Origin of the sequence: Amycolatopsis benzoatilytica AK 16/65 (genome assembly GCF_000383915.1) — a bacterium.
Classification (GTDB): domain Bacteria; phylum Actinomycetota; class Actinomycetes; order Mycobacteriales; family Pseudonocardiaceae; genus Amycolatopsis; species Amycolatopsis benzoatilytica.
On record NZ_KB912942.1, the window covers coordinates 1059386 to 1114896 of the forward strand.

At 70.8% G+C, this 55511-nt stretch carries 58 protein-coding genes (2 of these 58 running past the window's edge); 44 read left to right on the forward strand and 14 right to left on the reverse strand.

Translation table 11 applies throughout. The annotated features are described in order from the left end of the window. The 12 genes from AMYBE_RS0104975 to AMYBE_RS0105030 form a co-directional block, all read left to right on the forward strand. Positions 1-941 carry the 3' portion of an aromatic ring-hydroxylating oxygenase subunit alpha gene (locus AMYBE_RS0104975; protein WP_020658241.1) on the forward strand. 118 nt of this gene lie to the left of the window's left edge, so only the last 941 of its 1059 coding nucleotides appear in the window; the start codon falls outside the window, past its left edge; the stop codon is at positions 939-941. A 23-nt stretch (positions 942-964) separates the two neighbouring features. Next, positions 965-1891, forward strand: coding sequence for a VOC family protein (locus tag AMYBE_RS0104980; protein WP_020658242.1), 927 nt, complete (start codon positions 965-967; stop codon positions 1889-1891). Beyond that, positions 1888-2667 (forward strand): aspartate dehydrogenase domain-containing protein, encoded by a 780-nt coding sequence (locus AMYBE_RS0104985; RefSeq protein ID WP_245573156.1) that lies wholly within the window; start codon positions 1888-1890, stop codon positions 2665-2667. Before AMYBE_RS0104980 ends, AMYBE_RS0104985 begins: the two co-directional genes overlap by 4 nt. Further along, on the forward strand, positions 2664-3458 hold the full coding sequence (locus AMYBE_RS0104990; RefSeq protein WP_020658244.1) for an alpha/beta fold hydrolase: 795 nt from the start codon (positions 2664-2666) through the stop codon (positions 3456-3458). The genes AMYBE_RS0104985 and AMYBE_RS0104990 overlap by 4 nt, the downstream gene beginning before the upstream one ends. Further along, positions 3455-4195: a 3-oxoacyl-ACP reductase family protein gene (locus AMYBE_RS0104995; RefSeq protein WP_020658245.1), complete on the forward strand. Its 741-nt coding sequence runs from the start codon at positions 3455-3457 to the stop codon at positions 4193-4195. The genes AMYBE_RS0104990 and AMYBE_RS0104995 overlap by 4 nt, the downstream gene beginning before the upstream one ends. A gap of 11 nt (positions 4196-4206) precedes the next feature. Continuing rightward, a complete protein-coding gene (locus tag AMYBE_RS0105000; protein WP_020658246.1) occupies positions 4207-4995 on the forward strand; it encodes an SDR family oxidoreductase in 789 nt (262 codons plus the stop codon). Positions 4996-5008: 13 nt separating this feature from the next. After that, a complete protein-coding gene (locus AMYBE_RS0105005; RefSeq protein ID WP_020658247.1) occupies positions 5009-6637 on the forward strand; it encodes a thiamine pyrophosphate-binding protein in 1629 nt (542 codons plus the stop codon). Positions 6638-6649: 12 nt separating this feature from the next. Further along, entirely contained in the window at positions 6650-7240 is a 591-nt protein-coding gene (locus AMYBE_RS0105010; protein WP_027927387.1) for a dienelactone hydrolase family protein, read from the forward strand. A 43-nt stretch (positions 7241-7283) separates the two neighbouring features. Further along, entirely contained in the window at positions 7284-8672 is a 1389-nt protein-coding gene (locus AMYBE_RS0105015; protein WP_020658248.1) for an MFS transporter, read from the forward strand. Continuing rightward, the gene (locus AMYBE_RS0105020) at positions 8669-9568 is read left to right on the forward strand and encodes an MBL fold metallo-hydrolase (RefSeq protein WP_020658249.1); all 900 of its coding nucleotides are present in this window, start codon (positions 8669-8671) and stop codon (positions 9566-9568) included. Before AMYBE_RS0105015 ends, AMYBE_RS0105020 begins: the two co-directional genes overlap by 4 nt. Before the next feature lie 12 nt (positions 9569-9580). After that, positions 9581-10690, forward strand: a complete 1110-nt coding sequence (locus tag AMYBE_RS0105025) for an FAD-dependent monooxygenase (protein WP_020658250.1) — start codon at positions 9581-9583, stop codon at positions 10688-10690. Between the two features lie 208 nt (positions 10691-10898). Continuing rightward, on the forward strand, positions 10899-11474 hold the full coding sequence (locus AMYBE_RS0105030; protein WP_020658251.1) for a dihydrofolate reductase family protein: 576 nt from the start codon (positions 10899-10901) through the stop codon (positions 11472-11474). Positions 11475-11495: 21 nt separating this feature from the next. Here AMYBE_RS0105030 and AMYBE_RS0105035 read toward each other — a convergent pair whose 3' ends face one another. Continuing rightward, positions 11496-12383: a LysR family transcriptional regulator gene (locus AMYBE_RS0105035; protein WP_020658252.1), complete on the reverse strand. Its 888-nt coding sequence runs from the start codon at positions 12381-12383 to the stop codon at positions 11496-11498. 148 nt (positions 12384-12531) lie between these two features. Between AMYBE_RS0105035 and AMYBE_RS0105040 the strand changes: the two genes are divergently transcribed. The 9 genes from AMYBE_RS0105040 to AMYBE_RS0105085 all read left to right on the forward strand — a co-directional run bounded on the left by AMYBE_RS0105040 (position 12532) and on the right by AMYBE_RS0105085 (position 19231). Then, positions 12532-13134 carry a hypothetical protein gene (locus tag AMYBE_RS0105040; RefSeq protein WP_020658253.1) on the forward strand — a complete coding sequence of 201 codons (603 nt, stop codon included), beginning with the start codon at positions 12532-12534 and terminating at the stop codon, positions 13132-13134. A 404-nt stretch (positions 13135-13538) separates the two neighbouring features. Continuing rightward, positions 13539-14036, forward strand: a complete 498-nt coding sequence (locus tag AMYBE_RS0105050; protein ID WP_020658255.1) for a hypothetical protein — start codon at positions 13539-13541, stop codon at positions 14034-14036. Beyond that, positions 14033-15190, forward strand: coding sequence for a WXG100 family type VII secretion target (locus AMYBE_RS0105055; RefSeq protein WP_020658256.1), 1158 nt, complete (start codon positions 14033-14035; stop codon positions 15188-15190). Before AMYBE_RS0105050 ends, AMYBE_RS0105055 begins: the two co-directional genes overlap by 4 nt. Further along, a complete protein-coding gene (locus AMYBE_RS0105060; protein WP_020658257.1) occupies positions 15190-16011 on the forward strand; it encodes an ESX secretion-associated protein EspG in 822 nt (273 codons plus the stop codon). Before AMYBE_RS0105055 ends, AMYBE_RS0105060 begins: the two co-directional genes overlap by 1 nt. Positions 16012-16048: 37 nt before the next feature. Next, positions 16049-16831 (forward strand): transglycosylase SLT domain-containing protein, encoded by a 783-nt coding sequence (locus AMYBE_RS0105065; protein WP_020658258.1) that lies wholly within the window; start codon positions 16049-16051, stop codon positions 16829-16831. Positions 16832-16847: 16 nt separating this feature from the next. After that, positions 16848-17969, forward strand: a complete 1122-nt coding sequence (locus AMYBE_RS0105070) for a CHAP domain-containing protein (protein WP_020658259.1) — start codon at positions 16848-16850, stop codon at positions 17967-17969. Continuing rightward, complete coding sequence (locus tag AMYBE_RS0105075; RefSeq protein WP_020658260.1) at positions 17966-18265, forward strand: hypothetical protein; 300 nt, start codon at positions 17966-17968, stop codon at positions 18263-18265. The genes AMYBE_RS0105070 and AMYBE_RS0105075 overlap by 4 nt, the downstream gene beginning before the upstream one ends. Next, positions 18265-18819: a hypothetical protein gene (locus AMYBE_RS0105080; RefSeq protein ID WP_211226797.1), complete on the forward strand. Its 555-nt coding sequence runs from the start codon at positions 18265-18267 to the stop codon at positions 18817-18819. The genes AMYBE_RS0105075 and AMYBE_RS0105080 overlap by 1 nt, the downstream gene beginning before the upstream one ends. Positions 18820-19039: 220 nt before the next feature. Continuing rightward, entirely contained in the window at positions 19040-19231 is a 192-nt protein-coding gene (locus AMYBE_RS0105085; protein ID WP_020658262.1) for a Z-ring associated ZapG family protein, read from the forward strand. Between the two features lie 327 nt (positions 19232-19558). On the opposite strand, the gene AMYBE_RS0105090 is transcribed toward AMYBE_RS0105085, so the two are convergent. Together AMYBE_RS0105090 and AMYBE_RS0105095 are read right to left on the reverse strand one after the other, a co-directional pair. After that, on the reverse strand, positions 19559-20833 hold the full coding sequence (locus tag AMYBE_RS0105090; RefSeq protein ID WP_020658263.1) for an FAD-binding oxidoreductase: 1275 nt from the start codon (positions 20831-20833) through the stop codon (positions 19559-19561). Beyond that, positions 20830-22059, reverse strand: a complete 1230-nt coding sequence (locus tag AMYBE_RS0105095) for an MFS transporter (protein ID WP_051124629.1) — start codon at positions 22057-22059, stop codon at positions 20830-20832. The genes AMYBE_RS0105090 and AMYBE_RS0105095 overlap by 4 nt, the downstream gene beginning before the upstream one ends. A gap of 75 nt (positions 22060-22134) precedes the next feature. Here AMYBE_RS0105095 and AMYBE_RS40875 point away from each other — a divergent pair, with 75 nt between their 5' ends. Together AMYBE_RS40875 and AMYBE_RS0105105 are read left to right on the forward strand one after the other, a co-directional pair. Beyond that, complete coding sequence (locus AMYBE_RS40875; RefSeq protein WP_020658265.1) at positions 22135-22998, forward strand: LysR family transcriptional regulator; 864 nt, start codon at positions 22135-22137, stop codon at positions 22996-22998. A gap of 234 nt (positions 22999-23232) precedes the next feature. Next, positions 23233-24447, forward strand: a complete 1215-nt coding sequence (locus AMYBE_RS0105105) for a glycosyltransferase 87 family protein (RefSeq protein ID WP_020658266.1) — start codon at positions 23233-23235, stop codon at positions 24445-24447. A 25-nt stretch (positions 24448-24472) separates the two neighbouring features. Here AMYBE_RS0105105 and AMYBE_RS0105110 read toward each other — a convergent pair whose 3' ends face one another. Together AMYBE_RS0105110 and AMYBE_RS0105115 are read right to left on the reverse strand one after the other, a co-directional pair. Further along, positions 24473-25657 carry a GNAT family N-acetyltransferase gene (locus tag AMYBE_RS0105110; protein ID WP_020658267.1) on the reverse strand — a complete coding sequence of 395 codons (1185 nt, stop codon included), beginning with the start codon at positions 25655-25657 and terminating at the stop codon, positions 24473-24475. A 66-nt stretch (positions 25658-25723) separates the two neighbouring features. After that, positions 25724-26626: an MBL fold metallo-hydrolase gene (locus AMYBE_RS0105115; protein WP_020658268.1), complete on the reverse strand. Its 903-nt coding sequence runs from the start codon at positions 26624-26626 to the stop codon at positions 25724-25726. Between the two features lie 91 nt (positions 26627-26717). On the opposite strand from AMYBE_RS0105115, the gene AMYBE_RS0105120 reads away from it, so the two are divergent. The 3 genes from AMYBE_RS0105120 to AMYBE_RS0105130 are packed head-to-tail and all read left to right on the forward strand — an operon-like array spanning position 26718 to position 28796. Further along, positions 26718-26921, forward strand: a complete 204-nt coding sequence (locus AMYBE_RS0105120) for a hypothetical protein (protein ID WP_020658269.1) — start codon at positions 26718-26720, stop codon at positions 26919-26921. Beyond that, positions 26908-28245, forward strand: coding sequence for an amidase (locus AMYBE_RS0105125; protein ID WP_020658270.1), 1338 nt, complete (start codon positions 26908-26910; stop codon positions 28243-28245). Before AMYBE_RS0105120 ends, AMYBE_RS0105125 begins: the two co-directional genes overlap by 14 nt. Further along, the gene (locus AMYBE_RS0105130) at positions 28242-28796 is read left to right on the forward strand and encodes a TetR/AcrR family transcriptional regulator (protein WP_020658271.1); all 555 of its coding nucleotides are present in this window, start codon (positions 28242-28244) and stop codon (positions 28794-28796) included. The genes AMYBE_RS0105125 and AMYBE_RS0105130 overlap by 4 nt, the downstream gene beginning before the upstream one ends. A gap of 52 nt (positions 28797-28848) precedes the next feature. Here AMYBE_RS0105130 and xdhC read toward each other — a convergent pair whose 3' ends face one another. The 3 genes from xdhC to AMYBE_RS0105150 form a co-directional block, all read right to left on the reverse strand. Beyond that, on the reverse strand, positions 28849-29685 hold the full coding sequence (gene xdhC / locus AMYBE_RS0105135; RefSeq protein WP_020658272.1) for a xanthine dehydrogenase accessory protein XdhC: 837 nt from the start codon (positions 29683-29685) through the stop codon (positions 28849-28851). Next, on the reverse strand, positions 29682-32051 hold the full coding sequence (gene xdhB, locus AMYBE_RS0105140; RefSeq protein ID WP_020658273.1) for a xanthine dehydrogenase molybdopterin binding subunit: 2370 nt from the start codon (positions 32049-32051) through the stop codon (positions 29682-29684). The genes xdhC and xdhB overlap by 4 nt, the downstream gene beginning before the upstream one ends. A gap of 82 nt (positions 32052-32133) precedes the next feature. Continuing rightward, the gene (locus AMYBE_RS0105150) at positions 32134-33558 is read right to left on the reverse strand and encodes a xanthine dehydrogenase small subunit (protein WP_020658275.1); all 1425 of its coding nucleotides are present in this window, start codon (positions 33556-33558) and stop codon (positions 32134-32136) included. Between the two features lie 447 nt (positions 33559-34005). Here AMYBE_RS0105150 and AMYBE_RS0105155 point away from each other — a divergent pair, with 447 nt between their 5' ends. Beyond that, positions 34006-34767 (forward strand): hypothetical protein, encoded by a 762-nt coding sequence (locus tag AMYBE_RS0105155; protein ID WP_020658276.1) that lies wholly within the window; start codon positions 34006-34008, stop codon positions 34765-34767. A 56-nt stretch (positions 34768-34823) separates the two neighbouring features. Then, entirely contained in the window at positions 34824-36221 is a 1398-nt protein-coding gene (locus tag AMYBE_RS0105160) for an MFS transporter (RefSeq protein ID WP_020658277.1), read from the forward strand. Between the two features lie 76 nt (positions 36222-36297). Here the strand turns inward: AMYBE_RS0105160 and AMYBE_RS0105165 are convergent, their stop codons facing one another. From AMYBE_RS0105165 to AMYBE_RS0105175, 3 genes are read right to left on the reverse strand one after another with little or no spacing between them, the layout of a single operon-like run. Next, complete coding sequence (locus tag AMYBE_RS0105165) at positions 36298-36723, reverse strand: DUF2871 domain-containing protein (RefSeq protein ID WP_020658278.1); 426 nt, start codon at positions 36721-36723, stop codon at positions 36298-36300. After that, positions 36720-37418 carry an ABC transporter ATP-binding protein gene (locus AMYBE_RS0105170; protein ID WP_020658279.1) on the reverse strand — a complete coding sequence of 233 codons (699 nt, stop codon included), beginning with the start codon at positions 37416-37418 and terminating at the stop codon, positions 36720-36722. The genes AMYBE_RS0105165 and AMYBE_RS0105170 overlap by 4 nt, the downstream gene beginning before the upstream one ends. Continuing rightward, on the reverse strand, positions 37418-38458 hold the full coding sequence (locus AMYBE_RS0105175; protein WP_020658280.1) for an ABC transporter permease: 1041 nt from the start codon (positions 38456-38458) through the stop codon (positions 37418-37420). The genes AMYBE_RS0105170 and AMYBE_RS0105175 overlap by 1 nt, the downstream gene beginning before the upstream one ends. Positions 38459-38626: 168 nt before the next feature. Between AMYBE_RS0105175 and AMYBE_RS0105180 the strand changes: the two genes are divergently transcribed. Continuing rightward, on the forward strand, positions 38627-39811 hold the full coding sequence (locus AMYBE_RS0105180) for a sensor histidine kinase (protein ID WP_020658281.1): 1185 nt from the start codon (positions 38627-38629) through the stop codon (positions 39809-39811). Further along, positions 39808-40425: a response regulator gene (locus tag AMYBE_RS0105185; RefSeq protein ID WP_020658282.1), complete on the forward strand. Its 618-nt coding sequence runs from the start codon at positions 39808-39810 to the stop codon at positions 40423-40425. The genes AMYBE_RS0105180 and AMYBE_RS0105185 overlap by 4 nt, the downstream gene beginning before the upstream one ends. 142 nt (positions 40426-40567) lie before the next feature. Here the strand turns inward: AMYBE_RS0105185 and AMYBE_RS0105190 are convergent, their stop codons facing one another. Further along, entirely contained in the window at positions 40568-40954 is a 387-nt protein-coding gene (locus tag AMYBE_RS0105190) for a nuclear transport factor 2 family protein (protein WP_020658283.1), read from the reverse strand. Positions 40955-41087: 133 nt separating this feature from the next. Between AMYBE_RS0105190 and AMYBE_RS0105195 the strand changes: the two genes are divergently transcribed. The 14 genes from AMYBE_RS0105195 (at position 41088) to AMYBE_RS0105260 (ending at position 53406) form a co-directional block, all read left to right on the forward strand. Next, complete coding sequence (locus tag AMYBE_RS0105195; RefSeq protein ID WP_020658284.1) at positions 41088-42236, forward strand: cation:proton antiporter; 1149 nt, start codon at positions 41088-41090, stop codon at positions 42234-42236. Then, a complete protein-coding gene (locus tag AMYBE_RS0105200; protein ID WP_020658285.1) occupies positions 42233-42610 on the forward strand; it encodes a hypothetical protein in 378 nt (125 codons plus the stop codon). The genes AMYBE_RS0105195 and AMYBE_RS0105200 overlap by 4 nt, the downstream gene beginning before the upstream one ends. Before the next feature lie 100 nt (positions 42611-42710). Then, the gene (locus AMYBE_RS0105205; RefSeq protein WP_020658286.1) at positions 42711-43691 is read left to right on the forward strand and encodes a hypothetical protein; all 981 of its coding nucleotides are present in this window, start codon (positions 42711-42713) and stop codon (positions 43689-43691) included. A gap of 143 nt (positions 43692-43834) precedes the next feature. Beyond that, positions 43835-44437 (forward strand): GNAT family N-acetyltransferase, encoded by a 603-nt coding sequence (locus AMYBE_RS0105210; RefSeq protein WP_027927390.1) that lies wholly within the window; start codon positions 43835-43837, stop codon positions 44435-44437. A 209-nt stretch (positions 44438-44646) separates the two neighbouring features. Further along, positions 44647-45807 (forward strand): alpha/beta hydrolase, encoded by a 1161-nt coding sequence (locus tag AMYBE_RS43230; protein WP_211226798.1) that lies wholly within the window; start codon positions 44647-44649, stop codon positions 45805-45807. 10 nt (positions 45808-45817) lie between these two features. After that, complete coding sequence (locus tag AMYBE_RS0105220) at positions 45818-46504, forward strand: TetR/AcrR family transcriptional regulator (RefSeq protein ID WP_020658289.1); 687 nt, start codon at positions 45818-45820, stop codon at positions 46502-46504. A 143-nt stretch (positions 46505-46647) separates the two neighbouring features. After that, entirely contained in the window at positions 46648-48318 is a 1671-nt protein-coding gene (locus tag AMYBE_RS0105225) for a (2,3-dihydroxybenzoyl)adenylate synthase (protein ID WP_063710036.1), read from the forward strand. Then, the gene (locus AMYBE_RS0105230) at positions 48315-49838 is read left to right on the forward strand and encodes an FAD-dependent monooxygenase (RefSeq protein WP_020658291.1); all 1524 of its coding nucleotides are present in this window, start codon (positions 48315-48317) and stop codon (positions 49836-49838) included. Before AMYBE_RS0105225 ends, AMYBE_RS0105230 begins: the two co-directional genes overlap by 4 nt. Next, the gene (locus tag AMYBE_RS0105235; RefSeq protein ID WP_020658292.1) at positions 49835-50593 is read left to right on the forward strand and encodes a maleate cis-trans isomerase family protein; all 759 of its coding nucleotides are present in this window, start codon (positions 49835-49837) and stop codon (positions 50591-50593) included. Before AMYBE_RS0105230 ends, AMYBE_RS0105235 begins: the two co-directional genes overlap by 4 nt. A 12-nt stretch (positions 50594-50605) precedes the next feature. Continuing rightward, positions 50606-51244, forward strand: coding sequence for a VOC family protein (locus AMYBE_RS0105240; RefSeq protein WP_020658293.1), 639 nt, complete (start codon positions 50606-50608; stop codon positions 51242-51244). A gap of 1 nt (position 51245) precedes the next feature. After that, complete coding sequence (locus AMYBE_RS0105245; RefSeq protein ID WP_020658294.1) at positions 51246-51500, forward strand: hypothetical protein; 255 nt, start codon at positions 51246-51248, stop codon at positions 51498-51500. Next, positions 51493-52743 carry an alpha/beta fold hydrolase gene (locus tag AMYBE_RS0105250; RefSeq protein WP_020658295.1) on the forward strand — a complete coding sequence of 417 codons (1251 nt, stop codon included), beginning with the start codon at positions 51493-51495 and terminating at the stop codon, positions 52741-52743. Before AMYBE_RS0105245 ends, AMYBE_RS0105250 begins: the two co-directional genes overlap by 8 nt. Before the next feature lie 51 nt (positions 52744-52794). Beyond that, positions 52795-53142 carry a VOC family protein gene (locus tag AMYBE_RS0105255; RefSeq protein WP_034287879.1) on the forward strand — a complete coding sequence of 116 codons (348 nt, stop codon included), beginning with the start codon at positions 52795-52797 and terminating at the stop codon, positions 53140-53142. 24 nt (positions 53143-53166) lie between these two features. After that, positions 53167-53406 carry a hypothetical protein gene (locus AMYBE_RS0105260; protein WP_020658297.1) on the forward strand — a complete coding sequence of 80 codons (240 nt, stop codon included), beginning with the start codon at positions 53167-53169 and terminating at the stop codon, positions 53404-53406. Between the two features lie 5 nt (positions 53407-53411). Here the strand turns inward: AMYBE_RS0105260 and AMYBE_RS0105265 are convergent, their stop codons facing one another. Both AMYBE_RS0105265 and AMYBE_RS0105270 read right to left on the reverse strand, forming a co-directional pair. Continuing rightward, on the reverse strand, positions 53412-54365 hold the full coding sequence (locus tag AMYBE_RS0105265; RefSeq protein WP_020658298.1) for a M28 family metallopeptidase: 954 nt from the start codon (positions 54363-54365) through the stop codon (positions 53412-53414). Between the two features lie 91 nt (positions 54366-54456). Next, positions 54457-55511, reverse strand: partial view of a M4 family metallopeptidase gene (locus AMYBE_RS0105270; protein WP_020658299.1) — the 3' portion only. It continues 556 nt past the right edge of the window; the window shows 1055 of its 1611 coding nt (coding positions 557-1611); its start codon lies beyond the right edge, outside the window; it ends in the stop codon at positions 54457-54459.

Consider the following 55511-nt stretch of genomic DNA (forward strand, 5'->3'; position numbering starts at 1 on the left):
AGCAGCTGCTGCTGTGGCGCGACTCGGCCGGCGTGGTGCACGTCCAGGAAGACCGCTGCCCGCACCGCGGCGCACGCCTTTCGCTCGGCGTGCACATGGGCGACCGGGTCGCCTGCAACTACCACGGCGTACAGGTCGACGGCGAAGGCGTCGTCGTGTCCGTGCCCGGCAGCCCCGGATGTGCCCTGGAAGGCCGCCGCGCGCTGCGGACTTTCCCGGCCGAGGAGCACGCCGGTGCGGTGTTCGCCTGGTTCGGCCTGGACGAGGAAGCCGAGCCGGCGCCGCTGCGGGTGCCGGACCCGATCGCGGGCGGCGAGTGGGACAACTTCCTCTGCTACGTCGAATGGGACGCTCCGTACGGCTACTCCCTGGACAATCTGCTCGACCCGATGCACGGCGCGTTCCTGCACCGCAACAGCCACACCATGTTCGGCGGCAAGCGGGAAGCGGTGTTCCAGATCCGCGCCGTCGACGACGGGTTCGTCTTCGAGAAGACCGACCAGCGCGGCGTGAACTTCGACTGGGTCCAGCTCACCGACGCCGGCGCGCAGTGGGTCACGCTCGACATCCCGTATCCGGACACCGCCGGTCCGGGCGGCGCGTTCACCATCGTCGCCGCGCTGTGCGCGATCAACGAAACGCAGCATGCCGCGTTCTTCTGGCGCTGCCGCAAGGTTTCCGGCTGGGAACGTGACAGCTGGCGGGTGCTCTACCGCAACCGGCTCGAAGCCCGGCACTGGGCGGTGCTGGAGCAGGACCGCGAGATGGCCGAGGCGATGCCGCTCGACGCGTGGGACCGCGAAAACCTGTACCAGCACGACGTCGCGCTGGTCCGGATGCGCCGCCTGCTGCGTTCCGAAGCCCGCCGTCAGGCCGCCGCGCTCGCCGCTCCGGCCGCCGCGCCGGCACCGGCCTCGCCGGTGCCCGCCCCGACCCGCTGACCCGTCCCGTCTCAGGAGGCCCCATGTCCGCCGAACCCATCGCACGGCTCCGCGCCCTGCGCGCGGTGACGCTGCGCTCGACGCAATGCGCCGATTCTGGCGAGTTCTACCGCGAAGTCTGGGGGCTGCAGCAGGTCGAAGCCGACCGTGGCGCGGTGTGGCTGCGCGGTTCCAGCGACGAGCACCACGTGCTCCAGCTCGAACAAGCCGACCAGAACGCGCTGGGCAAGATCGCGTTCGCGGTCGGCAGCCCGCGCGAGGTCGACGCGGCCGCCGCCCGGCTGGCCGCGCACGGCGTCGGTCTGGTCACCGAACCGGGCAAGCTCGATCAGGTCGGCGGTGGGTACGGCCTGCGTTTCGCCGATCCGGAGGGCCGCTTGGTCGAGCTGTCCGCCGACGTGGAGGCGGTCGTCCCAGGCGATCCGTACGGCCGCGCCGCTGTGCCGCGGAAGCTCGCCCATGTCGTGCTCAACACGGTGGACATCGACACCGCCTGCGAGTTCTACACGCGGGTGCTGGGAATGCGGATCTCCGACTGGTCCGAACACCAGATGGCGTTCCTGCGCTGCAACGCCGACCACCACGTGATCGCGTTCAACCAGGCCGAATTCGCCTCGGTGAACCACATCGCCTACGAGATGAACTCGATCGACCACTTCATGCGCGGCATCGGCCGGCTGAAGCACAACGGCGTGACGCCGCTGTGGGGGCCGGGCCGGCACGGTCCGGGCAGCAACACCTTCAGCTACTTCGCCGACCCGGCCGGGCTGGTGTGCGAGTACACCTCCGAGGTCGCGCAGGTCGAGGAAGACGCCTGGCTGTGCCGGGTGTGGCGGCGCACGCCGGAGCTGTCCGACCTGTGGGGCACCGCCGGTCCGCCGTCGAAGGACGTCCGCTCGCACATGCGCGGTGTGCCGGACCCGGGCTACACGGCGTGGTGGCAGTCGTGAAGGTAGGAGTGCTGGGCGCGGGCTCGATCGGCGGGGTGGTCGCCGAGGCGCTGCGCGACGGAAAAGTACCGGGTGCGGAACTGTCCGGAGTAGTGGATCCGGCGCAGTCTCCGGCCGGACTGCCGATGTGCGCGCTGTCGGAGCTGCTGTCCACTTCGGACCTGGTGGTCGAGGCGGCGGGCCAGCGGGCGCTGGCCGAGGCTGGGCCGCAGGTGCTGTCCGCGGGCTGTGACCTGCTGGTGGTCTCGGTCGGCGCGCTGGCCGCGGAAGGGTTGCTGGAGAAGCTGCTTGCCTCGGGGCCGGGCGCGGTCCATTTGTCGACTGGTGCGATCGGCGGGCTGGACCTGCTGCGTTCGGCGGCGCTGCTCGGGTCCTTCGACCGCGTGGTCATCGAGACCACGAAGAAGGCGGCCTCGCTGGTCCAGCCGTGGATGTCGGACGCGGAAGCCGAGGCGCTGCGCCAGGCGACGGCACCGGTCGAGCTGCGGCGCGGACCGGCGCGCGAGATCACCGCGGCGTTCCCGAAGTCGGCGAACGTGGCCGCATCGGTGGCATTGGCAGTGCGGGACTGGGACGTGGTGGAGGCGGCAGTGCTCGCCGATCCGGCCGCGCCGCTGACTTCGCACGTGATCACCGCTTCCGGCCCGGCGGGCGAGTACCGGTTCGAGATCCGCAACCGTCCGTCGCCGCAGACGCCGACGTCGAGCCAGGTCGTCCCGTTCGCAGTGCTGTCCGCGCTGGAAGCGCTGGCCGCGCCGAGGGCGGTGTTCCGATGACGACCACTGTGGACGGAGTCCGGATCAGGACCGCCGGAGACGGCAGCCCGGTCTTGCTGCTGCACGGCATCGGCGGCTCAAGCGAATCGTTCGACGCGCAGCTGGCCGGTCTCGCGCTGAAGCACCGGGTACTGGTTTGGGACGCGCCGGGCTACGGCGGTTCCGAAGATCCGGCGAAGCCGCTTGGCATGGCCGGATACGCGGCGCTCGTCGGCCGTGTGCTGACCGCGTTGACCGCCAGCCCGGCGCATCTGGTCGGCGTCTCGTGGGGCGGGGTGATCGCCACTCGGGTCGCGCTGGAATATCCGGAGGCCGTGCGGTCGCTGGTGCTGGCCGATTCGACCCGCGGGTCCGGCGTCGACTCGGAGCGCGCCGCGCTGATGCGTGCCCGGCCGAGCGAGCTGAACCGGCTGGGCGCGGCGGAATTCGCGCGGCGTCGCGCACCGCGGCTGGTAGCCCGGGACTCGGATCCCGAGGTGGCGCGACGCGTCGAGAAGATCATGGCGGGAGTCCGGTTGGCCGGGTACGCCTCGGCAGCGGAATCGATGGCCGAAACCGACCACGGCCCGCGGCTGTCCCGGATTTCCGTGCCCACGCTGGTGCTCGTCGGCGAACAGGACCAGGTCACCGGAGTCGCCGAGGCGCGACGGCTGGCCGCGTCCATTCCGGGTGCGCGGCTCGCGGTGCTGCCCGGCGGGCACGCCGCGAACCAGGAGCATCCGCGCCGATTCTCCGCCGAAGTACTGAGCTTTCTGTCCGAAGTGGACGCAGCGGTGGAGGTGTCGCGATGAAGGACCGGCTTTACGTCGTCACCGGTGCCGGCCGCGGGCTCGGCTGGGCGATCGCCCGCGAGATCGGCCGCCAGGGCGGCCGGGTCGTCGTCGCCGAACGGTCGCCGGACCGCGCGGCCGACGGGGTGGCGCGGCTGCGCGCGGAAGGCGTCGAGACGCATCGCGTCGACACCGACGTCGCGGACCCGGATTCCGTTGCCGCACTGGCAGACGCGGTCGCCCGGATCGGGCCGCTGCACGGCCTGGTGAACAACGCGGCGATGGCGGACGGCGTCGGTGGCAAGCACTTCGCGGAGCTGGACATCGAAGCGTGGGACACGCTGATGACAGTCAACGCGCGTGGCCCATGGCTGGTTTCCCGCGCGCTGTATCCGCAGCTCGCGCAGACTGGTGGCCGCATCGTGAACCTCGCCTCCGATGCCGCGCTGTACGGCTCGCCTCGGCTGGTCCAGTACGTCGCCTCCAAGGGCGCGGTGATCGCGATGACCCGCGCGATGGCGCGCGACGGCGGTCCGGACGGCGTGACCGTCAACGCGGTCGCACCGGGTCTGACGGAGGTCGAAGCGACTTCCGGGATCCCGCAGGAACGGCACGACCTGTACGCGCTGAACCGGGCCCTGACCCGGCCGCAGCAGCCTGAGGACGTGGTCGGTTCGGTGGCGTTCCTGCTGTCCGACGCGGCCGCCTACATCACCGGCCAGACCCTCGTGGTCGACGGCGGATTCGTCTGCAGCTGAAGGGAATACCCGTGGACTTGGGATTGAAGGGCCGCGCGGTGCTGGTCACCGGGGCCAGCTCCGGGGTCGGCCTGGCGACCGCCGCCGCGCTGCTCGCCGAGGGCGCGCACGTCGCCGCTTGCGCTCGCGACGGCGTCCGGCTGGAGAAGGCGCTCGCCGATCTGCCGCGCGCCGAGGGCTCCCGGCTGTACACCGCGTCCTGCGACGTGCTGGACGAGACGCAGGTGGCCGCGTTCGTCGCCGATGCCGCCCGCGAACTCGGCGGCCTGGCCGGAGTGGTGAACAACGCGGGCCGGTCGTTGATGGCGCGGCTCGCGGATACCACCGACGACCAGTGGCGCGACGAACTGCACCTGAAGATTTTCGCCGTCCTGCACGTGGTTCGCGCCGCCTTGCCTTGGCTGCGCGCGGCGGAGAACCCGGCGGTGGTGAACGTGAACGCGATCCTCGCCCGGCAGCCGGAACCCCGGCTCGCCGCGACCTCGGCGGCGCGCGCGGCGTTGCTCAACCTGTCCACCACGCTCGCGACCGAACTGGCCGAGGACGGCGTCCGCGTCAACTCCGTCTGCCTCGGCCTGATCGACACCGGACAGTGGCGGCGGCGCTACGAGGCTTCCGGCGGCGGACTGTCCTATCCGGACTGGTCCGCGGAACTCGCCGCCGACCGCGGCATCCCGCTCGGCCGGCTCGGCACCGCCGACGAGGTCGCTTTCCCCATCGTCACGCTGCTTTCGCCGCGTGCCTCCTACGTGACCGGCGCGACGATCGACGTCGGCGGCGGCATCGCCCGTTATGTCTAGAAGGGACGGACCCATGAATCACGGCCACGGTGGCGAACTTCTGGTGCGCCTGCTGTCCGAAGCCGGTGTGGACACCGCCTTCGGGGTGGTGAGCGTGCACAATCTGCCGCTGGTGGAAGCGGTTTCGCAGCATCTGCGGTTCGTGCCGGTGCGGCACGAGGCGGCCGCGGTGAACGCCGCCGACGGGTACGCCCGGGCCGGCGGCGGCCTCGGCGTCGCGATCACCAGCACCGGAACCGGTGCCGGAAACGCGGCCGGTTCGCTGGTCGAAGCGCTCACCGCGGGCAGCCGCGTCCTGCACGTCACCGGCCAGATCGACTCGGAATTCCTGGGCAGCGGCCGGGGCGTCATCCACGAAACGCGCGATCAGCTCGGCATGCTCAAGGCGGTGTCGAAGTACGCGGCCACCGTCACATCGGTGGAGAACGCGGAAGACACGCTTCGCGAGGCGATCCGGCAGGCGTTGTCGGTGCCCAGCGGCCCGGCCAGCGTCGAGTGGCCGATCGATCTGCAGTACGCGCGGCATGAATTCGGTGCTGGCAAGGCCGAACAGCCCGCTTCCATTCCCGCGCCCAACGCCAAGTCCATCGCCGCGGCCGCGGAACTGCTCGCAGTGGCGCGCCGTCCGGTGCTGTGGCTTGGAGGAGGGGCGACCGGCGCGCGCGACGAGGTGCGCGCGCTCGCGGAACGGTTCAGTGCCGCGGTGTTCACCAGCAACTCCGGTCGCGGCACCGTGCCGGAGGATCACGAACTGGTCATCGGGAACTTCGCGGCGCACGAGTCGGCCGCGGCGGTGCTGGCGGAGGCCGACCTGCTGATCTCGATCGGCACGCACTTCCGCTCGAACGAGACCAAGCACTACCACCTGCCGCTGCCCGCGAACCACGTCCAGATCGACGTCGACCCGGCCGCGCTGGGCCGCGTCTACCCGGCCGCCGTCGGCGTGCGCGGCGACGCGGCGGAGGTGCTTCGCCAGCTGTCCACTGTGGACGTCAACACCGAGAACGGGTGGCGCGAGCGCGTCGTCGAGACCCGGGAAACCGTGCGGGCCAAGCTGAACGAGGCCATCGGACCGTACGCGGAAATCTGTGCCGCGCTGCGCGAAGGGCTGCCCGCCGAGTCCGTGATCGCCCGCGACGTGACGATCCCGTCCAGCCAGTGGGGCAACCGCTTGCTGGACATCCACCAGCCGCGCACCAACCTCTTCCCCGTCGGCGGCGGCATCGGACAGGGTCTCGCCACCGGCATCGGCGCCGCGCTCGCGACGCCGGACGCGCCGACCGCGGTGATGGTCGGCGACGGCGGCCTTGCCGTGCACCTCGGCGAGCTGTGCACGCTGGCGCAGGAACGGCCATGGCTCGCGCTGATCGTCTTCAACGACGGCGGCTACGGCGTCCTGCGCAACATGCAGGACCACCATCGCGGCCAGCGCGCCGGCGTCGATCTGTTCACCCCGGATTTCGCCCGGCTCGCGCAATCGCTCGACCTGCCGCACGCACTGGTGTCGAAGCCCGGCCAGTTCGCTGACGCGCTGGCGAAAGCGGTCGCGCAGCACGGTCCGTTCGTGATCGAGGTGGACGTGACCGCGCTGCCCGCCGCTCCGCGGCCGTTCGTGCCGCCGGTGCCGGTCCCGGAGAGCTGAGGGAGAACTGACGTGGGAGGCACCATCGAAGCTGCCGAAGTCCACCACCAGCACGGGCACGGCCCCGCGAACCGCCGCCGCCGGGTGCTGCGGACGTCCGCGCCGCTGCTGGTGCGGCATCCGTCCGGCCGCGTCCGCGGTGCGGTGCTGGTGCTGCACGGCGCGCCCGGGCTCGACGACTCCGTCGAACACTGTTGCCGCACGCTCGCGAGCTGCGGTTACCTGACCGTCGCGCCGCTGTTCTACTACGAGACCGGCGGCCGCACCTTCAGCCCGGAGCGGGCCGACGCCGCGTTCGCCGCGCTCGGGCCGGCCGATCTCGAAGCCGATCTCGCCGGCGCGTTCGACTACCTCGACCGCCGTCTCGGGCTGCCGCGCCACCGCGTGGCCGCCGTCGGATTCGGCGCCGCCGCCGCTCTCGCCGAGCTCGCCGGCGGGACCGCAGCCGCGGCCGTGGGACCCCAGCCGCCACCGTGGCCTGGAACGTCCGAATTCGACCCGCACGCGCCGGACCGGCTCGTGCTGCCCGCCTGGCCGTCCGCGCTGGACGACCTGGTCCGTTTCCTGGACGCGCATCTCCCGGATCTGCCGCCGTCCCGCTGACCCCCTCTACGCTCGAACTACGCTCCGGCTCCAAGGAGGGCCCATGAGTATCGCCACCCCCGAGGTGCTCCAGCGGGACATCGCCGCCCGGCTGGAACGGCTGCCGATGTCGCGCTGGCAGATCTCCATCCGCCTGATCATCGGCATCGTGACGTTCTTCGAGGCGTTCGACCAGCTGCTGATCGCCTACACGCTGCCGGTGATCAGCCGCGAATGGCACATGACGCCCGCCGACGCCACCGCCACCCTGACCATCGGTTCGATCGGCATGCTGCTCGGCGCGCTCGCGTCCGGCTGGGCGGCCGACCGGATCGGCCGCGTCAAGGTGATCACCCTGTGCGTCGCGCTCACCGCGCTGTGCAGCTTGTCGATGACGCTGTGCACCGCGCTGCTGCCGTTCCTGATCCTGCGCTTCGTGCAGGGCCTCGCGATCGGCGGCGAAGTGCCGACCGCGGCCGCCTACATCGCGGAGATCAGCCGGGCACGGCGCCGCGGCCGGTTCGTGCTGATGTACGAGATCGTCTTCCCAGCCGGCCTCGCGGTCGGCGCGCTGGTCGCGGCATGGGTCATCCCGCATTGGGGCTGGCGTCCGCTGTACCTGCTGGCCGCCGTCCCCGGTCTCGCCGCGGTGCTGCTGCAGATGCGGATCCCCGAGTCGCCGCGCTGGCTCGCCTCGCACGGTCACCTCGACAAGGCCGAGCGTTCGATGGCGCTGATCGAACGCCGGGTCGAGGAATCCGTCGGGCACCCGCTGCCCGCGCCCGCTCTGTCCGAATCCGCCTCGGCCGCGGCGGTCGCCACGCCGGCCAAGCGAAGCTCGGTGCGCGACCTGTTCGCCGGCCGCTACCGGCGGCGCACCTTGGTGGTCTGGGCGATCTGGTTCGTCGGCTATCTCGCGAACTACGGCATCACCTCCTGGCTGCCGACGCTGTACAAGGGCTCGTTCCACCTGTCGATCGGCAAGGCGCTCTGGTACAGCACGGCCACCTCGGTGGCGGGCCTGGTCGGCTGCCTGATCGCCGCGCTGGTCGTGGACAAGCTGGGCCGCCGGTTCGTGCTGGCCGGCGGATTGGGCGGCACCACGGCGATGCTGGTGGTGCTGGGAGCGCTCGGCGCCGGGACCCCGATGCAGCTGCTGGTGTGGTCGTCGCTCGCGGCGATGTTCAACTTCGCCGTGAACGTGTGCCTGTACCTGTACACGCCGGAGTTGTACCCGACCCGCAGCCGTGCGCTGGGCGTCAGCCTCGGCGGCGTGCTGAACCGGCTCGGCCTGATCCTCGGCCCGATCCTGGTCGGCGCGCTGTACGCGGGCGGCAGCGGGCTCGGTTCGGTGTTCCTGGTGCTGGGCGGGATCTGTCTCGTCGGCGCGCTGGTCGCCGGGCTGTTCGCCGAGGAGACCAAGGGCCGCACGCTCGAAGAGGTCTCTCCGTGACGACTCGCGTGGTCCTGCTCGGCACGGCGGCCGGGCCGTACCCGGCGCCGGGCCGGCAGGGCTGCGCGAACGCGGTGGTGGTCGGCGGGCGCGCGTACCTGGTCGACGCGGGCTACCGGACGCTCGGCAAGTACGTCTCGGCCGGCCTGTCGTTGCGGGACTTGTCCGCGGTGTTCGTGACGCACCTGCATTCCGACCACGTGGCCGAGCTGTTCACGTTGTTCCTGCTCGGCTGGGGCCCGGCCAACGAGGGGATCGTCGACCCGGTCCGGGTCTACGGCCCCGGCCCGGACCCGACCGACCCGGGCCCGCCCGCCGCCGGCACCGAGGCGCTGGTGGCGGGCTGCCTGACCGCATTCGGCCAGGACGTCGCGGTGCGGCAGCGGACCAGCTCCCGGCCGCCGCTGGCCGGGCTGATCCACGCCCGCGATCTCGAGGTGGCGCCCGGCGCGGAACTCGTGGTGCACGAAGACGACCGAGTGCGCGTGACCGCCCGAGCCGTCCCGCATCCACCGCTGCGGCTGGCGCTGGGCTACCGGTTCGAGACCGAAGACGGCGTGGTCGCGTTCTCCGGCGACACCGCCCGCAGCGACGCGGTCGGCGAGCTGGCCGCGGACGCCGACCTGCTCGTCCATGAGGCGATGGAGCCGGATTTCTATCGCAGCATCGGCTATTCGCCGCGGCTGCTGGAGTTCTTGGCTGCTTCGCACACTTCCCCGGCGGACGTCGGGCGGGTCGCCGCCGCGGCGGGCGCCCGCCAGGTCGCGCTGTCGCACCTCGGCCCGGCCGATCCGGCCAAGCTCAGCGACGAGGGCTGGCTCAGCCGGGTCCGTCCGCACTATTCCGGCCCCGTCGTGGTGGGCCATGACCTGCTCGACCTCACGGTCGGGAACTGAAGGAGTCTCGCAGTGCCCGAAATCGCGATCGCGGGCGGCGGAATCGGCGGACTGGCCGCCGCCGTCGCCCTCCGGAAACTCGGCTTCTCTCCGGCGGTGTACGAACAGGCCGCCGGATTCGGCAGGGTCGGCGCGGACATCAACCTGACCCCCAACGCGGTCCGCGCGCTCGACGGCCTCGGCATCGGCGACGAACTGCGCGCGACCGCCGCGCGGCCGAAGTACCGGATCAGCCGCACCTGGGACACCGGCGAGGAAACGTCGCGGCTGCCGATGGGCGACGAAGCCGAACGCCGCTACGGCTCGCCGCAGCTGACCATGCACCGCGCGGATCTGCTCGGCGCGCTGGCCGGCGCGCTCCCGGACGGTGTCGTCCACTTAGGACACAAGCTGGCCGGGATTTCGGCCGAGGGCCTGTCGTTCGAGTCCGGCACTGTCGCCGCGGACGTGCTCGTGGGCGCGGACGGCATCCACAGCGCCGTGCGCACCTCGCTCTTCGGTGCGGAACACCCGGAGTTCACCGGCGTCGTCGCGTACCGCGCGGTGCTGCCCGCGGGCGCGGTGGACGTGCCGAACCTGGACTGCTTCACCAAGTGGTGGGGTCCGGACCCGGACACCCAGCTGGTGACCTTTCCGCTGAACCGCGGCAACGACGTGTTCGTCTTCGCCACCACCCGGCAGAGCCAGTGGCGGCACGAATCGTGGACGACTCCCGGTGACGTCGCCGAACTGCGGGAGGCGTACCGCGGATTCCATCCGGAGGCGCGAGCGCTGCTGGCGGCGTGCGATTCCGTGCTGCAATCGGCGCTGTACGTCCGCGATCCGCTGCCGGCCTGGTCGTCCGGCACGACGACGCTGCTCGGCGACGCGTGCCACCCGATGATGCCGTTCATGGCGCAGGGTGCGGGCATGGCCATCGAGGACGCGGTGGTGCTGGCCCGGGCACTGGCCGCGTACCCGGAACCGGAGGTCGCGCTGAAGGCGTACCAGGCAGCGCGGCTGGACCGGACCCGAGAGGTGCAGCTCGGGTCGCGGGGCAACAGCTGGCTCAAACAAAGCGGAACGAGCTCGGCCGCGGCGGACGCGCTGTACGGGTACGACGCTTGGCACGCCGCGGTGTAACGGCATCGCCCCAGGTGCAGCGCCCGATGTCCGTGAAGGGCCCCTTGCCGGAATCCGATTCCGGCAAGGGGCCCCTCGCGGCGCGACCCGCCGGACAGTGAATGTGATGCAGGTCACTGACTGGTGTGGTCGCGCGTGTCTGATCCGCCGCCGCCCGTTCGACGCGTAGGTGAAACAGGCACCATCGGAAAAACCAGGAGCTGATCCCATGCGCACCCTCATCGCCACCGCGTTCGTCTCACTCGACGGCGTCGTCGAGGCTCCCGGCGGCGAGGCCGGCTACCGCAACGCCGGCTGGACCTTCAAGGACATCGAGTTCGACCCGGCCGCCTACGCGCTCAAGGGCGCCGAGCAGGAAGAAGCCGGCGCGCTGCTGCTCGGCCGCGTCAGCTACGAGGCGTTCTCGCCGGTGTGGCCGGACATGACCGAGGAGTTCCCGCACTACAAAGTGATGCCGAAGTACGTCGTGTCCACCACCCTGCGCGACGAGGACCTCGTCACGAACTGGGGCGAGACAACGATCCTGCGCTCGCTCGAAGACGTCGCCGCGCTGAAGGAGACCGAGGGCGGCCCGATCATCGTCAACGGCTCCGCGACTCTGGTGCGCGCACTCACCGACGCCGGCCTCGTCGACAGGCTGCACCTGCTCGTCTTCCCGGTCCTGCTGGGCGCGGGCAAGCGGCTGTTCAGCGAGACGGACAAAGACAAGCAGCCGCTGAAGCTCGTCGAGAGCGAGGCGTACCGCAACGGGATCCAGAAGCAGATCTTCGAGTTCGTCCGCTGACCGGGAAACTCCGCGGCCCGGTCAGGCGGAAGGGCCCGGCTGGGCGGCTTCGCGGAGCGCGGCCACGAGCGTCGAGGTGTCGTCGGCGCGGGTGCACAGCGACACCGGGCACGGTTCGACGTCGGAGACCGGAACGAACGCCACCTCGGGGTGGCGGTATCCCTCCGCCACGAAGCTTCCGGTGATCACGATGCCCTGCCCGCCGGCGACGGCTTCGAGCATTTCGTCCAGCGTGCGCACGGACGGTCCGTAGCGGACCGGAACCCCGCTCGGCCGCGGGTCGCAAGCCCACCAGCGCACCCAGGCCGGGTCGGCGTCGTCGGCGGTGAGGTGGGGTTCGCCGTCGAGGTCGCGGAGCCGGACCGCCTCCCGGCTCGCGAGGCGATGCGTGACCGGCACCGCGACGATCCGCGCTTCGCGGTGGACGAGGTCCAGCCGGAGGCCGGCGAGATCGGTGACCGGCGGCCGGACCATGGCGGCGTCGACCGCGCCCTCGCGGACCGCGGACGCCTGCCGCGACCAGGCCAGCTCGACCAGTTCGACGGACAGGCTGGGGATTTCGCGGCGCAGCCGGTCGGTGAGCCGCCGCAGGTGCGGCCCGGTGGCGTTCATGAAGCCGATGCGCAGGCTTACGGCGAGTTCCCGGCGGTAGGACTCGACCGCGGCCACAGCTCGGTCCGCGGCGGCCAGCGCCTCGCGCGCTTCGGCGAGAAACAGCCCTCCCGCAGCTGTCGGGCGCACCGGATGCGCGGTGCGGTCGAGCAGTTCCGCACCGAGGCTGCGTTCCAGTTTGCGGATCTGCTGGCTCAGCGCGGGCGCGCTCACGAACAGCCGTTCCGCCGCGCGGCCGAAATGCCCTTCGTCGGCCACCGCGACGAGATAGCGCACCAGATGCAGGTTGAGATCCACGGCCGCTCCTCTCGCCGCGGCCGAGCCTACCGTGCTGACCTGCGCGGTTAACCGATTCGTTCAGATGCTCGCGCGCCTTTGTCATGGCCTGGCGGCGGTGCTCCGGCCAACGATGGAGACCCCTGAACCGACTCGACGAGGAGCACCGGTGAGCCGTTACGAGCACGACTTCCAGCACATGTTCGCCAGCCTGGAGAAGCAGATCGCCGAGATCGACAACCCGCGGCGGCGCGCGATCCTGAAGAACTACCGTCGCCATGCCCTGCTGGAGGTGTCCGGCCGGTACGAGGAGCTGCTGGCACCGGACATGACGGTGGAAGAGCCGCACTATCGCCTCCACGAGGGCGGGACGTCGACGATCCTCGACGGGATGGCCCAGATCAAGGCGTTCTACCAGTCGCTGGTCGACGCGAACGCGCTGGTGATGTGGGTGCACCAGCAGGACATTTCCGTGAACGACAACGGGTTCTCCGGCGAGGTCGAGTTCTTCGAGTTCGTGCCCGAGGCGATGCTGGGCGGCGAAACGGTCTTCGGCTCGGTGCCGGTCGGCACCGGCCCGCAGGAGATGTACCTGCTCAAGCGCACGCTCGCGTTCCACTGGCCCTACGACGAGCGCGGCCGGTTGATCGGCGAGCACGTGTACGAAGACTTCGCGTCCCGCGAGATCACCAAGCCGGACCCGTCGGACGTGATCACCGCCGCCCGCGCGGCCGAGCTGCTCGCCCCGGAAATCGAGAAGGTCCTCCCGTGAGCGTTGCGATGGTCACCGGCGCGGCCGGCACGGTCTCGGCGCCGCGGTCGCTGAGCGGCTGGCGCAGGACCACGCGGTGCTGGTCTCGATGAAACGCCCGCGGACCCCGGCCGACCTCGCCGAAGCGATCGGGTTCCTGTTGCCCGGCAAAGCGGCCAACGTCACCGGGCAGACGGTCTCGGTGGGCGGGGGGAGGGGATGACCTGATCGGCGCGGGCAGTGCCGCCAGCTCGCGCGGCGGCACTGCCCGCGAGTGCTGTTCCGCCGTACGGGTGAGGCCAGGGAACCTCCTTCGTGCGCGTGCCGTCTGATTGAGCACTTCGCCGGTTTGGCTGCCGGATGCCCGACCGGCTGACATACTGATGCGCGCGTTGGGCGAGGGCGCTCGCGAGGAGGTGGCTGGGGTGAATACGCACCGGGTCTCGGACTGGGCCGACGTCCGTGCGTTGCACAAACAGCAGCAGAAGGAGGCGCATCGCACCGGGAAGGATCCGGCTCCGGTCGACTCGCTGCCGGACCCGAGCGGCGCGGGCAACGCCGAGATCGTCGCCGACACCAGCATCATCGAACTGGACCCGGCCGAGATCGCCGCCGCCGACGCGGAGCTGGCCCGCCGCCAGGACGAGCTGGCCGGGTATCTCGACCAGGCCAAGCAGCTCGCACACCCGCTTTCCGACGGAACCAGCCCGGTCGCCGCGCACCTGCGGAAGGCGTTCGGTGTGCGCGGTTCGGCGGACGGCGGCGTGCAGACGATCCTGCAGCAGTACCTCGACGAGCTGTCGTCGCTGCGCGAGGCCATCCGGCAAGCCAGCGCCGGGCACGTCCAGCAGGAAAGCGACGCGAAGGATTCGCTCGACGCGCTGAGCCGACAGGCGGAAAACGGGGGAGGGGCGTCGGCATGAGCCGGGAACCGGGCTACGAGCAGCTGCCGTACGACAAGCACCGCAAGCACAAGCTGTGGACTGAAACGCACCCCCTCACCCCGAAGCAGCGCAGGATCGTGCAGCGCACAAAGCTGATCCAACGGGCGAACATGAAGGACGCGACGTTCGGCAAGATCAACTGGAACGCCTGGGCGCACCCGACGCTGTACGACATGATCATGACCGCGGACCCGGCCGGGATGGGGGCCGCGGCGCAGCAGTGGGGCCAACTCGCCTACAACGTCGACTCGTCCACCGCGGCGGTGCACAAGACGGTGCAGAAACTGTTGCTGTCCTGGCGCGGAGGCGCGGCCGGGAACGCGGCGCGATCGGCGTCGAAGCTGACCTCATGGGGTGCGGACGCGAGCGAGACGATGCGCGCGGTCGGCGACAATCTCGACCGCTACACGAGCGCGGTCGAGACGGCGAAGCACAAGATGCCGGAACCGGTGTTCGACATCGCGGAGAACCAGTTCCGCGACGGCTACGACGTGAACGCAGCCAGCGGGCCGAGCGGCGCGGTGATGGTCGACCAGCTGCTCGATGATCGCTTGCCGGCCAAGAAGAACGCGTCCGCGGCGAAGGCCGAGGCGGTCCGCGTGATGGAGGGCTACGAAACCTCCAGCAAGGACGTGCACGACAGGCTGCCGCACTTCACGAGCGCGCCGAAGACGACGAACGTCGACCCGGGCGGCGGGTCGCCGAATGACTCACGCGGTTCTTCGGGCGGAGCCTCGGGCGCTGACGCGACGACGGCGTCCTCGGTGGCAGCGGGCGGCGCTGGGCTGTCTGGCGTCGGCGGTCCGTCCGCCGGCTTGTCCGGGATGCCGGGCGCGATCGGCTCCGGTGGGATGGGCGGAGCCCCCGGCTCGCTCGGCAGCGGCGGCAGCGGGAGCGGAAGTGCGTTGCCCGGAAGTCTGCTGGGCAACGCGCCGGGCGGCGGGGCGGCGGCCGGCGTCGCCGGTGCGGCGGCCGGGATGCGCGGCAGCCCGATGTCGGGCGGATTCTTCCCGCCGATGGCACAGCGCGGCGGCGAAGGCGCGGAAGACCATCAGAACCGCTACGCGAAGAACGGTGCCTTCGACTTCCTGGAAGACCTGCCCGCCGCATACCCGCCCGTGCTGGGCGAGTGATGGCCAGACAGCTCCCCGGCGCCGACGGCGTCGTGCTCTCGCACCTGGAATTCGACCTGCTGTGGGCGGATTTCGACCTCGGGCCGGCACCGTACCCGCTGGAAGTGCCGTCGCACGGCTACACCTTGGAAGAGCGCGAGGAGCTGGGGTTCCAGGTCGCGGAAAGCCTGGCCGGGGCCGGGCTGCTCGACGACGCGGACGAGCCGCACCCGTTGCTGGGCCAGGTGTTCGCGACGCTGGCCGAACCGGTGTTTTCCGTAGACCTGCTGGTCTTCCGCGATCCGCCGCTGCGCGCGCTGGCCGCGGCCGGGACCAAGCTCGGCGTGCTGGCGGTGCTCGACGCGGGCGAACTCGCGCTGCGCCCGTGTCATCCTGACGACGTCCCGCACCTGGCGGCCAGCGTCCTCGGCCCGGCGAAACCCGGCCGGGGACAACCGGTCCGGCTGCCGCGGGAAGCGTTTTCCGAAGCCATGCAAGCGTTCGCGGCCAACGGAAACGACGCGCTCGAACGAGTGCTCGGCGAGGCCGGGCTCACCGAACGGGACACCCGGACAATCTCGACCTTGGTCACCCGCCCGCGAGTCGGCTACGGCCAGTTCGCGGTGAACGGTCCGGGCGGACGGTCGCCGGCCGTCGCTTGGTACGACACGGAAGCCGGCCGCTACGGCGCGGTCGTGCGGGAAAGCGCAGGCACCCGCTGGGTCACTGTCGCGCCCGCGGACGAGGCATGGATCGCCGACCGGATGCGGGAACTCAGCCGCGGAGTGTCCTCCGTTCGGGGGGCCAGGGAACCTGCGGGCGAGGGCTTCCGTCTCACTTAGGGCAGCAGCGAAGCGCCGGGGCACAGAGGGGGAAGGCATGAGCAGGTTGTCAGCGGAGGAGATCGCCCAGCACGCGTACCGCGCCGGGTTTCGCGGCCAGGCGCTGACCACCGCGGTCGCGGTGGCGCTGGCCGAATCGGGCGGCAATGCGCGGGCGCACAACGGAACCCCGCCGGACAACTCGTACGGGCTGTGGCAGGTCAACATGCTCGGCTCGCTCGGACCGGCCCGCCGGCACGAGTTTCACCTGAACTCCAACGACGAACTGTTCAACGCGGACGAGAACGCGAAGGCCGCCTGGTCGATTTCCGGGCACGGCAAGAGCTTTCAGCCCTGGTCCACCTACACCGACGGCGCGTACAAGAGCCATCTCGCCGCGGCGCGCAAGGCCGCCGAGGATGTCACCCGGCACCACGGGGCGCATCCGCCGAAGCCGGCACCGCACAAACCCGCACCGCACAAACCCGCACCGCACAAGGGCGGTCCGGACGGCGGGTTCAAGGCGGATCTGCAGCAGTTCGTCGCGTACGAGAAGAAAACCGAGCAGATCGCGGACGAACTGGTGGCGGTCGGACGCAAGACCGTGCACCGGGTCGCCGGGATCGCCAAGGACAGCTTCGGCAAGGTCGGACAGGAGACCGGGTTCTCCGACGCGCTTGGAGAGTTCAGCCGTTCGCTGGAGTCGCAGGTGCGCGCGACCGGCGCGCAGGCGCGCACGCTGAGCGCGTCGGTATTCCAGGCACGGCAGGCATACGCGGCCGCCGACGCGGACGCGAAGGCCGCGATCAGTGCGCAGGACATCAAGGGAATTCTGGGCTGAGGCAGGGGGAGCCGGGATGGACACCGCAGGAGTCGCGACGCTGTTCGCGGACGAAATCAAGACGCATCACGAGAAACTCCAAGGCAAGGCCGCGGAATCCCAAGCCGCGCAGCAGGCGCTGCGGCAGGCCGCGAACGAGATCACCGAGCAGTACGAGGTGCAGCGCAAAGCCGCGCACTCTCTGCTGAACGCCTGGCACAGCAAGGCGAACCCGGCGTTCGAGCACGACAGCGACAGATTCGGCCGCGACCTGAAGGTCACCGCGCAGGCCAGCCGGCACGGCGCGCAGGTGGTCGCCGAGGTCACCGACGCGCTCGCCGGACGGCACCAGGCCACCGGGAAGCTGCTCGACGAGTTCATCGCGAGGGCACGCAAGATCATCGAGGCGGGCTACCTGCTGGCGCGCAACGGCAGCCCGGCGGCGTTGCTGATGGCGATCGGGGACGTGGCCGACCTGGCCGGCAAATACCTCAAGGAATCGTCCGGCCACCTGAAGAACGCCCGCGCGGAGATGGAGGACGCCGCACGCAAGCTGCGGGCGCTGCAGCAGGACCTGAACCACGACGGTGTCGCCGACCCGGGCAAGCCGCGGCCGAAGACGCCGGGAAACCACCAGAAGCACGAACAGCACAAGCAGCACGAGGCGCACAAGAAGCATCAGCAGCACCACCCGCACCCGACGCACCCGGGCAAGACGAAGACGAGCAACAGCAAGCAGGTCACCGAGATCCTCGACCACGCCCGGCACAACCTCGGCTACCACGAGGGTCCGAACAACCGGAACAAATGGGGCCCGACCGGACAGCCGTGGTGCGCGTACTTCGCGACGTCGATGTGGCGCTCGGCCGGCGTGGACATCCCGAAGTACGGCTTCACCGGCGACGTCTACAAGTGGGGCGAACGGCACCACTTGGCCTACGACCGGGCCGCCATCGCCCACAACGCCCGCCCCGGCGACACCATCCTGTTCGGCGACGGCCCGTCATGGGGGAACAGCCACCACATCGGGATCATCGAAAAGGTCGAGGGCAACAAGATCACCACGATCGAAGGCAACGCGAACGACCAAGTGGAGCGCCTCACCTACGTCCTGCCGCGCGACCTGCACAAGTTCTACGGCGGAGTGCACCCGAAGTGACCACGAACGGCACTGCCCGCCGCGGCGGAGTAGCGGTGGAAGTCGCACCTGGAGGGGCCCTGCGCTCCCTGGACCTGACCGCGGAAGCCCTCCGCGGCGGCGGGTTGCGCCTGGCCGAGACCATTCTGCGCACCGTTCGCGAAGCGGCCGCGGAAGCGAACGAACGCGCCCGGCGCGTGCTGGAAGCGGAACTGGGCGACCTGAGCGGCGCGGAACTGGGCAGGTTGGGGCTCCAGCGGGAAGAGGAACTGGCAGCTCGGGTCGAGGAGACCACGCCGGACACGTGGAGGGCGTGATGGAGGAATCGGCTCGCGCGGCCGTTGACCAGGCCGCCGCGGACGGGCGTGCGGGTGTCGGGTTGGTCGCGGCTGGCGCGGATGAACACGGTAGCGACGAACGCGGCATCGACGAACTGATCGAGATCGCTGACGAAATCCCGGACCAGCTGGGCTTGTCCGAGGGGCTGGCGGACATCCGCGCCTCGGCCCGGGGCGAGGGCGTAGTGGTCACCGTGGACCTGCACGGGATGCTCGTGGCCCTGGATATCGGTGAATCCGCCCTGGAACTTGGCCCGGACGCGCTGGCCGCGGAGATCGCCCGGCTCAGCGCGGAGGCCGGAACGCTCGCACTGCGCGACGGCATGCGAGCCATCCGGGCAGGCTGCGCTCCGGCCGTCGCGGCGGCAGTCGAGGGCGTGGTGCCCGTGGACGACGAGCCCGCTGCAAGCTCCGCACCGGATCCAGTGCCCGAACCCGTGCCGGCGGCCGAGGCCCCAGCGTCGCGGCGTCGCCCATCACCCGACGACGAGGACGGCGAGGGCGGGTTCGTGCTCAAGCCGGTCGAGCATTGAGCAGCGTTTCGACCGAAGCCACGGCTGACCGTGCGCGATGGAGCCAGGCAGCGACTGGCCGAGCCCCATGCCAGCTCCGCGCCCCGGTCGGCCGCCGGCCCCGGCTCCGGTTCTGACCGGGAGCTCCGGCCCCGGCTTCCAGCTCCGGCCCGGCCTCCAACCTGGGTGATCTCCGCGCGCCTGCCGTGCAGGTTTCCGAACCCGTGTCAGGCTGGGAGCCATGACCCATTACGCACTCGCCCAGTCCGTGGCCATCGCGACCGACCTGGAAGCGAAAGGTTTCCTCGGCACGGTCGGCAAAATCGCGGCGGCCACGGTCATCTTCTTCATCGCGATCGGACTGATCGTCGGCCTCGTGATCGGGTACTTCGTCGGCCGCTCGGTCGGCCGCGGGCAGGGCAGCAATCGCTGACCGAGCCGGACCGGCCGCCGGGCGAACGCTGTCCGTTTCGTGTCCGCCGCGTCGATTGTCGGTTCGAACGGGCGATCGTCATGCGTTCCTGGTTGGCCGGCTGGTGACGGCCAGCGGCACCGGCTTGGCGAACGTGCCGAGCACCGGTGCTCGCCTGGTCCGTCCTCGTCTGGGACGGAGCTTCGGCCCGCACGGCGTACTGCTCCTGTCGCGGTGAGCTCGATCGGAGCGGCTCGTGCCTCCGCATTCGGCGGTGCCGGTCTTGTGTCCTCGTCGAATGCGGTGTGGCGGAAGAGGGTTCAGCGCCAGGTCGGGGCGTCGCCTCTATCACGGTGTCGCCGGGGGCACCGCAGGACCGAAGCGGAACAGGTTCGCCGGGTCGATTTCGCGTTTGATCTCGGTGAGCCGCCGGTAATCTCCCGGGTCGTAGCATTCGCTGGCGGCAAGGGCGCGGTCGCCGAAGACGAAGTTGAGCACCCGCGACGTCGAACCGCATCCGAGGCCGTTGAGCACACTGCGGTGGAGGTCGGCGAGTCCCGGTGCCGCCGGAAAGAGAACCGGGCTGGTGGCCCGCACCAGGAACCGCGTATCGCGGCGGCCGACCGCATTGGCCGGACTCGCCGGGCGGCTCATCGCGCCGCCGAGGTGATGGACGGTCAGGAACATCGCGTGCTCGGCTCGCGGACTGAACCAGGCGGGATCAACGGCGTCCGGATCGAGGTCGCTGGTGGCGACGGCGTCTCCCTGGTAACCGTGCGGTCGCACCGGCTCGGCGAACACGTCGCCGAGGTCGGCGTACCGCATGGGGCGCACGGTGTCCTCGACCGGACCGAAGGCCCGCAACAGTTCCGTCGATCGAGCGCACCGGTCGAGGTCGGTTCCGGCGATGAACACCCGCAGCGTCCGGCGGCCGCGCAGGTGGGGCGGAAGGCCGGGAGCGTCCGGGAAAGCCATCATGGACAGCGAGGACGTCAGCGTTTCGGGCAGGTCCTCGGTCCATTCGCGATAGCGGTGCAGCAGATCGGCGAATCGGTCCGGATCGAAGGCGAGACTCCCGCCCAGGATCCGGTCGACGGGAAAGAGCCGCACCCGGATCGAGGTCGCCACGCCGAAACTGCGGCCGGCGCCGCGCACCGCCCAGAACAGCTGCGGTTCGTCGGCGCTCAGATGCCGCAGCTGGCCGTCCGGGGTCACCAAGTCGAGGCTGTGGACGTGGTCGGCTGCGTAGCCGTAGCGACGAGACAACGGCCCGAGCCCGCCGCCGAGGGTGTATCCGGCTACGCCGACGGTCGGCGAACTGCCGCTGAGCGGCGCGAGGCCGTGGCGCGCGGCTTCGTGCACGACGGTGCCCCATCGGACACCTGCGCCGACGTCGGCGGTCTGCGCGTCCGGGTCGACGTGCAGATGGTCGAGGCGATCGGTGACGATCAGCATGCCTCCGGCCTGGGACACCGCGCCGTGCCCGCCGCCGCGGATCGCGACCGCAAGGTCCCGCTCGGCCGCTTCGGAGATCGCGCGCTGGACGTCGGCCGCGTCCGAAGGCCGGTCCACCACATCGGGTTCGCATTGGACGGCGGTCTGGAAACCCAGGTCGGCAATCATCGGATCCTCTTCGAAGCGAGTGGGGGACGGGAAGCCGTCGCGAACATCGCGACGACGAGGAGCGCGGCGACCGCTGCGGCGAAGGCGAGGCCCGACAGGCGCAAGCCCCACCGGGCGGAAGCGGCTCCGGCGAGCATCACCGGGACCGAGATTCCGAGGTAGACGACCAGGAAGAAACTGGACATCGTCCCAGCGCGCTGGTCGGCGGGGGCGAGGGCGCCGACGACGGCGACCGCGCCGCGGAACGCCACCCCCTGTCCGCCGCCGATCACGACCGTGGCGGCCGCCAGCACTGCCGCGGACTGCGTGCCGATCGCCGCGGCGAGCCCACCGACCCCGGCCAGCACCACCGCGCAGCCGATCGGCAGCGCGCGACCGGCCGGCACCCGCCGGGAGAGCACCTGACCGGCCGCCGATGCTGCGAACATCGCGAAGACGACCAACCCGGGCACCGCTGGACTGCGCACCTCGAGCAGCTGCACCAGCATCGACGGTTCCACGGCGGCGACGAGCCCGAACACCGCGAAGGCAGCGAACATCGCGGCGGCCGCGGGCAGGAATACCGGCCGGACCTCGGCGGGCAGCACCGGCCGGACGATCCGGAACCGTGGCCTCGCTCGCGTCGGGGGTGGCGAAAGCGGGGGACGATCTGTCGCGTCCGCGGCGGGCGGCTCAGGCGTCCGCCAAACGGCGATCGCGGCCGGGATCAGCAACGCCAGATGCACGAGGAAGGGCAGCCGCAACGGGGCCGGCGCGACCGATGCCAGCACCCCGCTGAGCAACGGCCCGCAGCCCAGCCCGGCCATTTTGGCGACGGTCGCGACCAGGCCGGCGTGCGCTTGGTCGCCCCTCGGGTGCAGTTCGCCGAGCGCGGCCGTGGCGGTGCCGGTGACCAGCCCAGCCGACAGCCCGGAGAGCACGCGCCCGGTCAGCAGGCCGGCGAGCCCGGCACCGCCGAGAAAGGCAATCGCCGACAGCGCGGCGCAGGCCGATCCGGCGAGCAGCACGCGCCGCCGGCCGAGCACGTCCGACGCTCGGCCGAACAGCAGCAGTGCCGCGATCACCCCGGCCGCGTAGACCGCGTAGAGCAAGGTGCTGGCCAGCTCGCCGAACCCGAATTCGTGCTGCAGCAACGGATACAGCGGCGTCGGCAAGGTCGTGCCCGCCATGGTCACCCCGAACGCGAAGGCGACTCCCCAGAACCCCGCAGCGTGCCGCACTCTCATGCCACCAGCGTTGCCCGAGCACCAGTGATCAGTCCAACGGATGTTTTCCATTGCCACGATCGATATGATCAATCCATGGAATTGCGCCAGCTCGAGCACTTCCTGGTCCTCGCCGAGGAGTTGCATTTCACCCGCGCCGCCGCGCGGGTGCACCTGGTGCAGTCCAGCCTGTCCAGCTCGATCGCCGCGCTGGAGCGCGAGCTGGACGCCGAACTGTTCGTCCGGTCGCGGCGCAGAGTCACGCTGACCGAAGCCGGCCGGGCGCTGCTGCCTGCCGCGCGCCGGGCGGCGGCAGCGGCCGAAGAGTGCCGGGACGCGGTCGCCGCTATCCGAGGCGTGCTGCGGGGCCGAGTCCGGATCGGCGCCATCCAGGCGGTGGGCGGGATCCCGCTTTCGCGGCTGCTGGGCGAGTTCCACGCCCGCCACCCGGCGGTGCACCTCCACCTGCGGCACGACTCGGTGCCGGGCCTGGTCCGAGAGGTGGTCGATGGCGGCCTGGACCTCGCTTTCGTGGACCGCCCGTTCGACACCCGGCACGTCGAGTACCGGACGCTGGCGGCGCAGTCGCTGGTGCTAGCGGTCAGCGCGGGCGACCCGCTGGCCGGGCGCGACCGTGTCGCGTTGGCCGAGCTGGCGGATCGCGAGTTCGTCGAATACCGCGCGGATTCCGCGCTGCGGAACCGGATCGACGCGGTCTGCGACCGCATCGGGCTGGCCCGGCGCAGCAGCTGCGAGGTCGACACGATCGCCGACCTCCTGGACTCGGTCGAGCAGGGGATCGGCGTCGCGCTCGTTCCGCCGGAGGCGGTGCGGCGCCACCCGGAGGTCCGCACTCTCGAGACCGACCCGGGGATCGGCCGGGAGGTGGTCGTGGTGCACGCCGCCGACCGGCCGCCGAGCCCCGCGGCGGCCGCGTTCCTGGCGCTGCTTCCGGCCTGACCGCCGGTCCGTGAAGGACCCCTTCCGGGAATCAGATTCCCCGAAGGGGCCATTCACGGACTTCCTGCCGCGCAGCGTGCGAGAGGCACCGCCTCGGCCGTTCGGCCGATCCCCGCGGAGGAACCCCGGCCGAACGGCCACCTGGCCCCGGCCGTTCAGATGATCACTTCGGCCGTCCCCGCCGCCAGTCTCGATCCGGATCGAATACGCCGGACCAAGGGGTGACTGGGGATCATGAACATCGGCACGTGGCTGCAGGCCAAAGCCGTCTGGGTGCGCGCCACCCGCGCCCGCAAGCGGACCTTCGCGGCGTTCGCCGCGGTGATCGTCGCAGGAGTGATCGCCGTCGTCGGCAGCTTCGGCCCGGTCGACCTGGAGGTCTACCGCTTTGGCGCGGACGCGGTACTGAACGGCGGCGACCTGTACGGCCAGTTGCCGGTGACCCGGTCGGGCATCTCGCTGCCGTTCATCTATCCGCCGTTCGCGGCGATCCTCTTCACCGCGCTGGCGGTCCCGCCGCTGGCGGTCGCCTCGATCCTGCTCGACGTGCTGTCGGTCGCGGCGCTGTGGGCCGCCCTGTACGCGGCCGTCCGTCGCTTGTGGACTGGCTGGCCCCGCCGCACCGCACTTGCCGTCGCGACTGGTCTGACCGTGGCCGCTTTCGCTTTCGAGCCGGTGCGCTCGACTGTCTTCTTCGGACAGATCAACCTGATCCTGATGGGTTTGGTCGCCGTCGACTGCCTCGCGCCGAAACCGCGCTGGCCGCGCGGGATCCTGGTCGGCATCGCCGCCGCGATCAAGGTCACGCCCGCCGGATTCCTGCTGTTCTTCTTGCTCACCAGAGACTTCCGCGCCGCCCGCAACGCGGTGCTCGCCGGAGCCGGGGCGACCGCGCTCGGTTTCCTGGTCGCTCCGCGGGCATCCGCCGCTTACTTCTTCGGCGGCGGGCTCACCGGCGCGGCCGGTCTCAGCGGCTCGCCGTATGCGACCAACCAGACCATCGAGGGCGCGCTCAACCGGTTGGACCTGGCACCGCTCGTGCACGACGTGCTCTGGTTCAGCCTGTCGGCTTTCGTCCTGCTCGCCGCGGTGATCGTGATCCGCCGGGTCGAGGGACCGGTCGCGTTCGCCGTCAACGCGACGGCGGTCCTGGTGCTTTCGCCGATTTCCTGGTCGCACCACTGGGTCTGGGTCGCGCCCGCGGTGCTGATCTTCGCCGCCCGGGTACGCACCTGGCGCGGTGCGGCGGCGCTGCTGGCGGTCTCCGCGGTGTACATCGCCGCACCGCACGCGTTCTTGCCGTCCGCTGAGTCGCGGGAGCTGCTGTGGGCACCGTGGCAGCACCTCGTCGGCGACGCCTATCTCCTGCTGGGGCTGGGATTCCTGGGTTGGCAGCTGTTCGCGACGCAGCCGGTCCGGGTGGAGAAGCCGGTGCTGGAAGCCGGCTGACCGGCCAGCGCCGCCAGCCGCCGCCTCAGAACCAGTGCAGGCAGTGCGGTGCCCGCTCTCCCCGGAACAGCGCGTCCGCGTCCTCGGCAGCCCCGTCCCGGTGTGCCTGCACGCGACCGGCCCGCACCAGCGTGCTCACCGGGGTCCCGCCGAGATATACCGACCCGAGGTCGCTCACGTCCAGCGACAGATCCGCCTCCCGGTCGGTTCGCGCGCACTCGGCCTTCCCGTCCCGCACCGTCAGCAGGTACCGGCCGGTCTGGTCGGCGAACCCGTCCGCCACGTCCAGGACCAGTTCCCCGTCGGCGAACCAGCCGCGCGCGGTCAGCGCCCGCGGGACGTCCAGCAGCCGCACCCACAGCCAGTCGGTCTCGCCGGCCGGCTCCGCGGCGCGGAAGTCCCGCAGCTGCCAGCGCAGCGGGCTGTCTTGCGGGACCTTCCGGAACACGACCGTCTTCACCAGGTCGTGGGTGAGCAGGAACCGGGCCAGCGCGGCGGCGGCTTCGTCGCCCCCGATGGTCTCGTCGACGGTCAGCGTGTCGCCCGCGACCAGGTAGGTCGCATAGCCGTCCGCGACGCCGTCCGGGTCGCGGTGCACCGCGACGTGCCGCGGTTCCGGCGCGACCGGCGGCTGGCCGGCGCCCAGCTCCCACCAGCGGCGCGGCCGGGTGACCGCGCCGGGTTGAGTGCGGCGGTACCGGTCGTAGATCTCCGCCAGGAGGTCAGTGCTCGTTTCGCGGGTCCGCATCTCGATCGTCCCCCGCGTCTGCGGCACGGCGAACGCGGCCGCGCTCCGGTCGACGGTCAGCCGGTGCAGGTAGGTCGCCGGACCGTAGCCGAAGCGGCGGTAGATCACCGCTTCGGAAGCGAGCAGGACGGACAGGAATTCGTCCCGGTCGCGGCAGTTCTGGAGCTGGCGCCGCATCATCGCGCTCAGCACGCCTTGCCGCCGGTGCGTCGGCAGCACGCCGACGCCGGTCAGCGCGCCCGCCGGGACCGCCGCGTCGCCGGGCAGGGTCAGCTCGAACGAGTACGAGCTGGAGCAGCCGATCGGCCGCCCGTCCGGCCCGAGGGCGAACAGGCCGCGGTCGGGCTCGAACGCCGCCATCAGGCCACTGCCCGCGGCGGTCGGGAAGAACTGGCCGAACGCGGACGTGACGGTCGAGAAGTAGAGGTCGTAGTCCTCGGAGGTGGTCTGCCGGATTTCCATGTGCGCGCGGTGCCTTCCCCAGGAGCTGACGTGTCCGCCGTATTCTCCCCGGCGGCGGCAAGCGAATTACCGCTGCGTCGCTTTCGGCGGGGCTCCGTCAGGGCGTTTCGCGACCAGCCGGTGACCGCCGCCGTGGGATACCACGCGGCCGCCGGTGGGGGGCGCGAAATGAGTGCCCAGCACGAGAGTTTCCGAGCCGGCCAGCCCCGTCAGCAGGCGGCGGCGGGTCTTCTCGGATTCCGCCGGGTCGATGTCCACCGACGCGCCGATCTCCGGATGGGCGAACTGCACCGGATGGTGCACCGCGTCCCCGGTGATCAGCGCGGTTTCGCCGGAGCTGGTCACCTCGACCGAGACGTGTCCCGGCGTGTGCCCGGGGGTCGGCAGCAACCGCACGCCGGACACGATTTCCACGCCGTTCGCCGGCACATCGACCAGGTCCAGCAAGCCCGCGCGCTCCACTGGCAGCAGGGAGTCCTCGAACATCTGCTGGCGTGGCCCGTCCATGGCGAAACCGGCCCAGAACTCCCGTTCGGCGCGTGCGGTGACGTACCGGGCCGCGGGGAAGGTGGGCACCCACTCGCCGTCGCGGGCACGGGTGTTCCAGCCGACATGGTCGGTGTGCAGGTGAGTGAGCAGCACCAGATCCACCTCGTCCGGGGCGAACCCGGCCGCGCCCAGTGCGTCCAGGTATCCGGTGTCGAGATCGTGCCACGCCGGGTTGGCGCGGGTTTTCCCGTTGCCGATGCCGGTGTCCACGAGGATCTTCATCCCGTCCTTCTCGAACGCGAAACTGTGGCTGTGCAGCCGAATCGCGTGATCGGCGTCGGCGAAGTCCGGAAACAGCCAGTCCGCGTTTCCGACGACCTCGGCGGTCGCGCCGGGAAGCAGCCACCGGCCAGTGGCAGCGGGCAGTTCCGCCTCGTCGATCCGGTGGACGGCGACCTCGCCGACGATCCAGGGCCGCATCCCCGATCCCTCCTTAACGCAACTTGTTTGCGTTAAGTGACAGTACTGGGTACCGTCACTTAACGCAAACAGTTAGCTTTTAGGAGGACTTGTGTCCGAACTGGCCCCCGGCGAGGCAGCACGCCTGGCCGCCCGAGCCGGACTGCCGCTCGACGCTGCCAGGCACGCCGCCGTGGCCGCCGCCGCCGACCACATCCACTCCGTGGTGTCCGTGCTGCGCGAGCTGGATTTCCACGAGACACCACCGGCTTCGACCTACCGCGCGGAGGAGGGCGTCCGCCATGTCGCTGGCTGACCTGACCCTCGCCGAAGCCTCCGCCGCGATCCGGAACCGGCGGATGTCGCCAGGAGAACTGGTCGAAGACGTCCTGGCCCGCATCGACGAGGTGGAGCCCCGTCTGCACGCGTACGTCGCGGTGGACGCGGACCGGGCCCGCGCCGAAGCCCGAGCCGCGGAACGAGCGGAGATCCGCAGCCCGGTGCAGGGCGTCCCGATGGGGCTGAAGGACCTGATCGACGTGGCCGGAACCCCGACCACCGCGAGCTCCCGGGTCCGCGCCAGTCATCTCGCCGAGAAGGACAGCACCGTCGCCGCTCGGCTCAAGGCCGCCGGAGCGGTCTTGCTCGGCAAGACGCACACGCACGAATTCGCCTACGGGCTCACGACTCCGCAGACGCACAACGCCCGGAACCCGTCCCGCGTCGCCGGCGGCTCCAGTGGCGGTTCGGCGGTAGCGGTAGCCGCCGGAGCGGCGATCTTCGCCCTGGGCACCGATACCGGTGGCTCGATCCGGGTCCCCGCCGCGCTGAACGGGGTCGTCGGCCTGAAGCCGACCTACGGCCTCGTCCCGGGCAACGGCGTGACATCGCTGTCCTGGTCGCTGGACCACGTCGGCCCGATCACCCGCACCGTCGAGGACGCCGCGCTCGTGCTGTCCGTCCTCATCGGACAGAACGTGGCCTCGTCCGGCTGGAACCCGGACGGAGACCTGCGCGGACTGCGCGTGGGAGTGCCGGTCAACCACTACTTCGACCACATCGCCCCGACTACGGAAGCCGCGGTACGCGAGGGCATCGACCGTCTCGCCGCGCTCGGCGCCGAGGTGGTCGACGTCGAAATCCCGATGACCCGCTACCTGCAGGCGACGCACTGGGGCCTGATGGTCCCGGAGGCGACCGCCTACCACGAGCGCGACCTGCGCGCCGTGCCCGACCAATACTCCGCGGACGTCCGGGTCCTGCTCGAAGCCGGTGAACTGATGAGCGCGGGGGACTACCTGCGCGCCCAGCGCGCCCGCACCCTCCTGCGACAGGAATGGGCGCGGCTGTTCGAAAAGGTCGACGTGCTCGCCGCGCCGACCGTTCCGATGACCGCGGTCCCGGCCGGGCAAGAGACAGTCACCTGGCCCGACGGCACTGTCGAAGCGGTCTCCGACGCGTACGTGCGGCTGTCGGCTCCGGCGAACATCACCGGTGCGCCGGCATTGACGCTTCCGGTCGGCCAGGATTTCGACGGGATGCCGATCGGTCTGCAGCTGCTGGCCCGGCCGCACGGCGAGCCGGTGCTGCTGCGCACCGGACACGCGCTGGAGAGGACGCGGCTTAAAGTGGCACGGTGAGCCAGAAGCGGATGGTGCGTCCCGGCGGGCGCAGCGCACGAGTCCAGGAATCGGTGCACACCGCGGTCCGCGACCTGATCGCGGAATCGGGCCGGGACGCGCTGACCGTGCCCCAGGTCGCGGCTCGGGCCGGCGTCACGCCGTCGACGATCTACCGGCGATGGGGCGACCTGCAGGAACTCCTGTCGGACGTCGCGGTGGAACGGCTGCGCCCGGAAGCGCCGCCGGAGGACCACGGCTCGCTGGCCGCGGACTTGGCGGCGTGGACCGAACTGTTCCTGGACGAGATGGCCTCGCCTGCCGGGCGGGCCTATCTCCGCGACGCGCTGCTCGGCGATCCGGACGGGAGCAACGCCGGACAGTGCTCGGCGTACGCCGCTGACCAGGTGGAAGCCATCCTGGCCAGGGCGATCGCCCGGGGCGAGGCGGCACCGGCGGCGGAAGCGGTGATGGACCGGGTGGTGGCGCCGATCATGTACCGGATCCTGTTCCGCCCGCACGGTCTCGACGCCGCCTACGCCCGCCGGTTGGCGGCGGAGGCACTGGGCTGAACCCGTCCGGGGCCGCACCCAGTGCCAGTCCGTGCCTGGCCGCGCGAGCGGCTTACTGCCGGATCGCCTTCGGCTGGACCTGCCCCTGGACCCGCTCCTGGAACCGCGCCAGCAACGCCGCCGCCACGCTCACCGCGATCACCGCCGGTTCCTTCCCGCGCAGCTCCGGCAGGCCGATCGGAGTGGTGATCTTCTCCAGCGCGGCCTCGTCCTGGCCCAGGTCGAGCAGCCGTTTCCGGAACCGCGACCACTTTCCGGCCGAGCCGATCAGCCCGATCGACCCGCATGACCCGTTGCGCAGCGCGGCGTCGCACAGGGCGATGTCCTCCGCGTGATCGTGCGTCATGATCAGCACGTGCGTGCCGGCCGGCAGCTCCGGCAGCACCGTCTCGGGCAGCAACGGAACCTGGTGAACATGCACGCTCGCCACCGCGTCCGCCAGCACCCCGAGCCGTTCCGGGGTCAGCTGTTCGGGCCGGCTGTCGATCAGGTGCAGCGCGACCTCGTGCCGGGCGAGCACCCGGGCCAGCTCCAGCCCGACGTGGCCGGCCCCGAAGATCGCCACCGCCGGGCGCACCGGCAGCGGCTCGAACAGGAGCGTCATCTCCCCTCCGCAGCACTGCACGCCGTGCTGGTAGGGCGCTTTGTCCGACAGCGCAAGCGTTTGCAGCTGTGGCGCGGTCGCGTTGTCCCGCAACAACTCCCGGGCGCGTTCGATGGCGACTGCCTCGGCGTTGCCGCCGCCGATCGTGCCGTGGCATTCGGCGGCACCGACCACCATTTTCGCGCCGCCCTCGCGCGGGGTGTGCCCGCGCGAGGACGTCACCGTGACGAGCACGCCGGGCAGCCCGGCGTCCCGCAGGTGCTGCACCGCGTTGAGCCAGTTCACGGCTGGCCCACCAGGTCCGCTTCCCGCTCCTGCACGCCAGGAATGCCGGCGACCGCCCGTTCGATCGCCCAGAACACCGCTTCCGGCGTGGCCGGCGAAGCGAGATCGACACTGTTGCCGGGCGCACCGAACGCCGCCACCGCCTGCCGCAGCGCCTCGCGCACCGAGAAGGCCAGCATCAACGGCGGTTCGCCGACCGCCTTCGACCCGTAGACCGCGCCGTCCTCGGCCGCGTCGGCGAGCAGCGTGACATTGAAGACCTCGGGCATCTCCGAGAAACTCGGCAGCTTGTACGTGCTCGCCGCCTGGGTGGCGAGCCGTCCTCGGGTCGGCCGGTCGGACTCGTCCCAGCGCAGGTCTTCGAGCGTCAGCCAGCCCATGCCCTGCACGAAGCCGCCTTCGATCTGGCCGATGTCGATCATCGGGGACAGGCTGTCGCCGACGTCGTGCACGATGTCGACTCGCCGCGTCCGGTACGCGCCGGAGAAGTCGTCCACCTCGACCTCAGTGAGCGCCGCGCCGTAGGCGAAGTACTTGAACGGCGATCCGCTCATCGTCGCGGAGTCCCAGCTCAGCCCCTCGGTCCGGTAGTACCCGGCGGCCGAGAGGTGCACCCGGGCGAAATAGGCCGCGTTCACCAGCTCGTCCCAGCCGATCTCCTCGCCGGACGCGGCCCGCGCGACGCCGCGGGCGATCCGGACCTCGCTCTGCGCCGCGCCGAGCTTCTCGGCGGCGACGGTCAGCAGCCGGTCGCGGATCTGTTCGCAGGCGTTCTTCACCGCGCCGCCGTTGAGGTCCGCGCCGGAACTCGCCGCGGTGGCCGAAGTGTTCGGCACTTTGTCCGTCCGGGTCGGGGCCAGCCGCACCTTCTCCGGCGGCACGCCCAGCGCGGTCGCGGCCACCTGCAGCATCTTCGTGTGCAGGCCCTGGCCCATCTCGGTGCCGCCGTGGTTGATCAGCACCGAGCCGTCCTTGTACACGTGCACCAGCGCGCCGGCCTGGTTGAACGCGGTGAGATTGAACGAGATGCCGAACTTCACCGGGGTGATCGCCAGTCCGCGTTTGGTGTGCGGGTGTTTCGCGTTGAACGCCGCGATCTCCGCCTGCCTGCGTCCGGCGTCGCCGCTGTCCAGCAACTGCTGCCAGATCCGGTGGATCCGCTCCGGGTGCCGCACCGGCATCCCGTACGGCGTGTCCTGGCCTTCGGAGTAGAAGTTGCGCCGCCGCAGCTCGATCGGGTCGATGCCGAGCAGCGGAGCGCAGCGGCCGAGGATGTCCTCGATCACCAGCATGCCCTGCGGCCCGCCGAAGCCGCGGAACGCGGTCTGCGACGTCTTGTGCGTCTTCGCGATCCGGCCCAGAGCGCGGACATGGGGGATCCAGTACGCGTTGTCGACGTGGCACAGCGCGCGGGCGAGGACCGGTTCGGACAGGTCGAGGCTCCAGCCGCCGTCCGCGGTCAGCGACACGTCGAGCGCCTGCAGCTTGCCGTCGGCGTCGAACCCGACGCTCCACTCGGCGTGGAACCCGTGCCGCTTCCCGGTCATCGTCATGTCCTGGGTGCGGGTGAGCCGCAGCCGCACCGGGCGTCCGGTCAGCGTCGCGCCGAGCGCGGCGACCGCGGCGTACCCATGGGGCTGCCATTCCTTGCCGCCGAAGCCGCCGCCCATCCGCAGGCTCTGCACGGTGACTTCGTGGCTGTGCTTGCCCAGCACGTGCGCCACGATGTCTTGCGTTTCCGACGGATGCTGGGTGCTGCTGTGCACGAAAACCTGATCGCCTTCGTCCACATAGGCCAGCGCGGCCTGGGTCTCCAGATAGAAGTGCTCCTGCCCGGCGAAGTCGAACTCGCCGCGGAAAACCTGTGCCGCAGCGGACATCGCTTCGTCGACCTCGCCGCGCGCCACCACGCGCGGCTCGCCCTGGAAGCTGCCCGCGGCGATCGCCTCGCCGACCGTCACCAGCGAGGGCAGCGCTTCGGTCTCCACCTCGACTGCGGCCGCGCCCAGCCGGGCCGCTTCCAGCGTCTCGCCGAGCACCCAGCAGACCGCGTGGCCGTAGAACATGACCTCGGACGGGAACAGCGGTTCGTCGTGGTGCACCCCGGAATCGTTGACGCCGGGGACGTCCGCGGCGGTGAGGATCCGGACCACGCCGGGCACCGCCTCGGCGGCCTCGGTGCGGATGGCGAGCACCTTCGCGTGCGCCTCGGGTACCTGTACCGGGTATGCGTGCAGGACGTCCTTGGTCCGCGCGACGAGGTCGTCGGTGTACAGCGCGGTGCCCATGACGTGTGCGGTGGCGGCTTCGTGCGGCCGGGGAATCCCGATGGACGGGCTTTCCGGGCGTTCGGACAGTGCGCTCATGCCGTCGCCTCCTTGACGAGTTCCACGCTGGCCGCCGGGGAGCCGACGGCGACAATGACAGTGATTCGCTTGCCGGCGGCGCTCATGCTCGTGCCCCCTCCAGGGAGTCGGCGTGCAGTTTCAGCAGGCTGCGGCCCAGCGTCGCGGCACGGTAGGCCGCGCTGGCCCGGTGGTCGTCCATCGGCGTGCCCTCGCCGCGCAGGATTTCGGCCGCCGCGTGAACGGTTTCCTCGTTCCACGGCCGCCCGACGAGCGCCGCTTCGGTCCGCAGCGCCCGGATCGGCGTCGCCGCGACCCCGCCGAGCCCGATCTGCGCGGTGCGCACCAGCCCGTCGTCGAGGTCGAGCGCGAACGCGACGGCCACGCTGGAAATGTCGTCGAACCGGCGTTTGGCGATCTTGTGGAACGCGGTGGTTCCGGCCAGCGGCAACGGAATACGCACCGACCGGATCAGCTCGTCCGGCCGCCGGACGCTCTGCCGGTAACCGGTGAAGTACTCAGCCAGCGGCACTTCCCGTTCCCCGTCCACTGAGGACAGCAGCAGGCTCGCGCCGAGGGCGAGCAGCACCGGCGCGGCGTCGCCGATCGGCGAACCGGTGCCCAGGTTCCCGCCCAGCGTCGCCGCGTTGCGGATCAGCCGGGACGCGAACTGCGGGATCAGTTCGCTGAGCAACGGAACCCGCCCGGCGAGCCGGCGGTCCATCTCGGTGAGGCTCAGCCCGGCGCCGATCTCCAGCACGTCCGTGCCGAACTCCAGCACTTGCAGTTCCGGCACGCGGTCGATCGCGACCGCACAGTCCGCCCGGACACCGCGGATGTTCACTTCCACACCCCAGTCCGTCGCTCCGGCGACGAACACCGCGTCCGGCCGGTCGCGGCGCAGCCGCAGCGCTTCCGTCCAATCGGCCGGTCGCAGGTACTCGCGGCCGCCGCCGGTCAGCTGCGTGGCCACCGGTTCCGGTGCGCGGTGCTGGCGCCGCTCGGCCAGCGGATCCTCGGCCGGAGGGACTCCCAGCGCGTGCGCGGCGTCGCGAATCGGCCGGTATCCGGTGCAACGGCACAGGTTTCCGCTCAGCGCGTGGATGTCGAACCCGTTCGGCGCGTGCTCGTCGCCGCCGCAAGCGCGGTCGCTGCGGTAGTACTCGGCGGCCATGCTGCAGACGAACCCGGGCGTGCAGTAGCCGCACTGGGATCCGCCGCGCACCGCCATTTCCCGCTGGACCGGGTGCAGGTCCGCGGCGGAGCCGAGCCCTTCGGCGGTCCAGACTTCTTGTCCGTCAAGGGATCCGACCGGAGCCAGGCAGGCGTTGATCGCGACCAGGTCGGTCGGCGTCTCGACGCCGGGGCGGGCGACCAGGATCGCGCAGGCCCCGCATTCGCCTTCGGCGCAGCCTTCCTTGCTGCCGGTCAGGCCAAGGCCGCGCAGCCAGTCCAGTGCCGTGGTGTGCACGGGAACGTCGCCGATGGCGGTGCGTTTCCCGTTGACGGTCACCTCGGGGTCGACCATCGCAGAGTTCCTCTCGTCTTCGCTGAATCCGGGGTCACGGCCGCTTCCGCGCAGACTACGGCGCAGGTCAGCGGGTCGCGAGGGCTCCGTCGGGCGGATAGCCGGACGGGGGACGGGCGTCAGCCCGCACAGGGGAGCGACCGAGCGGAAGGACCGCTCAGGGACGCGCGCGCCATCCGTGCGCGACTCGCCCCTTGTTCCAGGCGGACTGGCGCATGCGACGACGGAGGTCGGCACGCTGGCCGGGGGTCAGCCGCATCGCGCACCTCCTCGAGAGCAAACCGGATCAGCGGTGCACCCACACCGCGAGAGCCGAAGCGTAACTCCGGTCGGCAGCCGGAGACAAGGGCCGGCCGGCTGCGCGCAGTGACTCAGGACACTCTTTGAAATACCCCTTGGGGGTATACGGTTCGATCATTGGCAAGAGCGCGAACGAAGGAGAAACCAATGACTGTCAACGGCACCGCCCTCTCGACGGACCAGGTTCAGCTCGGCGTGGTGCGCGCCCCGTCGAAGGCGGGCGAGACCGGCGAACTCTCGTTCACGGTCAGCACGCTCGACGGCCGCCCGGTCACCCAGTACGAGGAGGCGCACGACCAGCGGCTGCACCTGATGGTGGTCCGCAACGACGGCGAGTACTTCCGCCACCGCCACCCGGTGCTGGACCCGGAAACCGGCGTCTGGACGATCCCGTGGACCTGGGAGGCGGCCGGTACCTACCGCGTCTTCACCGACGTCACTCCGGCAGGCGGCGAGAGCGTGACGCTGTCGCGGACGGTCGAGGTGGCCGGTGACTACCAGCCGCGCGACCCGGAACCGGTCGCCAAGCACGCAGCCGACGGGTACGAGGTGACGCTCGAAGGCGAACTCGCGGCCGGTGCCGGGACGATACTGACCGCGCGGGTCGGCCGCGGCGGAGAGCCGGTCACTGACCTGGAGCGCTACCTGGGCTCGTTCGGCCACCTGGTCGCGCTGCGCCAGGGCGACCTCGCCTACCTGCACATCCACGCGCTCGACGACGGGATCTCCGGCCCGGAGATCCGTTTCCACGCCGAGGCCCCGACGACCGGCCGTTACCTGCTCTACCTGGACTACCAGGCCGAAGGCGTCGTGCGCACCGCGCGCTTCGTTCTCGACGCCGCGCTCGCCGCGCCTGGGGCCAGGGAGCACCACGAACACCACGTCACGCACGCAGACCACCACCACTGAGCGGCCGCCGGATGCCGTGTCGCTCGCCCCCTGACCGAAGAGAAAGCGAAAGAGAAATGACTACCGTGCAGCAATCCCGCCCAGGCACCCGCAGATGGTGGGCGCTCGGCCTGATCTCCTTGGCCCAGTTCATGGTCATCATGGACACCTCGATCATCGGCGTCGCGCTGCCCCGGATGCGGGACGCCCTCGGCTTCACGCCCAGCACGCTGTCCTGGGTCTTCAACGCGTACGTGATCGCTTTCGGCGGCCTGCTGCTGCTCGGCGGCCGGCTGTCTGACCTGTTCGGCGCCCGCCGGCTCTTCGCGGCCGGCTGGGCGGTCCTGCTGGCCGGTTCGGTGCTCGCCGGCGCCGCCGGGAACGTGCCGGTCGAACTCGCCGGCCGGATTGTGCAGGGCGCGGGCGCGGCGCTGATCGCGCCGAGTGCGCTGACCCTGCTGATGATGCTTTTCGGCGGCAACCCGAAGGAACTGACCAAGGCGCTGGCGCTCTACGGCGCGGCTGCGCCCGCCGGCGGAACCGCCGGGGTGTTCCTGGGCGGCTTGATCACTGAGTACCTGTCGTGGCCGTGGGTGTTCTACCTGAACGTGCCCATCGCCGTGCTCGCCCTTGTCGCCACTCGGATTCTCCCGGGGGGAGCGACCGGCGCCCGCGGCGCCGTCGACGTCTTCGGCGCACTGACCGTCACGCTCGGGCTCGGCACCCTGGTCTACGGCATCGTCCGCGCCCCGGACGCAGGCTGGGCAGCCGCGGAAACCTGGGTCGCGCTGGGCAGCGGACTGGTCCTGCTCGCCGTTTTCGTGCTCCGGCAGGCGAAGGCCGCCGCCCCGCTGATGCGGCTGTCGATCTTCCGTGCCCCGCGGCTCGGCGCGGCGAACCTGGCGCAGGTCTTCCTGGGCGCGGCGTGGATCCCGATGTGGTTCTTCCTGAACCTGTACCTGCAGCAGGTGCTCGGCTTCCGGGCGTTCCCGGCCGGCGCGGCGCTGCTGCCGATGACCGCGCTGATCATGCTCGGGATGATCGCGCTGGCACCGCGGGCGATCGGCCGGTTCGGCCCGAAGCCGCCGGTCGTGGCCGGACTGATCTTGCTGGCCGCCGGGCTCGGCTGGCTGTCGCTGGTCCGCGCGAACGGCAGCTTCTGGGTGGACGTGCTGCCCGCTTCGCTGGTCGCGGCGCTGGGGATGTCGCTGGCTTTCATCCCCTCGTTGAGCACCGCGATCTCGGCAGCCCGGCCGGAAGAGGGCGGCCTCGCCTCAGGGATCGTCAACACCGGCTACCAGGTCGGCTCGGCGCTCGGACTGGCCGTGATGACGGCACTGGCGGCTTCGGCGGGGGCCGGCGCCCTCGGCGACCCGGCGGCGCTGACCAACGGGTATTCGGTGGCGTTCATCGGCTCGGCGGTCATCGCCCTCGCCGGTGCCGGGCTGGCGGTGCTCACCTTCCGGCGTCAGTAACCCCGAAGTCCGTGAAGGGCCCCTTGCCGGAATCAGATTCCGGCAAGGGGCCCTTCACGGACTCGGGGCAGGCGGGTCAGGCGGCCTTGACCGGCTGCTTGTCCGAGATCCGCGCGTACAGCCCGGCGAACAGCAGCACGAAGGCGACGGTCAGGATGATGTGCCCGAGCCCGGCGATGCCGGCGATCGCGCCACCGGATTCCTTGCCCAGCACGGTAAGCGTGCCATGCACGGCCATTCCGCCGACAGTGATCACCATTCCGGCGTGGTAGCTCCAGAAGAACGGTTTGAACGACTTCGTCTCCGACAGTGCGAAAACCTTCTCCAGCACCAGCACGATCAGGAACACCAGGGTGCCGAGCGCGAGCAGGTGGGTGTGCAGGATGGCGAGCTGGGTCTCGCCGGTGAAGTTCTTCGCCTTGGTCAGCTCGCGGTAGTACAGCCCGCCGAGCAAGCCCAGGATCGTGTAGATCACGGCTGCCCAGTAGATCTTCTTCGTCATCGGTTCTCCTCGGCGCCGGCGCGAGCCGGCTGGTGGATCCGTCCGTCGACGACCTCGTGCACCGAGTCGACCCCGTCGAGGTGGGAGCGGTCGTGGGTGACCAGTACGGTCGCCGTCGCCTGTTGGTGCGTGATCGTAGTGAGCAGGCCGATGATCGCGGCGCCGCGGTCCTGGTCGAGCGCGCTCGTCGGTTCGTCCACGAGCAGCACGTCGGGTTCGTTCATCAACGCCCGCGCGATGTTCACCCGCTGCTGCTGTCCGCCGGAAAGCCGCCCGGGCCGGTGGTTCGCGCGGTCGGCGAGCCCGACCGCGGCGAGCAGCTCCCGCGCACGGTTCGCGGCTTCGCGGCGCGGCATTCCGCCCAGGCGTGCCATCACTTCCAGCTGTTCGGCCGCGGTCAGCGAGGCGAGCAGGTTGGGCTGCTGGAACACGATCCCGATCTTCGTGCGCCGCAGTTCCGCGAGCGCGGCCCGGTCGAGGCCGGTCGTGTCCACCCCGCCGACGACCACGCTTCCGCGATCCGGCCGGATGAGCGTCGCGGCGACCGCCAGCAGGCTCGACTTGCCCGAGCCGGACGGGCCGACGACCGCGGCGACGCTGCCCTCCGGCACGTCGAGGCTGACCTGGTCGAGCGCGGTGAGGCGGGAATCGCCGTCGGGGTAGGTGAGAGTGATGTCGGACAGGTGCAGGCTCATCAGTGCGCTCCGGAAGTGAGGGCGGTCAGCGGGTCGACGGACGTGATGCGGCGGACGGCCAGCCCGGCGCCGAGCAGGCCCAGCACCACCAGCACCGCGGCCGGGCCGAGCAGCGTGCCCGCGCTCAGCACGAACGGCACCGTCCCGGAAGCGACCGCCCCGAGCGCCGCGGCGAGGCCGGTGCCGAGCGCGGTTCCGCCGACCAGCAGGAGCACGGCTTGGCCGAGCGCGTCCCGCAGCAGGTACCTGGTGGTCGCGCCGAGCGCTTTCAGCACGGCGATGTCGCGGCTGCGCTGGATCGTCCACACCGTGAAGAACGCGCCGATGACCAGCGCCGAGATCGCGAAGAGGAAGCCGCGCATCAGCTGGAGCGAACCGTTTTCCGCGGTATAGGAACCGATCGCGGACAACGCGGCGTCCTTGCTGACGGCCCGGGTGCCCAGGCGCGCGTCGGCGGCGGCGAGCGCGGCCGGGTCGGTCGTGGTCACCGCGAGAACGGTGGCGTCCGTGCCGGTGAAGTCGGTCCACACCACCGGCAGGTGGCTGTAGGAGGCGTCTCCGGCGACCGCCGCGACGGTGACCTGCCTGCCCTGGAGGGTGATTCGTTCGCCTGTCTTCGCCTGCAGCTTGTCCGCCGCGCCAGCGGACAGGACGACGGCGCCCGGACCGGGCTTTTCCGGTGCGAGACCGGAATCCGGCCGGACGGCGAACGTCGACACGGTGGCCGCGTGCGGGCCGGAGCCGGCGTTGACGGTGCCGATCGCGATCGGCGTCGCGCTGGTCACCCCCGGGAGGCGGGCGTACTGTTCGGCCTGGTCCCGGGTCACTGTGGACTGTCCGAAAGAGAGGGACCCGCTGCCCGGATCCGAAAAGACCAGCCGGTCGGCGTTGAGCCCGACGACCGCGGACGTGCTCTGCCCGGCCAGCCCGGCAGTGAGCCCGGACAGCAGCCCGACCAGCAGCGTCATCAGCACGACGACGGTTCCCATCAACGCGAACCGCCCCTTGGCGAAGCGCAGATCCCGCCACGCGACGAACATGATGCATCCCTTCCTTGCCCGGTGTGCCTTCCAGGTTCGTCCGGCCGGGGCGCGGAGGCATCGCGCCGCGGATGGCTCTGCCGGCATCGATGGGCGCACCCGCCGCTCAACCTTTCGATTGATGCCGATCCGACGCGAAGCACGGACAATCGAGGAGAGGAGGCTTTCGTGAACCCGCACACCCTCGACCGGCCGTTGCGCGTGCTGCGCGTGTGCCTGCACCTCCTGCTGGCCGGGCTTTTGGTGCTCGCGGTCGCGCGCGCGTTCGCCGACGGCCAGCCGCAGGCCCCGTCGGTGCTCGCGGGTGCGCTCGTGCTGGGTGCCGTCTACACCGCTGGCCCGCTGCTGCCGCGCGTCGGCCGCTCGCCCCGTGCCACCGCCGGCTGGCTGCTTGCCCTCGGCGTCGCCTGGCTGCTCCTGCTCTGGCTCACTCCGGATGGAGTCTGGCTGGCATTCCCGCTGTACTTCCTGCAAATGCACCTGCTCCCGACGCGATGGGGGCCCGCCGTCGTGGCGCTCACCACGGTGCTGGCCATCGCCGGATTCACCCGGCACCAGGGCGGTCTCAGCGTCGGCGTGGTCATCGGCCCGGCCCTCGGCGCCGCGGTCGCGATCGCCACCGTGCTCGGCTATCAGGCGCTCTACCGCGAAAGCGAACACCGACGGCAGTTGATCGACGAACTGCGCGAAACCCGCAACGACCTGGCCGCGATGGAACGCTCCGCAGGCGTGCTCGCCGAACGCGAACGGCTGTCCCGGGAAATCCACGACACGCTCGCGCAGGGCCTTTCCAGCATCCACCTGTTGCTGCGCGCCGCCGAACGTGCCTTGCCGGACCGGCCCGCCGCCGCTCTCCCGCACGTCGCGCAGGCCCGGCAGGCTGCCCAGGGCAACCTCACCGAAGCCCGCCGGCTGGTCTACGCACTGTCCCCGGTCGAACTGGAGGGCGCGTCCCTGCCCGCGGCGCTGGAACGCCTGTGCCGGCGGGAAGGGCAACGATCCGGCCTGACTGTCCACTTTCACCTGAGCGGCACCGCGTTCGACGTGCCGACCGCCTATGAGGTCGCCTTGCTGCGCATCGCCCAGTCCGCGCTGTCGAACACCGTCCGGCACGCTTCGGCCAGCCGGGCCGAGCTGACCTTGAGCTACATGGACACCAGCGTCACCCTGGACGCCGTGGACGACGGAATCGGTTTCGACCCGCAAGCCCTGCGCGGCGGCAGCGAAGAAGGCGGCTTCGGCCTGGCCGCGATGCGCGCCCGAGCCCGCTCGCTCGGCGGTACGTGGACGGTCGAATCGTCGCCCGGTCACGGCACCGCGCTGGCCGTCAGCTTCCCGGTGGACCCCCGATGATCCGCCTCCTGCTGGCCGACGACCACCCGGTGGTGCGGGCCGGGCTGCGCGCCGTCCTGGAAACCGAGCCGGACCTGGAAGTGGTCGCCGAAGCCTCTTCCGCGGAAGACGCCGTGCGGCTGGCGCCCGGCGTGGACGTGGTGCTGATGGACCTGCAGTTCGGCGCCGGAATGCACGGCGCCGCCGCGACCGCGGAAATCACCGCGGCCGCGGACGCGCCGAAAGTCCTGGTCCTGACGACTTACGACACCGACGGCGACATCCTGGCCGCGATCGAGGCGGGCGCGACCGGCTACCTGCTGAAAGACGCCCCACCGGAGGACCTGGCCGCCGCGGTGCGCAACGCCGCCGCCGGGCAGACCGTGCTGGCGCCGGCGGTCGCGCACCGGCTGATGAACCGGATGCGCACCCCGGCCGCGGCGTTGTCCGGACGGGAGATCGAGGTGCTCGGCCTCGTCGCCGACGGACTGTCCAATGTGGAAATCAGCAAGCGGCTGTTCCTGAGCCAGGCGACGGTGAAATCGCACCTGGTGCACATCTATTCGAAGCTGGCGGTGGATTCCCGCACCGCCGCGGTGGCGGCGGCGCAGGCACAGGGCTTGATCCGGCGCTGACTCGCGAGCACTTCTTCGGCCGGTGTTGGCCGGTCCGTGAAGGGCTCCTTGCCGGACTCAGATTCCCTCAAGGGGCCCTTCACGGACTTCCCGAGCCACCCCGGCCGAGCCGACCGACCCGAGCCGAGCCGGTTCCGTTGCGTCAGCTCTTGGCCGCGGCTGCCTGGATCGCTTCGAACTTGGCCCCCATCTGTCGTGCCAGTGCCTCCGCGGCCCGCAGCGGCCGGACCATCACCATGAAGTCCGCGATCTTCCCGTCCGCGTCGTAGCGCAGGAAATCGCACCCGGTCACCGCGAGTCCCTCCACCTTCGCCTCGAACACGAGCGCGTGCTCCTTCCCGTCGGCGATCTCGCGGACGTACCGGAAGTCCTCGAACACCTCGGCTACCCCGCGCAGGATCGCCGCGGTGATCGGTTTGCCCGAGTACGGCTTGAACGCGACCGGGCTGCAGAACACGACGTCGTCGGCGAGCAGTGCCTCGGCGGCGGCCAGGTCGTGCGTTTCGATCGCCTCGCGGAACGTCTTCATCGGGCGGGTCCTCCGTGGTCGTGGTCCGCTCACCGTACCGAAGAACCCGCACGCCGCGGGGTGGCCGCGAACTGGCCGTCGGCGAGGCGGGGAGCGACAATACCCGGGGTTCCGCGGGACGAAAGGCACGTCGATGACGCTGTTCGCGATGGCGATCGTGTTGCTCGCGGGCCTGGCCGGCCCGCTGCTGGCGACGCCGAAGCGGACCCGGATTCCGATCGTCGTCGGCGAGATCGCGCTCGGCGTCGTGGTCGGCCGGACCGGGTTCGGCTGGGTCGACGCGGACGAGCCGATCCTGTCCTATGTCGCGTCCGCCGGATTCGCGCTGATCATGCTGGTCGCGGGAAGCCACGTGCCGCTGCGGGACGCGGCGTTGCGGGTCGCCGCCGGGCGGGGCGCGTTGCTCGCCGCGCTGGTCGGGGTGCTCGCGGTGCCGGCTGGCTACGGTGTCGCGGCACTTGTCGGAACCGGGCACGGGCTGCTCTACGCCGTGTTGCTCGCGTCGAGTTCGGCGGCGCTCGTGATGCCGGTACTGGACGAAACGAAGCTCGCCACTCCGCCTGCGGTCGCGTTGATCGTGCAAGTCGCGATCGCCGACACCGCCTGCATCGTGGCGTTGCCGCTGGCCGCCGCACCGGGGCGGGCCGGAAAAGCGGCGCTCGGCGCGCTCGCGGTGATCGCGGCCGGTGCGGTGTGGTTCGTGCTCCTGCGGTGGCTGCACCGGCGCGGGCTCGTCGACAAGGCCCACGACCTCAGCAAGACCCGGCATTTCGGCCTGGAAATCCGGATCGCGCTGATCGTCCTGTTCGGCCTTGCCGGGCTCGCCCAGCTGGTCGGCGTGTCGGTGATGCTGGCCGGGTTCGTCGCCGGCCTGGCGCTGGCCGCGGTGGGGGAGCCGCGACGGCTCGCGCGCCAGTTGTTCGCCGTGACCGACGGATTTCTCGGGCCGCTGTTTTTCGTGTGGCTGGGCGCTTCTCTCGACCTGCGGGCGCTCGGTCAGCACCCGGTGATGTTCGTACTGGCCGCGGTGCTCGGTGTCGGCTCGGTCGTGGTGCACGGCGCGACGCGGCTGCTGGGCCAGCCGCTGCCGCTGGCGGTTCTCGCCGGCGCGCAACTGGGCGTGCCGGTCGCGGCGGTCACCATCGGGACGCGCGAACAGTTGCTCGCCCCGGGGGAGGGCGGGGCCATTCTCGCCGCCGCGCTGATCAGCGTCGGCGCCACCGCGTGGGCGGCGTCCCGCGCGAGCAAGGACCAGTCCGCCGAACCGAGGGAGGCGTCGTGAAGGAACACTGGAAAGACGAACCGGACGATCACGATTACCCGGCCGCGTTCGACTACCTCACCCTGATCTCGCCCGAGGAGGCCGCGAGCGGGCTGGTCGACCAGTTGAAGCAAGCGAAACTGACGCACCGCAAGGCAAAGGACATCCTCCGTGCGAGCGGACTGAAGCTGCTGCCCGAGGACAACGTGCACGTCGCGAAAGACCTGGCGAAGGTCAAGGACGGCACCGCGCTGTCGCCGGTCCTGCTGGTCCGCGGCCACGGCCATCCCGGCTTCGACGCCCGCGAGGACCTCGTGATCGCCGACGGCTACCACCGGGTGTGCGCGTCGCACCACCTGGACGAGAACGCGGACATTCCCTGCAAACTGATCTGAGCGGCGGCTTCGGTTCCGAAACGGTTGCGAAGACGGGCCGGCGGTAACGCGCCTGCCCGGTTGCCGATCTCCAGGCGAGATCGACGAGCGAGGCGGGACCGTGGACGAGTTCGACATCGAGAAGCATCCGGACCTGATGAATCCGGAATGGCAGAAGCACGCCGAACGCGAGGCGTGGATCGGAGCGCGGCAAGACCGCCGCCGGGGGAGGAGCCGCAAGGCGGCGACGATCGCCGCGGTCGTGGTCGTCGCCGCCGCGGCGGTCGGGGTCTACCTGTGGACCCGTCCGGCGGGCGACCAGTCCGCGGCGAGCCCGGTGCCGGCCGGTTCGCTGGCCGCCGTACCGTCGACCGCCACGCCTTCGACCGCCGCGCCCGGGCCGACCGACCTGCCGACCGCGGCGTCGGTCGACCTGTCCAGGCCGTTCGACAACACCCCGGCGCAGAACTGGCGCGAGGGCATCGACGGGCTGGCCATCCCGCCCGCGGCGAAAACCGGCCCGTTCTCCGCGAAGCAGGTGGAGCAGGCTCAGCAGCAGGTCAAGCAAGCGATCGTGCTCGCGCATTTCGACAACGGCATCCACGAAAGCCACAACGCGGACGCGCTCGTCCAGCTCTTCGCACCGAACGCCCGGACCGACATCCAAGCCCATGCCGTGAGCTATGCGGTCTTCTTCCCGGAGGGCTACCACCTCCTCCCGGCGCCGCCGCGGATGAACGGCAAGATGACCGTCCGCCCGGGCGACGAGGGCGAGCTCGTCGTGCATGTCTCGTACGTAGTGGCCTACGCGTTCGACCCGGGAACTCACACCTACCACGGCCCGGCCGACCTGGATCCGTTCGTGCGGGTCGACCAGGACTACGTCCTGCGCATCGGCTCCGGGTGGGAGCCGGGCGACCGCGGCCTGTGGTTCGACAAGGGCGGTTCGTACTTCACCAGCATCGCGTGCCGGCAGCCGGACGACGGCATTCTCGCGCCCGCGTTCAGCGACCCGACCTACGACGCCCCGCCGATCAGTGCCCAGCCGGGCGAGTTCGATCCGGACAAACCCCTGCCTACCAAGGGAAACTGCGGAAAGTAACGGTGCGCTGGACGGGTACCGCATTCGGGTCGCGACCGCCGGGCGGGCAGCCGGTAGTATCACTCCCGATGATCACGAATGCGTCTCGGCCGGTCCGGGCGAGCGGTCCTGCCCGGTGGCGGGTCGACGAGGTCGGCTGGAAGGTGCGGCTGCGCGAGGTCCGCCCGGCCGACCGGCGCACGCTGACCGGTTTCGACCGGGACGGGGCACGGGCGCGGGACCTGCAGGTCGGCGGCTACCGGCACTGGGCGACGCATCGGATCAGCGCCGCGGACTGCCCGGACGGGTTCCATTTCGCGATCGAAACCCTGCACAATCGGACGCTGGTCGGGTCCATCTGGATCGAGACCGACCCGTTCACCGGCCGGTTCAGCTACGGCATCGGGATCGGCCCGCAGCACCGCCGGTGCGGATACGCCGCGGACGCGGTCGCGCTGCTGCTGGCGTTCATGTTCAAGCGGTGCCGGTACCGCGCGTGCGAGGTCAGCGTCAACGGCAGCAACTTCGCGTCGCTCGCGCTGCACGGCGAACTCGGCTTCCGCGAAGCGGCCCGGCCGCGCGACGTCGAGCTGCGGCGCGGCGAGATCAAGTACCCGGTGCTGATGAGCATCACCGCCGAGCAGTTCGCCGCGCACCACCCGGCCCTCTCGGCCGCACGCGGCCCCGGTCGTCCGTCGCGCGGTCGGCACTGGCGGATCGAGCGCCCCGGCCGCCACCGCCGCACCAGTCTGCGGATCGCCGAGTAACCGGCGGGTTTTTCCGCGCGCCGCAAGTGCTTCCGCTCCGGACCAGAAACTCCGGCAGCTCCTCTGCTCTCCTGCGTTCCGGCCGCCCCGAAAGGCCGAACGCAGCGCTTTCACCTGCGCCGACCCTTGACTTCGACGTTCACGTCGATAACATGACGCGAACGTAACGCGGGTGGGCGAAGGGGCCCGCCCGCCGGAGGGAGATCACCGTGCGCATCGTGCAACGACGTATGTCCCGGATGGCGGCGGTGATGTCTGCCGCGGTGCTCGCGCTGGCCGGCGCCACCGCGGTGGCCAGCGCGGCCGACAGCTGGCCGCTGGCCCCGCGGGCAGTGTCCGGACTGCCCGGCATCCCGGCGGCGACCGACCTGGCGAACGTGACCTCGGCGAGCGGCGCGCACTGCCGCGACTACTTCTTCCCGGTCACCGAATCGCCCGGAAGTTCCGCCGTGCTCAAGGAATTCGGCCAGCTGTGCACCGCTGACCCGGCGTTGCTGGGCAAGCAGCCAGTGCAGATCCTGGTCCACGGCGGGACCTACGACCACACCTACTACGACTGGCCGTATCAGCCGGAGCGCTACAACTATGTCCGCTACATGACCCAGCGCGGCTTCACGACGCTGAATCTTGACCGGATCGGCTACGGCCGCAGTGATCATCCGCTCGGCGCGAGCATGAACTTCGACGTCGCCGCGAACACGACCCATCAGATCGTGCAGTACCTGCGCCAAGGCGGGCTGGGCACGCGGTTCGGCACGGTCACTCTGAACGGCTACTCGATGGGCGGCCTCACCTCGCAGGTCGAGGCGGGCACGTTCCACGACGTCGACGCGCTGATGGTGCACGCTGTCGGGCACGGGCTGCTGACTGCGGCTTCCGTCGCCCGGCTGGGCACCTTCGCCTATCCCGCGTTGCTGGACCCGAAATTCTCCGGCCGGCCGTGGGCGATCGATCCCGCGTATCTGACCAGCATTCCGGGCCGGCGCACCATCTTCTACGGTCCCTCGGCGACGTACGACCCGCGCCAGCTGACCGTCGAGGACGCCACCAAGGACACCATGTCAGCGACCGAGCTCGCGGACATCACCCTGCGCACCTACACCGACCAGACGAAGAACATCGACGCGCCGATCCTGTGGTCGCCCGGCCAGTACGACAAGATCTGGTGCGGCACCACCGACGACTGCGACACCGATCCGATGTCCGCCGCCGAACCGGGCTTCTACCGGCCGGGCGTGTTCACCAAGTACATCGTGCAGAACACCGGCCACGCCACCCTGCTCGGCTACGGCGGCCTCGACTACCTGAACGAAATCGTCCGCTGGCTCGGCGAGCACGGCATCCACGGCGTGGGAGGAGCCCGCGGGTAAGCTGCGGATCATGTCCACCGCCGAGCGAGGTAAGGGAAAACGCAGCGAGCTGCGCCGCACGCTGGTGACATCGGAGCTCCTGGACACCGCGACCCGGCTGTTCGCGGAAAAGGGCTACGAGGCGACCAGCTTGCTGGACATCGCGAACGCGCTGAACATCTCGCGGCCCGCGCTGTATCACTACGTGAGCAAGAAGGAAGACCTGCTCGCGATGCTCGTCGAACAGGTCACGAACGGTTTCGCCGAGGTGCTCGCCCAGTTCAAGGAGCGCGACGACCTCGCGCCGTCGGAGAAGATCGCCGACGTCGTCGGGCTGATCGTGCGGCAGCGTGCCGAGCATTCCGATCAGTTCCGCATCCTCGACCGGTCCGAGCCGATCCTGCCGGAACCGCTCGCGGGCGAGCACCTCGAAGCGAAGCGCACCGTCCTGCGCGAGTTCACCGCGCTGGTGGAGGCGGGCATCGAAACCGGGGAGTTCCGTCCGGTCGACGCCCGCACCGCCGCGTTGTCCTTGCTGGGCATGTGCAACTGGGTCGCCTGGTGGTTCCGACCCGGCTCGGACATCGAAGCGGTCGTCGCGACCATCACCGGCTTGTCCACGGCGATGCTCGCGGCCGGCGATCACACCGGACGCGGGCGGCAGGACGCCAAGACGATCGACCAGATCCGCGCGCTCCTGGACCGCCTCGAAGGCTGACCGGGCTCTACTCCGGCCGTGCGGCGCATCAGCGTCGCACGGCCTTTTTCGTGTCCGAGCGTGGAGGCGCACACTGTGACATGGACGTCGAATCTTCGACATAGCTATTGAACTTTCGCCTGAACCGGCTTACCGTCGTTCCCATGACGTTGCCTCCACCCGCACCACCGACGACCCCGTACGACGAGGTCAGCGTGCTTGCCTATCGGCGTGCCAGGTTCTGGGCGGGGCGGTCGCTGCCGGCGGAACTGCTCGACGCCGCCCGCCGCCACCGGACGCGGACCGCGCTGCTGTCCGAGGGCCGCACGTGGACCTACGACGAACTCTTCGACGAAGCGCAGCGGTTCGCGGCCGGGCTGCTCCGCTCCGGCGCGGCCCGGCCGGGCGAGCCGGTGCTGTTCCAGATGGGGAACGTGGCCGAGACAGTGGTCGCCTACCTGGGCTGCCTGTTCGCCGCAGCGCCGCCGGTGTGCACGCTGCCGCAACACGGGACGCGCGAGATCTCCCTGCTCGCGGCGCACGTCGGCGCCCGCACTCTCCTGGTGCAGGCCGATTTCCGCGACGGGCGGCTGCGCGCTCAGGCCGAACAGCTCCTCGCCGAAGGCGCGATCGCCGAGGTGGTGACGTGTCGCGGCGAGCCGATCGGCACCGCAGGGACCTACGACCGGCTGGTGCGCGAACCGGTCCGGGAATCGTTGCCCTATCTCGAAACCGACCTGCTCAGCCCCGCGGTCTTCCAGCTGTCCGGCGGGACGACCGGCCTGCCGAAGGTCGCTCCGCGGCTGCATGAGGAATACGCCTACAACTCCCGTGCCTGGGCCGCCGCGATGGCGATGGACGAGCACTCCCGTGTCCTGTATCCGTTGCCCCTCATGCACAACGCCGGGATTTCGCTCGCCCTCCAGCCGTCGATCTTCGCTGGGGCGACGCTCGTGCTCGCGCCCTCGGCGGACGTCGACACGCTCCTCGGCCTGATCGCCGAACACCGCCCGGACGTACTGCCCCTCGTGCCCCCCGCCCTCGCGGTCCGGCTGCTCGATTCGGCGCGCGCCCAACGGGCCGATTTCTCCTGCCTGCGCGATTTCGTCGTCGGCGGGCAGCGACTGCCGGTCGAGGTCGCCGAGCGGCTGCGCGACGAGCTGGGCATCCGGATCCGGCAGATGTTCGGCATGGCGGAAGGGATGTTCCTGGTCACGCCGGCCGGTGCGGACGAGGCGGTGCGCCACCACACGGTCGGCGCGCCGATCTCCGCGGCCGACGAGATCCGGATCCTCGACCCGGTCTCCGACGAAGAAGTACCGGACGGCGAGGTCGGCGAGTTCGCCGCGCGCGGGCCGTACACGATCCGCGGCTACTACCGCGCCGACGAGCACAACCGGACCGCGTTCACCTCCGACGGGTTCTACCGCACCGGCGATCTGGCCCGGCGGCACGTGACCGCGGAAGGCGTCAGCTATTCGATCGACGGCCGGATCAAGGACGTGATCAACCGGGGGGTGGAGAAGATCTTCGCCGAAGAGGTGGAGGAGATCATCGTCGCGCACCCGGACGTGGTCACCGCCGCGCTCGTCGCGATGCCCGATCCGGTGCTGGGCGAACGCGCCTGCGCGTACCTGGTGCTGGAGGACGGCGCGGCGCCGTTGACGGTCGCGACGCTGGCCGCGCACCTGCTGGCCCGGGGGCTGGCGAAATACAAACTGCCCGAGCGGGTCGAGATCGTGCCCGCGCTGCCGCTGACGAACGTCGGCAAGGTCGCGAAGAACCGGTTGCGCGAGGACGTCCAGGCGAAACTGGCCGAAGGGAGCGCCCGATGACCCGGCGGGTGAACGTGATCGGCGGCGGCCCCGGCGGGCTGTACGCCGCCCGGCTGCTGAAACTGCACGACCCGGGCCTGGAGGTGGTCGTCCACGAGCGGATGGACGGCGCGCAGGAGACGTTCGGATTCGGCGTCGGCCTGACCGAGGCCACTATGCGCAATCTCGAACAGGCCGACCCGGAAACCGCTGACCGCGTCCGGGAGGTCAGCTACGTCGGGCACGAACTGCGGTTCGCCGCCGGGGACCGGTCCGTCTGCTTGCACGGCGCACGGAACCTCGCGGTCGGCCGAGCCGCGCTGCTGCGAGTCCTGACCGAAGCGGCGACCGCGGTCGGCGTCGAGTACCGGGCCGGCTCCCGCGCGGATCTGGGCTCGGTGAACGGCGATGTCGTCATCGCCGCGGACGGGGTCGGCAGCGGGACGCGCGCCAAACTCGGCACCGAATTGGGAGTGCGGACCAGCCTCGGCCGCACGCGGTACGTCTGGTGTGGCGCGCCGTTCGCCGCGTCGTCCGCGTTCTTCGCCTCCGCCCGGCGCGGGCAACAGCTGTTCGTCACGCATGCGTACCCGTATGCCGAGGACCGCAGCACGTTCCTGATCGAAGTCGACGACGAGACCTGGACCGCGGCCGGGCTGGGCGAGTTCGACGCGGCGACCGCGCCGGGCGAAACCGACCAGCAGAGCGTGCGCCTGCTCGAAAACGTGCTCTCGGGCCAATTGCGCGGCGGGGAATTGCTCGCCAACCGCACGCGGTGGAGCCGGTTCGTCAATCTCGACCTGGAACGGTGGCACACCGGGAACGTCGCGCTGCTCGGCGACGCCGCGCACACCGCGCACTACACGCTCGGTTCCGGAACCAAGCTGGCGCTGGAGGACGCGATCGCGCTGGCCGGTGCGCTGGCCGGGGAAAGCTCGGTGACCGCCGCGTTCGCCGCGTACGAGCGAGCCCGCCGTCCCGCGGTCGAGCGGTTCAAACAGCTCGCCGGCCGCAGCCAGCGGTGGTGGGATTCCTACCGCTGGCGGGCGGACTGGCCGGCCGAACGGCTCGGCCTGTCCTACATGACTCGCTCCGGCAATCTGACCATGGCCGACTACGCCGCCTCGGAGCCGGAGGTCGTGCGTACGGCACTGGAGTGGCTGGGTACCGCGCCGTCCGGCGACCCGGCGGAGTGGGTTCTGGCGCAACCGTTGCGCGGCAACGGAATCCACCTTCCTGCACGGGCGATCACGCGGGCGGAACTCGGCCGGCCGGTCGAAGAGGTCGGGTGGACCGAGCCGGACGTGTGGGGCGAGGCCGCCGACGCGGCGGTCGGCCGGCTCGCCGCTGGCGCCGGACCCCTGCTGGTCACCGGGAAACCGGACGAGTTCTGGGCCCGCGTGGACCTCGCCGAGCGGCTCCGGCTGCAGACCCGGCGGACCGTCGGGGTGGACCTGCCGCGCTCGGCGCGGGCCTTCGCGGCAACCTCGGTCGGCGCCGGCCGAGCCGATTTCGTGACTGTCTCCCAGGAGGATTCGTGACCAGCAATTCCCGGCGCGTCGGGCTGATCGTGCCGAGTTCGAACGTCACCGTCGAGACCGAGCTGCCGCGGCTGCTGCAGCGGGTGGCCGGCGTCGAGTTTTCTTTCCATGCCAGCCGGATGCGGATGCACGCCGTCACCCCGGAGCAGCTGCGCGCGATGAACGCGCAGCGCGAACGGTGCGTGCTGGAGGTCGGTGACGCGCAGACGGAGGTGTTGCTGTACGCCTGTCTGGTCGCGGTGATGGCCATGGGCGCCGGCGAGCACCGTGACGCCGAGCTGCGGATCGCCGAACAGCTCGCGCTCGGCGGATCGGACACGAAGGTGCTGTCCAGCGCCGGTGCGCTCGTGCGGGCGCTGGGCGACCTGGCCGCGAAGCGGGTCGCGCTGGTCATGCCGTACACCGAACCCGTCGCTCGCACGGTGGTCGAATACCTCGAAGCCGAAGGCTTCACGATCACCGGCTGGCGCGCGCTCGGCGTCGCGGACAACACCGAGGTCGGCTGCATTCCGGGCGACACTGTGCTGGCCGCGGCCCGCGAGCTCGACCTGGGCGACAGCGACGCGCTGGTGCTCTCGTGCTGCGTCCAGATGCCGTCGCTCGATCTCGTGCAGCCCGCGGAAGAGGAATTCGGGCTGCCGGTGCTGTCCGCGGCCACCGCCGGCGCGTACTCGATCCTGCGCGCCCTTGGCCTGCCCGTCGACCTTCCCGGCGCGGGTTCGCTGCTGCGCGCCGATGCCAAAGTCCAAGCCTGAAAGGGGTTCCCGATGACCGACAAGCCAGTGCACCGGGTGCGCGGGGTCGACCACGCCGCGTTCCCGACCTTCGACCCGGCCGCAACCGTCCGGTTCTACCGTGATGTGCTCAAGTTCCCGATCGTCCACTCGATCTGCGCGGCCGGCTGGGGCCCGGAACGGCATCCGGACTTCATCCACTTCTTCTTCGACATCGGCGGCGGCGACCGGCTGGCGTTCTTCTACTACTTCGGCTGGGAACCGGCCGGCGACCAGACCGCACCGGGCGACGCGTGGGCCCGGCTGCCGCACGGCACGCCGAAGTTCTTCGCCGACAGCAGGCACCTGGCGATCAACGTCGCCGACGAGGACGACTTGCTGGAGTACCGCCGCCGGCTGGACGACTCCGAGTGGCCGGTCGAAATGCAGGTCATGCACGAGACCATCGAATCCGTCTACACGCACGACCCGAACGGATACATGGTCGAGATCACCCGCGCGCTGCGCCCGGTCACGCCGCAGGAAGACCTCGACGCGGAGCTGACTCTGCAGGCGCTGTGCGACGTAGTGGCCGGCGAGGCGCCGTCGATGGACCAGCTGCTGACGCGCAAGGCCGAGCTGATCGTCGAGCGGGCGGCGTCGTGGGAGCCGGCGGGGAAGGAGCTGGTCTGACGTGGCCCGGTTCTACGTCCTCGACGTGCCCGAGAACATCGGCGTGGTCGACGTCGCACGGCAGGACGACCACAACACCGTCGACCGGATCGGACCGTACTTCCGGATCACCGCGCCGGAAGCCATCGTGATCGACCGGCGCGCGACCGGCTGCCGGCACGCGGTCTGGTACAGCGCGGTGGCCGGGCTGGAAGGCTCGGTGATCACCCAGCACGACAAGAACGCACTGCGGGTCGACAGGCGGGCCGATGGCTGAGAACGGACTCGGCGCCGGCCGGTATCTAGCCCCGGCGGAGGCCCCCGAAGCGACGACCACGACCGCGCACCAGCTCACGACGTACGACGGCGCGACCGTCAACGGTCTGCTGAGGACAGTCCCGGGCGCGACCACCGTGGCGGTCCTGATGCATCCGCGCCAGGACTTTTCGCAGCATGTGCTGGTGCCGGAGCTGCTGAGCCAGGGGTACGCGGTGTGGACCCAGGGCACCCGGACCGTCGGCAACGACCTCACCCTGCTGCACGAGCAAGCGTTGCTCGACCTGGCCGCCGGGAATGTTTTCCTGCGGGACAGGGGCTTCTCCCGAGTAGTCCTCATCGGACACTCCGGCGGCGCGGCACTGGCCGCGTTCTACCTCCAGCAGGCCGCGCGTCCGGCCGGCGAGCGGCTCCGGCGGACCCCCAGCGGGAAGCCGGTTCCGCTGGGAGAGGCCGAAATGCCGGTCGCGGACGGGTTCCTGATGATGGCTCCGCATCCTGGCCAGGGCGCGTTGCTGCTGCGGCTGATCGACCCGTCGGTCGTCGACGAGCAGGACCCGCGTTCGGCGTCGCCGGACCTGGACCCCTACCTCGCGGCCAACGGCTTCGCCGAACCTCCCGGCTCGTCCGCGTATTCGGAAGAGTTCCTCGCGAGGTACCGAAAAGCACAGTACGACCGGATCGCCCGGATCGACGCGCGAGCCCGCGAACTCGCCGAGCGGTCCGCGGCGGCCCGGCACCGGTACGGCGAAACCCGCGATGCCGCCGACCGCCGGACCGCGTTGGCCACCGGCGTCCTGACGGTGTATCGCACCGATGCAGACCTGCGCTCGGTCGATCTTTCGCTGGACCCGAACGACCGCCCGTACGGTTCGCTGTTCGGCCGCCGCCCGGACCTCACCAACTACGGAGTCGTCGGCTTCGGCCGCCTGACGACGCCGGATTCGTGGCTGTCGACGTGGTCGGCGATCTCGGGCAACGCGGACCTGGCTGCCTGCCTGCCCGACGTCACGGTGCCGACGCTGCTCGTGGAACTGACCGGCGACCAGGCCTGCTTCCCGGCTGACGCGCTTCGGTTCCGCGACCTCAGCGGCGCCGAGGACGTGTCGCACGTGCGGGTGCCGGGCCGCCATTTCGGTGCGCCGCTGCGGGAAGGGATGACCTCCGGCGCGACCCTGGCCGGCGCGGAAATGGGGGAGTGGCTGCGGGCCCGGTTCCCGGCCGGAGCGCTCACGACGGCCTGATCTCCCATTTCTCCAAGCCGTCAGCCAGCTCTGGCTGAGATGCTGGCCGACATGGTCAATCGAATCATCGCCTACTCAGTCGGCGCCGACGACGCCGAGACTCGCGAGTTCTATCAGCAGGTCCTCGGCCTGGAGGTCGCGATGGACGACCCGGTGCTCGGCCTGCGCAGTCCCGGAGCGCCGGCCGCGCAGGTGCTGGTCCTGCCGCCGGGCCCGGTGGTCCCGCGCTGGGGAATCGACCTCGGCGACCCGGCCGCGGTCGAGGCGGCACACGCCGAATCGGTCCGCCGAGGTCTGCGCATCGCCTACCCGCTGACTGACGAATCCTGGGGCGTAAAGCGGTTTTTCGTCGAAGATCCGGGCGGTACGGTGGTCAACGTGCTCGCGCATCTGGAGTGAGGCCGCGAGCGGGGAGGCGACGTCGTGGACCGCGAAGAACTGCGCGAGCTGTTGGAGGCCGAAGGCACCGAGGTCTGTCTGCTGGCTGCCGACGGGCTTGCCCATGGCGCGCTGTTCGATGGTTTTGGCCGTGGCCACACGATTTCCTTCGCGTCGATCTTCGGCCGGAGCACGGTCCGGCTGGAGGTCTCTTCCGCCCGCGACAGCCGGAAAACACTCCAGGCCGACGCCATGAGGACGGTGCCGGCCTGGAGCGTTTCGTGACGGGCTCAGCGACGGGCCGCCGCGACGGCCAGCTTCCACACCGCGTACCCGATCGCGTCGGAGTTCTTCTCCAGCGGCGGGTCCGGGATGTTCGAGGTCGTGTCGCAGGCGCGGTGGTAGCAGTTGTCGAACGGCGCGCCCGCGGTGCCGCCCCACTTCTGGGCCTGCGCGGAGCTCTTGATGTCTCCGGCACCGGTGGCGAGACCGCCGACCGGGATGCCCGCGCTCTTGAACGACGCGTGGTCGGACCGGCCGTCGCCTTCGGAGTCTCCCTCGGTCTGGATGCCGACCGAGGCGAAGTACTCGTCGAAGACGGCCTTGACCGAGGCGACGTCGTCATAGACGAAGTAGCCCCAGTTCTTCGAGCCGATCATGTCGAAGTTGAGGTAGGTCTTGATCTTCGCGCGCTCGGTGCCGGGCAGGCTGCTGACGTAGTGCCGGGAGCCGACCATGCCGGATTCCTCGTCGGCCCACCAGGCGAACCGGACCCGCTTGGCCATCGCCGGGTTGGTGCGGGCCAGCGTCAGCGCGACCTCGAGGATCGACGCGCTGCCGGAACCGTTGTCGTTGATGCCAGGGCCGGCGCTCACCGAGTCGAGGTGCGCGCCCAGCATGAGGACCTGGTTCGCGTCGCCCTGCGGCCATTCGGCGATCAGGTTCTGCGACTGGCCGAGGCAGCTCGTGCAGGTCTGGCGCTTCGTGGCGAAGCCCGCGTTCTTGAGCAAATTCTCCACATAGGACACCGACGCCGCGTACCCGCCGCCACGCGGGGAGCGCGTGCCGCCGTTGTCGCGGGCGATGGCCTGCAGCTGGGTGAGGTGCGTCTTGATGTTGGCCAGCGAGATGTCCGGCGCGGCGAGCGGCGACTCGGGCGCGGCGGTGGCCACGGGCCCGCTGAGTACGCCCAGCATCGCCGTGAGGGCGGTGGCCCCGGCGGCGAGTCGTGTCTTCCATTTCATGGCAGTGAGATCCTCCGGGTGGAGTGGGGAGACCTCGGGGCTGCCCCGGCGGGACAGCCCCGAGGCGCGGCCGGGCGGGACCCGGCCGCGGTCAGCGGCGCGGCGTGCAGGAGGTCGGTTCGCCGCTCACCGCGGGCACCGAGATGGCGTTCCAAGCGGCCTTGGTGGCGTTGAATTCGGCGCAGCTGCCCGGGTACAGGTCGATCGCGGCCTGCAGCGTCGCCTTGCGTGCGGCCCGGTGATTCCACGAGGAAGTCTTCTTCAGAAGACCGTTGTAGAAAATCTTGGCGGCCTTCTGGACGCCGATCCCGGTGACGCTGGAGTTGTTGCAGGTCGGGCTCTTCGGCTGGCCGTTCGTCGGCGACGAACCCTCGGCGAGCAGGTAGAACCAGTGGTTCTGCGGACCGGCCGCGGCGTGCACCTCGGTGCTCGGGATGGACGACGAGTAGCAGTTCGGGTCGCCGGCCTTCGAGGGGTCGTACATGTACCGGATCGGGCCGTTGCCGACGAGGTTGACGCCTTCGCCGACCTCGTAGTCCGGCTGGTCCTTGGCGTTGTTCGCATACGCCTCGGTCATCGCGCCGAAGATGTCGCCGGTCGACTCGTTCAGGCCGCCGTTCTCGTTTCCGGAACCGGCGCCGCCCGGGGTGAACTGGAAGACGCCGTGCCCGAATTCGTGCGCGACGACGTCCATCGAGGTGGCCTGGCGGCGGTTGTCCTGCGAGTGCCCGAAGTGCGTCGACGAGCCGTCCCAGTAAGCGTTGACGTCGCTCAGTCCGACGGACGCCGGGTAGCCTCGCCCGGTGCCGTTGATGCCGTCGCGGCCCAGCCAGTCCTTCAGCATCTTCCACTCGGTCTGGACGCTGAAGAGAACGTCGACGCAGCCGGTTTCCAGGTCGGTGCCCGAGCCGTTGCCCCAGCTGTTGTCCGGTCCACTGTAGACGGATCCGCCTTCGCGGCCGCAGCTGATGCCCTGGCGGCCCGGGTCCCGCATCGAGTACGTGGAGCCGGACTGAGTCGTGTCGACGGACACATTGCCGACGTAGTAGCTGTTTCCGGTGCCCGCGGCGTTGACCGCGTCCGGCTGGGGCTTCGCTTTGCGGCCGGAGGCGAAGGTCTTGACGTCGTCTCGTTTGTCGAGGATCG

Bases quoted from the DNA above. Each gene is read 5' to 3' on its own strand.
- AMYBE_RS0104980 (WP_020658242.1), top strand. From the start codon at position 965: ATGTCCGCCGAACCCATCGCACGGCTCCGCGCCCTGCGCGCGGTGACG.
- AMYBE_RS0104990 (WP_020658244.1), top strand. From the start codon at position 2,664: ATGACGACCACTGTGGACGGAGTCCGGATCAGGACCGCCGGAGACGGC.
- AMYBE_RS0104995 (WP_020658245.1), top strand. From the start codon at position 3,455: ATGAAGGACCGGCTTTACGTCGTCACCGGTGCCGGCCGCGGGCTCGGC.
- AMYBE_RS0105005 (WP_020658247.1), top strand. From the start codon at position 5,009: ATGAATCACGGCCACGGTGGCGAACTTCTGGTGCGCCTGCTGTCCGAA.
- AMYBE_RS0105015 (WP_020658248.1), top strand. From the start codon at position 7,284: ATGAGTATCGCCACCCCCGAGGTGCTCCAGCGGGACATCGCCGCCCGG.
- AMYBE_RS0105030 (WP_020658251.1), top strand. From the start codon at position 10,899: ATGCGCACCCTCATCGCCACCGCGTTCGTCTCACTCGACGGCGTCGTC.
- AMYBE_RS0105055 (WP_020658256.1), top strand. From the start codon at position 14,033: ATGAGCCGGGAACCGGGCTACGAGCAGCTGCCGTACGACAAGCACCGC.
- AMYBE_RS0105060 (WP_020658257.1), top strand. From the start codon at position 15,190: ATGGCCAGACAGCTCCCCGGCGCCGACGGCGTCGTGCTCTCGCACCTG.
- AMYBE_RS0105065 (WP_020658258.1), top strand. From the start codon at position 16,049: ATGAGCAGGTTGTCAGCGGAGGAGATCGCCCAGCACGCGTACCGCGCC.
- AMYBE_RS0105070 (WP_020658259.1), top strand. From the start codon at position 16,848: ATGGACACCGCAGGAGTCGCGACGCTGTTCGCGGACGAAATCAAGACG.
- AMYBE_RS0105080 (WP_211226797.1), top strand. From the start codon at position 18,265: ATGGAGGAATCGGCTCGCGCGGCCGTTGACCAGGCCGCCGCGGACGGG.
- AMYBE_RS0105085 (WP_020658262.1), top strand. From the start codon at position 19,040: ATGACCCATTACGCACTCGCCCAGTCCGTGGCCATCGCGACCGACCTG.
- AMYBE_RS0105090 (WP_020658263.1), bottom strand. From the start codon at position 20,833: ATGATTGCCGACCTGGGTTTCCAGACCGCCGTCCAATGCGAACCCGAT.
- AMYBE_RS0105095 (WP_051124629.1), bottom strand. From the start codon at position 22,059: ATGAGAGTGCGGCACGCTGCGGGGTTCTGGGGAGTCGCCTTCGCGTTC.
- AMYBE_RS40875 (WP_020658265.1), top strand. From the start codon at position 22,135: ATGGAATTGCGCCAGCTCGAGCACTTCCTGGTCCTCGCCGAGGAGTTG.
- AMYBE_RS0105105 (WP_020658266.1), top strand. From the start codon at position 23,233: ATGAACATCGGCACGTGGCTGCAGGCCAAAGCCGTCTGGGTGCGCGCC.
- AMYBE_RS0105110 (WP_020658267.1), bottom strand. From the start codon at position 25,657: ATGGAAATCCGGCAGACCACCTCCGAGGACTACGACCTCTACTTCTCG.
- AMYBE_RS0105115 (WP_020658268.1), bottom strand. From the start codon at position 26,626: ATGCGGCCCTGGATCGTCGGCGAGGTCGCCGTCCACCGGATCGACGAG.
- AMYBE_RS0105125 (WP_020658270.1), top strand. From the start codon at position 26,908: ATGTCGCTGGCTGACCTGACCCTCGCCGAAGCCTCCGCCGCGATCCGG.
- xdhB (WP_020658273.1), bottom strand. From the start codon at position 32,051: ATGAGCGCACTGTCCGAACGCCCGGAAAGCCCGTCCATCGGGATTCCC.
- AMYBE_RS0105150 (WP_020658275.1), bottom strand. From the start codon at position 33,558: ATGGTCGACCCCGAGGTGACCGTCAACGGGAAACGCACCGCCATCGGC.
- AMYBE_RS0105155 (WP_020658276.1), top strand. From the start codon at position 34,006: ATGACTGTCAACGGCACCGCCCTCTCGACGGACCAGGTTCAGCTCGGC.
- AMYBE_RS0105160 (WP_020658277.1), top strand. From the start codon at position 34,824: ATGACTACCGTGCAGCAATCCCGCCCAGGCACCCGCAGATGGTGGGCG.
- AMYBE_RS0105165 (WP_020658278.1), bottom strand. From the start codon at position 36,723: ATGACGAAGAAGATCTACTGGGCAGCCGTGATCTACACGATCCTGGGC.
- AMYBE_RS0105170 (WP_020658279.1), bottom strand. From the start codon at position 37,418: ATGAGCCTGCACCTGTCCGACATCACTCTCACCTACCCCGACGGCGAT.
- AMYBE_RS0105175 (WP_020658280.1), bottom strand. From the start codon at position 38,458: ATGTTCGTCGCGTGGCGGGATCTGCGCTTCGCCAAGGGGCGGTTCGCG.
- AMYBE_RS0105185 (WP_020658282.1), top strand. From the start codon at position 39,808: ATGATCCGCCTCCTGCTGGCCGACGACCACCCGGTGGTGCGGGCCGGG.
- AMYBE_RS0105190 (WP_020658283.1), bottom strand. From the start codon at position 40,954: ATGAAGACGTTCCGCGAGGCGATCGAAACGCACGACCTGGCCGCCGCC.
- AMYBE_RS0105195 (WP_020658284.1), top strand. From the start codon at position 41,088: ATGACGCTGTTCGCGATGGCGATCGTGTTGCTCGCGGGCCTGGCCGGC.
- AMYBE_RS0105220 (WP_020658289.1), top strand. From the start codon at position 45,818: ATGTCCACCGCCGAGCGAGGTAAGGGAAAACGCAGCGAGCTGCGCCGC.
- AMYBE_RS0105225 (WP_063710036.1), top strand. From the start codon at position 46,648: ATGACGTTGCCTCCACCCGCACCACCGACGACCCCGTACGACGAGGTC.
- AMYBE_RS0105230 (WP_020658291.1), top strand. From the start codon at position 48,315: ATGACCCGGCGGGTGAACGTGATCGGCGGCGGCCCCGGCGGGCTGTAC.
- AMYBE_RS0105240 (WP_020658293.1), top strand. From the start codon at position 50,606: ATGACCGACAAGCCAGTGCACCGGGTGCGCGGGGTCGACCACGCCGCG.
- AMYBE_RS0105250 (WP_020658295.1), top strand. From the start codon at position 51,493: ATGGCTGAGAACGGACTCGGCGCCGGCCGGTATCTAGCCCCGGCGGAG.
- AMYBE_RS0105255 (WP_034287879.1), top strand. From the start codon at position 52,795: ATGGTCAATCGAATCATCGCCTACTCAGTCGGCGCCGACGACGCCGAG.
- AMYBE_RS0105265 (WP_020658298.1), bottom strand. From the start codon at position 54,365: ATGAAATGGAAGACACGACTCGCCGCCGGGGCCACCGCCCTCACGGCG.